This window comes from Nonomuraea sp. NPDC005692 (genome assembly GCF_040631115.1).
Classification (GTDB): Bacteria; Actinomycetota; Actinomycetes; order Streptosporangiales; family Streptosporangiaceae; genus Nonomuraea.
In genome coordinates this window covers 55,643-112,081 of sequence record NZ_JBEXYU010000025.1, presented here as the reverse complement: position 1 = coordinate 112,081, position 56,439 = coordinate 55,643, and the positions used below count along the sequence as shown (strand labels likewise).

At 71.8% G+C, this 56,439-nt stretch carries 52 protein-coding genes (2 of these 52 only partly in view); 34 read left to right on the top strand and 18 right to left on the bottom strand.

Features of this window, described 5'->3' with window-relative positions:
* The 9 genes from ABZ459_RS37295 to ABZ459_RS37255 form a co-directional block, all read left to right on the top strand.
* On the top strand, positions 1 to 507 hold the 3' end of the coding sequence (locus ABZ459_RS37295; protein ID WP_357980712.1) for an SAM-dependent methyltransferase. It extends 669 nt beyond the left edge of the window; the window shows 507 of its 1,176 coding nt (coding positions 670–1,176); its start codon lies off the left edge, out of view; its stop codon occupies positions 505 to 507.
* Between the two features lie 67 nt (positions 508 to 574).
* Positions 575 to 1,420, top strand: coding sequence for a sirohydrochlorin chelatase (locus tag ABZ459_RS37290; protein ID WP_357980709.1), 846 nt, complete (start codon positions 575 to 577; stop codon positions 1,418 to 1,420).
* 6 nt (positions 1,421 to 1,426) lie between these two features.
* Complete coding sequence (gene cobT / locus ABZ459_RS37285; RefSeq protein WP_357980706.1) at positions 1,427 to 2,500, top strand: nicotinate-nucleotide--dimethylbenzimidazole phosphoribosyltransferase; 1,074 nt, start codon at positions 1,427 to 1,429, stop codon at positions 2,498 to 2,500.
* A gap of 55 nt (positions 2,501 to 2,555) precedes the next feature.
* Positions 2,556 to 3,551, top strand: coding sequence for an agmatinase (gene speB / locus ABZ459_RS37280; RefSeq protein ID WP_357980703.1), 996 nt, complete (start codon positions 2,556 to 2,558; stop codon positions 3,549 to 3,551).
* Positions 3,552 to 3,630: 79 nt separating this feature from the next.
* Positions 3,631 to 4,863 (top strand): uroporphyrinogen-III C-methyltransferase, encoded by a 1,233-nt coding sequence (cobA, locus tag ABZ459_RS37275; RefSeq protein ID WP_357980700.1) that lies wholly within the window; start codon positions 3,631 to 3,633, stop codon positions 4,861 to 4,863.
* A 230-nt stretch (positions 4,864 to 5,093) separates the two neighbouring features.
* Positions 5,094 to 8,030, top strand: coding sequence for a dynamin family protein (locus ABZ459_RS37270; protein ID WP_357980697.1), 2,937 nt, complete (start codon positions 5,094 to 5,096; stop codon positions 8,028 to 8,030).
* Positions 8,027 to 9,652 carry a YfjP family GTPase gene (locus ABZ459_RS37265; protein WP_357980694.1) on the top strand — a complete coding sequence of 542 codons (1,626 nt, stop codon included), beginning with the start codon at positions 8,027 to 8,029 and terminating at the stop codon, positions 9,650 to 9,652. Before ABZ459_RS37270 ends, ABZ459_RS37265 begins: the two co-directional genes overlap by 4 nt.
* Positions 9,653 to 9,816: 164 nt before the next feature.
* On the top strand, positions 9,817 to 10,617 hold the full coding sequence (locus tag ABZ459_RS37260) for a single-stranded DNA-binding protein (RefSeq protein ID WP_357980691.1): 801 nt from the start codon (positions 9,817 to 9,819) through the stop codon (positions 10,615 to 10,617).
* 1,415 nt (positions 10,618 to 12,032) lie between these two features.
* On the top strand, positions 12,033 to 13,082 hold the full coding sequence (locus tag ABZ459_RS37255; RefSeq protein ID WP_357980688.1) for a GGDEF domain-containing protein: 1,050 nt from the start codon (positions 12,033 to 12,035) through the stop codon (positions 13,080 to 13,082).
* Positions 13,083 to 13,187: 105 nt separating this feature from the next.
* On the opposite strand, the gene ABZ459_RS37250 is transcribed toward ABZ459_RS37255, so the two are convergent.
* Together ABZ459_RS37250 and ABZ459_RS37245 are read right to left on the bottom strand one after the other, a co-directional pair.
* A complete protein-coding gene (locus tag ABZ459_RS37250; protein ID WP_357980686.1) occupies positions 13,188 to 13,400 on the bottom strand; it encodes a hypothetical protein in 213 nt (70 codons plus the stop codon).
* Positions 13,397 to 13,876, bottom strand: a complete 480-nt coding sequence (locus ABZ459_RS37245; protein ID WP_357980684.1) for a carboxymuconolactone decarboxylase family protein — start codon at positions 13,874 to 13,876, stop codon at positions 13,397 to 13,399. Before ABZ459_RS37245 ends, ABZ459_RS37250 begins: the two co-directional genes overlap by 4 nt.
* Before the next feature lie 129 nt (positions 13,877 to 14,005).
* On the opposite strand from ABZ459_RS37245, the gene ABZ459_RS37240 reads away from it, so the two are divergent.
* On the top strand, positions 14,006 to 14,638 hold the full coding sequence (locus tag ABZ459_RS37240; protein WP_357980681.1) for a helix-turn-helix domain-containing protein: 633 nt from the start codon (positions 14,006 to 14,008) through the stop codon (positions 14,636 to 14,638).
* An 886-nt stretch (positions 14,639 to 15,524) separates the two neighbouring features.
* Positions 15,525 to 17,189, top strand: a complete 1,665-nt coding sequence (gene ettA / locus ABZ459_RS37235) for an energy-dependent translational throttle protein EttA (RefSeq protein ID WP_357980678.1) — start codon at positions 15,525 to 15,527, stop codon at positions 17,187 to 17,189.
* Positions 17,190 to 17,533: 344 nt separating this feature from the next.
* Here the strand turns inward: ettA and ABZ459_RS37230 are convergent, their stop codons facing one another.
* Positions 17,534 to 18,850, bottom strand: coding sequence for an MFS transporter (locus tag ABZ459_RS37230; RefSeq protein WP_357980675.1), 1,317 nt, complete (start codon positions 18,848 to 18,850; stop codon positions 17,534 to 17,536).
* Between the two features lie 167 nt (positions 18,851 to 19,017).
* Between ABZ459_RS37230 and ABZ459_RS37225 the strand changes: the two genes are divergently transcribed.
* The 5 genes from ABZ459_RS37225 (at position 19,018) to ABZ459_RS37205 (ending at position 22,139) form a co-directional block, all read left to right on the top strand.
* Positions 19,018 to 19,530: a VOC family protein gene (locus ABZ459_RS37225; RefSeq protein ID WP_357980672.1), complete on the top strand. Its 513-nt coding sequence runs from the start codon at positions 19,018 to 19,020 to the stop codon at positions 19,528 to 19,530.
* Between the two features lie 69 nt (positions 19,531 to 19,599).
* Entirely contained in the window at positions 19,600 to 20,007 is a 408-nt protein-coding gene (locus tag ABZ459_RS37220) for a Zn-ribbon domain-containing OB-fold protein (protein WP_357980669.1), read from the top strand.
* On the top strand, positions 20,004 to 21,131 hold the full coding sequence (locus tag ABZ459_RS37215; RefSeq protein ID WP_357980666.1) for a thiolase: 1,128 nt from the start codon (positions 20,004 to 20,006) through the stop codon (positions 21,129 to 21,131). Before ABZ459_RS37220 ends, ABZ459_RS37215 begins: the two co-directional genes overlap by 4 nt.
* A 114-nt stretch (positions 21,132 to 21,245) precedes the next feature.
* On the top strand, positions 21,246 to 21,497 hold the full coding sequence (locus ABZ459_RS37210) for an SCO4226 family nickel-binding protein (RefSeq protein ID WP_357980663.1): 252 nt from the start codon (positions 21,246 to 21,248) through the stop codon (positions 21,495 to 21,497).
* Between the two features lie 162 nt (positions 21,498 to 21,659).
* Positions 21,660 to 22,139 carry a hypothetical protein gene (locus ABZ459_RS37205; protein WP_357980660.1) on the top strand — a complete coding sequence of 160 codons (480 nt, stop codon included), beginning with the start codon at positions 21,660 to 21,662 and terminating at the stop codon, positions 22,137 to 22,139.
* A 27-nt stretch (positions 22,140 to 22,166) separates the two neighbouring features.
* Here the strand turns inward: ABZ459_RS37205 and ABZ459_RS37200 are convergent, their stop codons facing one another.
* Both ABZ459_RS37200 and ABZ459_RS37195 read right to left on the bottom strand, forming a co-directional pair.
* A complete protein-coding gene (locus tag ABZ459_RS37200) occupies positions 22,167 to 24,275 on the bottom strand; it encodes an acetate--CoA ligase family protein (RefSeq protein WP_357980657.1) in 2,109 nt (702 codons plus the stop codon).
* A 3-nt stretch (positions 24,276 to 24,278) separates the two neighbouring features.
* Complete coding sequence (locus ABZ459_RS37195; protein ID WP_357980654.1) at positions 24,279 to 25,460, bottom strand: acyl-CoA dehydrogenase family protein; 1,182 nt, start codon at positions 25,458 to 25,460, stop codon at positions 24,279 to 24,281.
* 80 nt (positions 25,461 to 25,540) lie between these two features.
* On the opposite strand from ABZ459_RS37195, the gene ABZ459_RS37190 reads away from it, so the two are divergent.
* Positions 25,541 to 26,152, top strand: coding sequence for a TetR/AcrR family transcriptional regulator (locus tag ABZ459_RS37190; RefSeq protein WP_352322431.1), 612 nt, complete (start codon positions 25,541 to 25,543; stop codon positions 26,150 to 26,152).
* Here ABZ459_RS37190 and ABZ459_RS37185 read toward each other — a convergent pair.
* The gene (locus ABZ459_RS37185; RefSeq protein WP_357980651.1) at positions 26,139 to 26,963 is read right to left on the bottom strand and encodes a MaoC/PaaZ C-terminal domain-containing protein; all 825 of its coding nucleotides are present in this window, start codon (positions 26,961 to 26,963) and stop codon (positions 26,139 to 26,141) included. The genes ABZ459_RS37190 and ABZ459_RS37185 overlap by 14 nt on opposite strands.
* A gap of 1 nt (position 26,964) precedes the next feature.
* Entirely contained in the window at positions 26,965 to 27,864 is a 900-nt protein-coding gene (locus ABZ459_RS37180) for an SDR family oxidoreductase (protein ID WP_357980648.1), read from the bottom strand.
* A 76-nt stretch (positions 27,865 to 27,940) separates the two neighbouring features.
* On the opposite strand from ABZ459_RS37180, the gene ABZ459_RS37175 reads away from it, so the two are divergent.
* The 3 genes from ABZ459_RS37175 (at position 27,941) to ABZ459_RS37165 (ending at position 31,037) form a co-directional block, all read left to right on the top strand.
* Positions 27,941 to 29,371: an MFS transporter gene (locus ABZ459_RS37175; RefSeq protein ID WP_357980645.1), complete on the top strand. Its 1,431-nt coding sequence runs from the start codon at positions 27,941 to 27,943 to the stop codon at positions 29,369 to 29,371.
* 77 nt (positions 29,372 to 29,448) lie between these two features.
* Positions 29,449 to 29,832, top strand: coding sequence for a thioesterase family protein (locus tag ABZ459_RS37170; protein ID WP_357980858.1), 384 nt, complete (start codon positions 29,449 to 29,451; stop codon positions 29,830 to 29,832).
* A gap of 50 nt (positions 29,833 to 29,882) precedes the next feature.
* Positions 29,883 to 31,037, top strand: a complete 1,155-nt coding sequence (locus ABZ459_RS37165; protein ID WP_357980642.1) for an MFS transporter — start codon at positions 29,883 to 29,885, stop codon at positions 31,035 to 31,037.
* Here the strand turns inward: ABZ459_RS37165 and ABZ459_RS37160 are convergent.
* The 4 genes from ABZ459_RS37160 to ABZ459_RS37145 form a co-directional block, all read right to left on the bottom strand.
* Positions 31,032 to 32,540 (bottom strand): alpha-amylase family glycosyl hydrolase, encoded by a 1,509-nt coding sequence (locus ABZ459_RS37160; RefSeq protein ID WP_357980640.1) that lies wholly within the window; start codon positions 32,538 to 32,540, stop codon positions 31,032 to 31,034. The two genes, ABZ459_RS37165 and ABZ459_RS37160, sit on opposite strands and share 6 nt — an antisense overlap.
* 16 nt (positions 32,541 to 32,556) lie before the next feature.
* The gene (locus ABZ459_RS37155) at positions 32,557 to 32,937 is read right to left on the bottom strand and encodes a globin (RefSeq protein ID WP_357980637.1); all 381 of its coding nucleotides are present in this window, start codon (positions 32,935 to 32,937) and stop codon (positions 32,557 to 32,559) included.
* Between the two features lie 9 nt (positions 32,938 to 32,946).
* Complete coding sequence (locus ABZ459_RS37150) at positions 32,947 to 33,834, bottom strand: mechanosensitive ion channel family protein (protein WP_357980634.1); 888 nt, start codon at positions 33,832 to 33,834, stop codon at positions 32,947 to 32,949.
* 544 nt (positions 33,835 to 34,378) lie between these two features.
* Positions 34,379 to 34,663, bottom strand: coding sequence for a hypothetical protein (locus ABZ459_RS37145; RefSeq protein ID WP_352360547.1), 285 nt, complete (start codon positions 34,661 to 34,663; stop codon positions 34,379 to 34,381).
* 272 nt (positions 34,664 to 34,935) lie between these two features.
* Between ABZ459_RS37145 and ABZ459_RS37140 the strand changes: the two genes are divergently transcribed.
* The 5 genes from ABZ459_RS37140 to ABZ459_RS37120 all read left to right on the top strand — a co-directional run bounded on the left by ABZ459_RS37140 (position 34,936) and on the right by ABZ459_RS37120 (position 41,009).
* A complete protein-coding gene (locus ABZ459_RS37140) occupies positions 34,936 to 36,498 on the top strand; it encodes an XRE family transcriptional regulator (protein ID WP_357980631.1) in 1,563 nt (520 codons plus the stop codon).
* On the top strand, positions 36,495 to 36,983 hold the full coding sequence (locus ABZ459_RS37135; RefSeq protein ID WP_357980628.1) for a GNAT family N-acetyltransferase: 489 nt from the start codon (positions 36,495 to 36,497) through the stop codon (positions 36,981 to 36,983). Before ABZ459_RS37140 ends, ABZ459_RS37135 begins: the two co-directional genes overlap by 4 nt.
* Positions 36,984 to 37,207: 224 nt before the next feature.
* Positions 37,208 to 38,641 (top strand): DMT family transporter, encoded by a 1,434-nt coding sequence (locus tag ABZ459_RS37130; protein WP_357980625.1) that lies wholly within the window; start codon positions 37,208 to 37,210, stop codon positions 38,639 to 38,641.
* A gap of 196 nt (positions 38,642 to 38,837) precedes the next feature.
* Positions 38,838 to 40,538, top strand: coding sequence for a tetratricopeptide repeat protein (locus ABZ459_RS37125; protein ID WP_357980621.1), 1,701 nt, complete (start codon positions 38,838 to 38,840; stop codon positions 40,536 to 40,538).
* Between the two features lie 18 nt (positions 40,539 to 40,556).
* A complete protein-coding gene (locus tag ABZ459_RS37120; protein ID WP_357980619.1) occupies positions 40,557 to 41,009 on the top strand; it encodes a hypothetical protein in 453 nt (150 codons plus the stop codon).
* 35 nt (positions 41,010 to 41,044) lie between these two features.
* Here the strand turns inward: ABZ459_RS37120 and ABZ459_RS37115 are convergent, their stop codons facing one another.
* Genes ABZ459_RS37115 through ABZ459_RS37100 form a run of 4 tightly spaced genes read right to left on the bottom strand, consistent with a single transcriptional unit; the run spans position 41,045 to position 44,866 of the window.
* The gene (locus ABZ459_RS37115; protein WP_357980617.1) at positions 41,045 to 42,064 is read right to left on the bottom strand and encodes an ABC transporter ATP-binding protein; all 1,020 of its coding nucleotides are present in this window, start codon (positions 42,062 to 42,064) and stop codon (positions 41,045 to 41,047) included.
* Positions 42,061 to 42,885, bottom strand: coding sequence for an ABC transporter permease subunit (locus ABZ459_RS37110; protein WP_357980614.1), 825 nt, complete (start codon positions 42,883 to 42,885; stop codon positions 42,061 to 42,063). Before ABZ459_RS37110 ends, ABZ459_RS37115 begins: the two co-directional genes overlap by 4 nt.
* Positions 42,882 to 43,784, bottom strand: a complete 903-nt coding sequence (locus ABZ459_RS37105) for an ABC transporter permease subunit (protein WP_357980611.1) — start codon at positions 43,782 to 43,784, stop codon at positions 42,882 to 42,884. Before ABZ459_RS37105 ends, ABZ459_RS37110 begins: the two co-directional genes overlap by 4 nt.
* A complete protein-coding gene (locus ABZ459_RS37100; RefSeq protein WP_357980608.1) occupies positions 43,781 to 44,866 on the bottom strand; it encodes an extracellular solute-binding protein in 1,086 nt (361 codons plus the stop codon). Before ABZ459_RS37100 ends, ABZ459_RS37105 begins: the two co-directional genes overlap by 4 nt.
* Positions 44,867 to 45,096: 230 nt before the next feature.
* Between ABZ459_RS37100 and ABZ459_RS37095 the strand changes: the two genes are divergently transcribed.
* The 5 genes from ABZ459_RS37095 to ABZ459_RS37075 all read left to right on the top strand — a co-directional run bounded on the left by ABZ459_RS37095 (position 45,097) and on the right by ABZ459_RS37075 (position 50,299).
* Positions 45,097 to 46,554, top strand: a complete 1,458-nt coding sequence (locus ABZ459_RS37095; protein WP_357980605.1) for an aldehyde dehydrogenase family protein — start codon at positions 45,097 to 45,099, stop codon at positions 46,552 to 46,554.
* Positions 46,539 to 47,435 (top strand): CoA-transferase, encoded by an 897-nt coding sequence (locus tag ABZ459_RS37090; RefSeq protein ID WP_357980602.1) that lies wholly within the window; start codon positions 46,539 to 46,541, stop codon positions 47,433 to 47,435. Before ABZ459_RS37095 ends, ABZ459_RS37090 begins: the two co-directional genes overlap by 16 nt.
* Positions 47,432 to 48,217, top strand: a complete 786-nt coding sequence (locus ABZ459_RS37085) for a CoA-transferase (RefSeq protein ID WP_357980599.1) — start codon at positions 47,432 to 47,434, stop codon at positions 48,215 to 48,217. The genes ABZ459_RS37090 and ABZ459_RS37085 overlap by 4 nt, the downstream gene beginning before the upstream one ends.
* Positions 48,214 to 49,032, top strand: coding sequence for a citrate/2-methylcitrate synthase (locus ABZ459_RS37080; RefSeq protein ID WP_357980596.1), 819 nt, complete (start codon positions 48,214 to 48,216; stop codon positions 49,030 to 49,032). Before ABZ459_RS37085 ends, ABZ459_RS37080 begins: the two co-directional genes overlap by 4 nt.
* Positions 49,033 to 49,147: 115 nt before the next feature.
* Positions 49,148 to 50,299 (top strand): pyridoxal phosphate-dependent aminotransferase, encoded by a 1,152-nt coding sequence (locus ABZ459_RS37075; protein WP_357980593.1) that lies wholly within the window; start codon positions 49,148 to 49,150, stop codon positions 50,297 to 50,299.
* Between the two features lie 16 nt (positions 50,300 to 50,315).
* Here ABZ459_RS37075 and ABZ459_RS37070 read toward each other — a convergent pair whose 3' ends face one another.
* The gene (locus ABZ459_RS37070) at positions 50,316 to 52,061 is read right to left on the bottom strand and encodes an NmrA family NAD(P)-binding protein (protein ID WP_357980590.1); all 1,746 of its coding nucleotides are present in this window, start codon (positions 52,059 to 52,061) and stop codon (positions 50,316 to 50,318) included.
* An 81-nt stretch (positions 52,062 to 52,142) separates the two neighbouring features.
* Here ABZ459_RS37070 and ABZ459_RS37065 point away from each other — a divergent pair, with 81 nt between their 5' ends.
* From ABZ459_RS37065 to ABZ459_RS37055, 3 genes are all read left to right on the top strand, one after another.
* Positions 52,143 to 52,769, top strand: a complete 627-nt coding sequence (locus tag ABZ459_RS37065; RefSeq protein ID WP_357980587.1) for a helix-turn-helix domain-containing protein — start codon at positions 52,143 to 52,145, stop codon at positions 52,767 to 52,769.
* Positions 52,770 to 52,784: 15 nt separating this feature from the next.
* The gene (locus tag ABZ459_RS37060; RefSeq protein ID WP_357980583.1) at positions 52,785 to 53,564 is read left to right on the top strand and encodes a hypothetical protein; all 780 of its coding nucleotides are present in this window, start codon (positions 52,785 to 52,787) and stop codon (positions 53,562 to 53,564) included.
* Between the two features lie 147 nt (positions 53,565 to 53,711).
* Complete coding sequence (locus ABZ459_RS37055; RefSeq protein ID WP_357980580.1) at positions 53,712 to 54,092, top strand: MBL fold metallo-hydrolase; 381 nt, start codon at positions 53,712 to 53,714, stop codon at positions 54,090 to 54,092.
* A 7-nt stretch (positions 54,093 to 54,099) separates the two neighbouring features.
* Here ABZ459_RS37055 and ABZ459_RS37050 read toward each other — a convergent pair whose 3' ends face one another.
* The gene (locus ABZ459_RS37050) at positions 54,100 to 54,543 is read right to left on the bottom strand and encodes an NUDIX domain-containing protein (protein WP_357980577.1); all 444 of its coding nucleotides are present in this window, start codon (positions 54,541 to 54,543) and stop codon (positions 54,100 to 54,102) included.
* Positions 54,544 to 54,656: 113 nt separating this feature from the next.
* Between ABZ459_RS37050 and ABZ459_RS37045 the strand changes: the two genes are divergently transcribed.
* A complete protein-coding gene (locus ABZ459_RS37045) occupies positions 54,657 to 56,234 on the top strand; it encodes an alkaline phosphatase family protein (RefSeq protein WP_357980574.1) in 1,578 nt (525 codons plus the stop codon).
* Between the two features lie 40 nt (positions 56,235 to 56,274).
* Here ABZ459_RS37045 and ABZ459_RS37040 read toward each other — a convergent pair whose 3' ends face one another.
* Positions 56,275 to 56,439, bottom strand: partial view of a TspO/MBR family protein gene (locus tag ABZ459_RS37040; protein WP_357980571.1) — the 3' end only. The gene runs 306 nt beyond the window's last position; only the last 165 of its 471 coding nucleotides appear in the window; its start codon lies beyond the right edge, outside the window — the gene reads right to left on this strand; the stop codon is at positions 56,275 to 56,277.

Sequence of the window (56,439 nt, the reverse complement as noted above, 5' to 3'; positions counted from 1 at the left end):
CTGCCCGCCGAGGTGCGGGCGTTCGTCCTGGCCAAGCTGGGTCCCCGGCTCGGCGACCTGGTCTGGGACGTCGGCGCGGGCGAGGGCGAGATCGCCGTCGAGTGCGCCAGGCTGGGCGCGGCCGTCGTGGCGGTCGAACGCGACCAGTCCGCCTGCGCGCGGCTGCGTGCCAACGTGCTGGCCCACGGCGTCAAGGTCGCCCTGACCAGGGGGCAGGCGCCGGCCGCGCTCGAACCGCTGCCCGACCCCGACGCCGTCTTCGTCGGCGGGGGCGGCGACGACGTGGTCGCGGCCTGCGCCGCCCGCGGCCCCCGAGCCCTGGTGTGCGCGCTCGGCACGGCCGAGCGGGCGGTCGCCGTGCTGGGGCTGCTGCGCGAGCTCGGATACCGCGGCGAGGGCACGCGGATCCAGGCGTCCACTCTGAAGCCCGGCGCGGGCGGTTCCCACCGTCTGACCGCCGCGGACCCCGTCTTCGTCGTGCACGCCAGGCCCGCGCACGCAGCGTGACCTGTCCCCCACGGGCACGTATCGGTTATCCTCGCGTGACTTTGTCTATGCACCGGAGAATCCCTCAATGAAGCCGCCGCTCCTGCTGATCGGGCAGGGCTCGAACGATGACGCCTACGCCGCGGAGTTCGGCAGGTTCGTACACCGGCTGCGCTGCCGCCTCGACCACACGGCCGTCGACGTCTCCGGCGGCTACCTGGAACGCGCCACGCCGCGCCTGAGCGACTCCGTGGCGTCCCTGATGGCGCGCGGCCACCACCGTCTCGTCGCGCTGCCGCTCAGTCTCAGCAGGGTGGGGGAGGAGTTCCCGGCCGCGATGGCGCTCGAACAGCAGCGCCACCCCACCCTCATGTACGACTACGGCCGCCCCCTCGGCCCCGACCCGCGCGTGCTGGCGCTGCTGGCCGACCGGCTCGGCGAGGCCGCCGCCGAGATGGCCAGGCCGCGCCCCCTGGAGCTGGTCGGCGCCCGGCCCCGGCTGCGCGCCGTCGACACCCCGGCCCTCGACGACGTCCCCGGCCAGGTCGAGCCGGGTGAGACGGCGGTCGTGCTGGTCGGCGAGGGCTCGACCGACGCCACCGCCAACGCCGAGATCCATCGGGTGTCGCGGCTGTTCTGGGAGACGCACGCCTACGACTACATGACGGTCGAGACCGCGTTCGTCTCGGTGACGCCGCCCGGCGTGCCCGGCGGGCTCGAACGTTGCCGCCGGCTGGGCGCCAAGCGGGTGATCGTGGTGCCGTACCTGCTGTTCGCGGGCGGTCTGCTGGAGCGCGTGTGGGCGCAGGCCCTGGCGTACGGCGCGGGCCACCCCGACCTCGACATCCGCTGCGCCGAGGTGATCGGCGACTGCGAGACGCTGGCCGACGTCGTGATCGACCGGTACGAGGAAGCGCTCCAGCTCGTTCACTAAGTGGAGGTGTCCGTGCTCGCCGAGACCCTGGCAGCCATCCGTCCCGCCGACCCCGAGGCGCTCGCCGAGGCCCGCGCCCATCAGGACCGGCTCACCAAGCCGCGCGGTGCGCTCGGAGCCCTGGAGGAGGTGGCCGTACGCCTGGCGGGCGCCTCCGGCGTCTGCCCGCCGCCCATGCCCGAGCCGGCCGCCCTGGCCATCTTCGCGGCCGACCACGGCGTGCACGCGCGCGGCGTCAGCCCGTGGCCGCAGGAGGTCACGACGCAGATGGTCGCCAACTTCCTGGCCGGCGGCGCGGTCGCCAACGCCTTCGCCGCCCAGGTGGGCGCGTCCGTGACGGTGGTCGACGTCGGCGTCGCCACCGACCTGCCCGACGCCCCCGACCTGGTCAAGCGCAAGGTCGCGTACGGCACCGCCGACCTGTCGCGCGGCCCCGCCATGAGCGTCGACCAGGCCGTCAGGGCGCTGGAGGCGGGCATCGCCGTGGCGCAGGAGCTGATCGACGGGGGCGCCCGCTGCCTGATCACCGGCGACATGGGCATCGCCAACACCACCGCCTCGGCCGCGCTGATCTCCGTGTTCACCGGCAAGGACCCGGCCGAGGTGACCGGCAGGGGCACCGGGATCGACGACGCGACCTACGACCACAAGGTGGCGGTCGTCCGCGAGGCGCTGCGGGTGAACGGCCTGCCCGGCGGCACCGGGCCGAGCGACGCCCTGCGCGCGCTGGCCGCCGTGGGCGGCTTCGAGCACGCGGCCATCGCGGGTTTCGTGCTGTGCGGCGCGGCGAACCGGGTGCCGGTGATCCTCGACGGCGTCATCGCCGGCTCGGCCGCCCTGGTCGCCGCCGCCCTCGACCCCCACGTCAGCGGTCACTGCGTGGCCGGCCACCGCTCGGCCGAGCCCGGCCACGCCGCCGCGCTCGACCACCTCGGGCTGCGCCCGCTGGTTGACCTGGAGCTGCGGCTCGGCGAGGGCACCGGCGGCCTGCTCGCGCACCCGCTGGTGTGCGCGGCCGTACGGGTGATGCACGACGTGGCGACGTTCGACTCGGCGGGGGTCACCGAAAAGCCCGTGTGATGATGGGGGACACTCGAAACAGCACGTGAGGTGAGCAGTGTCCCGGTACGGTCCCATGTTCGGCCCTGACATCACGTTCCTCGGCGTGGACCGCTGCGACGTCGCGGACCCGGCCAGCTACGCCGGAGCCGACGTGGTGATCATCGGTGCCCCCTTCGACGGGGGCACCTCCAACCGGCCGGGCGCCAGGTTCGGGCCGATGGCGCTGCGCCAGACCTGCTACCTGCCGCACAACGGGTCCCGTCCGAGCCTGGCCCTGCGCGTCGACGCCCTGCGCGACCTGCGGGTGCTCGACGCGGGCGACGTCGAGTGCTACTCCGGCGACGTCGAGGGCTCGCTGGCCGCCATCGAGGACGCGGTGCACCGGATCGCCTCCTCCGGGGCCGTCCCGGTGGTGCTCGGCGGCGACCACACCGTCGCGCTGCCGGACGCGCGGGGCACCGCCAGGGCGTACCAGCCGGGCCGCACCTCGATGATCCACTTCGACGCGCACGCCGACACCGGCGACATCGAGTTCGGCCACCTGCACGGGCACGGCCAGCCGATGCGGCGGCTCATCGAGTCCGGCGCCATCCGGGGCGACAGGTTCCTGCAGATCGGGCTGCGCGGCTACTGGCCGGAGCCCGAGACGCTCGACTGGATGGCGGCACAGCGCATGCGCTCGTACGAGATGACCGAGATCGTGACGCGCGGGCTGGAGGAGTGCCTGACGGAGTCGTTCGGGATCGCGCTCGACGAGTGCGACCAGATCTTCCTGTCCGTGGACATCGACGTCTGCGACCCCGGGCACGCCCCCGGCACCGGCACGCCCGAACCCGGCGGCCTGTCGGCCAGGCAGCTCCTCGACGCCGTGCGCCGGATCTGCTACGAGCTGCCCGTGGCCGGGATGGAGGTGGTCGAGGTCTCGCCGCCGTACGACCACGCCGACATCACCGCGTTCCTTGGGAACCGCGTTATTCTTGAGGCACTCTCGGCCATGGCCAGACGCCGCAAAGACGCTCAGGGCGGGCCACGCTGGGACCCGTCGCAGCCTCTTCTTGACGGCCGTTGAGCCATGCGCAGCGAACGACGCACGGTGAGCCGGTAGGTTTACCTCCAAACACAACCTTCGCGAACGGGAGATTCCCCCCATGGGTCCCTACCTCCTCGGCCTGCGGCTTTCCGGCCGCCGGGTGCTCGTCGTGGGCGGCGGCCGCGTCGCGCAGCGGCGTGTCCCCGCGCTGCTCGAGGCCGGTGCGGAGGTCACCGTGGTGTCCCCGGCCGTCACACCGGCCCTCGACGACCTGATCGCGACGGGCCGGGTCACCTGGCACGCGCGGCCGTACGAGGTGGGCGACTGCGACGGCGCCTGGCTCGTGCAGGCCTGCACCGACGTCAGGTCCGTCAACGCCGCCGTCGCCGCCGAGGCCGAGGCCAAGCGGGTGTGGTGCGTGCGCGCCGACGACCGGGACGCCTCCGCCGCCTGGACCCCGGCCACCGGCCGGGTCGACGAGATCAGCGTGGCCGTCACCGCCGGCGGCGACCCGCGCCGGGCCGCGGGCATCCGCGACGCGGTCGTCGGCGCGCTGCGCGACGGCACGGTCGACGCCCGCCGCAACCGCACCAAGCCCGTCGGCGTGGCCCTGGTCGGCGGCGGCCCCGGCGACCCCGGCCTGATCACCGTGCGCGGGCGGCAGCTCCTCGCCCAGGCCGACGTCGTGGTCGCCGACCGGCTCGCGCCCCGCGCGCTGCTCGACGAGCTCGCCCCCGACGTCGAGCTGATCGACGCCGCCAAGGTGCCCTACGGCAGGTCGCTGTCCCAGGAGAAGATCAACGAGCTGCTGGTCGACCGGGCCAGGCAGGGCAAGTTCGTCGTCCGGCTCAAGGGCGGCGACCCGTTCGTGTTCGGGCGCGGCGGCGAGGAGATGATCGCCTGCGCCCGGGCCGGCATCCCCGTGCTCGTCGTCCCCGGCATCACCAGCGCCGTCGCGGTCCCGGCCGCGGCCGGGGTGCCGGTGACGCATCGCGGGGTGAGCCAGGAGTTCCATGTCATCTCCGTGCACGTCGCGCCCGACCACCCGGCCTCCACCGTCGACTGGCCCGGCCTGGCCCGATCCCAGGGCACGCTGGTGCTGATGATGGCCGTCGAGCGGCTGCCGAAGGTGGCCGAGGCGCTGCTTCGAGACGGACGTGCGCCGGAGACTCCCGTAATGGTGGTACAGGACGGTACCCTTCCGACCCAGCGGGCGGTAATCGCACCGCTTTCCACCGTGGCCGACCGCGTGTCCGCGGCTGGGATACGGCCTCCGGCGATCGTCATCGTCGGCGACGTCGTGCGGGTCGGCCAGGAGGTCGAGATGGTTCGAGCGGAGCGCTTGCCGTGAACACCGCCATGGATGACGGGCGGCACGAGTCGCTGGGGGAGCAGACGTTGAGCTTCCGCCCGGTGACGGACGACGACCTGCCCGATCCCCGGACCCCCGCGCCTCCGCCACCCGCCGCTCCCGCGGGCCCGCCGCCCGCTTCCCCCGCGGGTCCGCCCGCTTCCCCCGCGGGTCCGCCGTCCGCTGCTTCCGCGGGTCCGCCGTCCGTGGCGTCCGCGGGTCCGCCGTCTGTGGGTTCGTCGGGCGAGCCGTCGTCCGCCGCTGCCCGGCCCTCGCTCTTCCAGCCGCCGCCGCGCGCCGACGAGCCTGCCCGTCCACGGCAGCCCACCGCTCCACGGCTCCCGGCTGCCTCGCAGGAGCCTCCGGCCGGTACGGACGAGCCCGGCCCGTCCACGGGGCCCAGCCTCTTCACGCCGTCCCGTCCGGCCGACCGTCCGAGCCTGTTCACCCCGGCCCGCGCCGCCGACCCGCGTGAGGGGAACGAAGCACGTCCGAGGCCCGCCGCCTTCTGGGAACGAGCCCCCCAGGAACCAGGCGCCGCCCCGCCCCCGGAGCCCGAGCCCACGGCCGCGCCCCCAAACGCTACCGAGGACGCACCTTCCGACGCGGTCACGGACGAGACACACCCCCTCGACGAGGCCGATGCCTCCACTGACGAGGACGCCGACGGCGATGCCGGGAACCGCGACGTCGACTCGGAGAGCGACGACACCCACGGGCCCAATGACGACCCCGCCCCTGAAGCCGAAGCGGCGCTGGTGGGGCAAGGCGACGACGACCGCCACGAGGCGATCCACCCCGACGAGATGGTGGACGCCGATGGGGTCACGGGCGCGACGGACCCTGTCGACGAGGCCGATGCCTCCGCTGACGAGGACGCCGACGGCGATGCCGGGAACAACGTTCATGCCGAAGCGGCGCTCTTCGCGGAAGGCGGCGACGCCCCCCGCGAGGCGATCCACCCCGAGGAGATGGTGGACGCCGACGAGGCGGTGGACGCTGACGACAACCGCGCCGTCGCCGACCCCAGCGACTCCGCCACCGCCACGACCACCACTGGCTTCGACGCTTTCTCTCCGGCCTTCGACGTCCCCGTCGGCGCCGACTACCCCACCGACCCAGGAGACCTGGCGGAGGAGGAGCTCGACTTCAAGGCCGACGCCGACGAGGTCGCGTTCACCGTAAAGACCGATGACGCCGAAGCGGGCACGGAGGACCGCGCCGACGCCATCGGCGACAGCGGCGAGACCGTCCCCGACGCCGCCCCGAACGCCGCCCCGGACACCGAAGCGGACGCCGACGCGGGTGCCGAGGCGGACGCCGACCCGGACGCCGACACCCAGATCGACGCCGAAACCGACGACCCCTCCGACACCGACACCGACAGTGACATCGACGCGGACACTGACGCTGATGACGACGCGGACGCGGACGCGGACGCCGACGCCGACGTCGAGGCGGGCGCGGACATCGACGCCGTACGGGAGCTGGAAGAAGCGCCAGGGGAAGGGCAGCGGGTCGAGGAGCTGCCGGCCGAGGTCGTCGAGGCGATGACGTCGGCGCTGAGCGCGTTGCGCGAAAGCGTGTCCGACCTGCGCTTCAGCCTCGACCTGCCGGGAGCCGAGGAGGCCAGGCAGGCGCGGGCCGACCTGCTGGCCCAGCTGGAGAACTACGTCCTGCCCCGGGTGCGCACCAACACGGCCCCCGCGCTGATCGTGATCGCGGGCTCCACCGGCGCCGGCAAGTCGACCCTGGTCAACTCCCTGGCCGAGCGGAACATCTCGCGCACCGGAGTGCGCCGCCCCACCACCGGCACCCCCATCCTGGCCTGCCACCCCGACGACCGGAAGTGGTTCGCGGAGGGCGAGCTGCTCAGCGGCCTCGAACGGCTGGACCGGCCCTCGACCGACAGCGACACGAGCGGCCTGGTCGTCGTGACGACCGAGAAGCTTCCGCAGGGCGTCGCGCTGCTGGACACCCCCGACATCGACTCGGTCGTCGAGGAGCACCACGAGATCGCCCACCGGATGCTCGACGCCGCCGATCTGTGGATCTTCGTGACCACCGCCGCCCGCTACGCCGACGCGCCCGCCTGGAGCCTCCTGCGCCTGGCCAAGGAGCGCGGCGCCCGCCTGGCCATCGTGTTGTCGCGGGTGCAGCCCCGGTCGGCCGACGTCGTGCTCAAGCACTTCGTCCGCATGCTGACCGAATACGGCCTGGGCGACATCGACAGGTTCGTGATCCACGAGGCGACGGTGACCGACGGCAGGCTGCCCGACAGCGAGGTCACCGACCTGCGCCTGTGGCTGGCCGAGCTCTCGGTCGACGAGGCGCGCCGGGCGCAGGCCGTGCAGGAGACCCTGAACGGGGTGCTCAACAGCTTCCGCACCCGCGTGCCCGCGCTGGCCAGGCATCTGGAGGGCCAGGCGGCGTTCCGGGCCGAGCTGCGCAGCGACGTCGAGGCCGCCTATCTGGGCGCGCTGGCCGAGATCGACAAGGCGTCCAAGAACGGCTCGCTGCTGCACGGCGAGGTGCTGGCCCGCTGGCAGGACTTCGCGGGCTCCGGCGACCTCATGCGCTCGCTGCAGTTCGGCAAGAGCGGCAAAGCGGGCAGGCAGACGCCCGAGCGGGTGACGGCGTTCAAGGCGGCGATCCGGGCCGGGCTGGAGTCGGTGATCGTCGCCGCGGCCAACCGCGCCGCCGAGGAGGTGGTCGCGCGCTGGCGGCACCGTTCGGAGCTGGGCGCCAAGCTCGCCGATGGGCTCGACCGCCCGTCGGACAACCTGCTGCGGCACGCCGGGCGCGCCATCGCGTCCTGGCAGGACCACCTGAACGAGCTCGTACGCACCGAGGGCGTGACCAAGCGCTCGGTGTCCAAGCTCGTCTCGTTCGATCCCGACGCGCTCTCCCTGATCTTCACGGTCGCCATGTTCAGCGGCGGCGACGGGTCGGGCGTGCCGCACCGGCTCGTCAACGCGCTGCTCGGCGCGGAGTCGCTGCGCGGCATCGGCGCCAAGGCGCTCAGTGACCTGCGAGCCAGGATCGGCATGCTGTTCGACGAGGAATCCATGCGTTACGTACACGCTCTCGACTCGGCGGGCATCCCGGACGAGTCCGTCGCGACCCGCCTCTACCAGGCGACGTACAACCTTGAGGTCGCCCGATGACGACGACCACGCCCCCGAGGGCGGGCCTCGCGCCGAGGTTGTCCGCGCTCAACAAGGTGGTGGAGCTCGGTCCGGGGCGGCTCGACCAGAAACTGCTCACCGAGGCCGGCGCGCTGCTGACGCGGGCCGGCGACCGGCTCAAGCTGTCGTCCGAGCACACCGTGGTCGCCCTCGCGGGCGGCACCGGCAGCGGCAAGTCGTCCCTGTTCAACGCCATTTCGGGGCTTGAACTGTCGCCCACGGGCGTACGCCGCCCGACGACGGCCCGTACCCACGCCTGCGTGTGGGGTCTGGAGGGCTCGGCGCCGCTGCTCGACTGGCTGCAGATCCAGCCGCGCCACCGCTTCTCCCGTACCAGCGCGCTCGACAAGGGCGACAGCCAGCTCCACGGGCTGATCCTGCTCGACCTGCCCGACCACGACTCGATCCGGGCGCTCAGCGACAACGAGGCCGACCGGCTCATCGGGCTGGCCGACCTGGTGGTGTGGGTGCTCGACCCGCAGAAGTACGCCGACGCCTCCACCCACCGGCGCTACGTGACCGAGCTGGCCGGGCACGACGCGGTGACCGTGTTCGCGCTCAACCAGGCCGACAAGCTCTCCGCGGCGGAGCTGGCCGAGCTGGTCATCGACCTCAACGACCTGCTGCGCCGGGAAGGCGTCGAGCATCCCAGCGTCGTACCCACCTCGGCCGTCACCGGGCGCGGCGTCGAGAGTCTCAAGAGCGTGGTCGCGACCGCCGTCGGCCGCCGCCGCGCCGCCATCCAGAAGCTTGAGGCGGACCTCCAGCGGATGGAACAGCGGCTCGGCGAGGCCATGCCGCTCGGCGACGCGCTGCTCGTGCCGTCGTCGGTCGACGAGGCGCGCAGGATGGGGCTCACCGATGCCCTCTGCGACGCGATCGGCGTCCCGGCCGTCGGCGAGGCCATGGAGAACGTCTACGCCGAGCGTTCCAGCCAGTGGGTCGGCTGGCCGTATCCGCGGTGGTTCGCCAAGTTCCGTCCGGATCCGTTGAAGAGCCTGCGTCTCGAAGACGTCGGCGACGAGATCCGCGGCATCACGACCGGCTCGGTGAGCGCGCATTCCGCCGAGGTGGCCAACGCCGTGCAGGCGCTCACCGACGGCTTGTCGGCCGGGATGGACCCGGTGTGGCGGACCGCGGTGCAACAGGCCGCGCGCTCGCACGCGTCCCGGCTTCCCAAGGCGCTGACCGAGGAGCTCACGGAGGTGGCGCCGCGCCTGGACCGGGTGCCCGGCTGGTGGCGGCTGCTCAAGGTCTGGCAGTACCTGCTGGTGGCGGCGTTCGTGGCCGGGGTGGTGTGGCTGGTGGCCGGGCTGACCGTGCCCGGGCAACTGCCTCCGACCCTGCAACTGGTCGGCGACGGTGCGGCGCTGCCGTGGGTGGCGCTCATGATGGCCTCCGTACTGGGGCTGGGCGCGTTGTCGGGCATCGCCTCGCGCAACTTCGTGGAGCTGGGGGCCTCGCGGGAGCGGGAACGTCTGGAGCGGGAGATGCGCCGCAGGGTGTCGGCGGTGTCGGCGAAGATGGTGGTGGAGCCGGTCGAACGCGAGCTCGGCCGCCACCACGCCTTCTACACGGCCCTGCGCGACCTCTCGGCCTGACACCCCTCTTCTCGTACGGGCTGAACGCCGGCACGTCATCCACAGCCGTCATCCCTCGCCGTCCCCTCATCCACAGAACGGCGTTCGCCCCCGCCCCACCCTGCCTGCTTCAGGCACCGTGTTCCCAGGTCGCGGGCAGTCCGCCCGCCGCATGGGAGGCACGGATGAACGACATCTACATCACGCTCACCGGAAACGTCGCAGCAGAGCCACGGCAGTACAGCTTCGACGACGGCACCAGGGTCACGTCGCTGAAGGTGTTCACCTCACACCGTTACTTCGACAGGAAGACAGGGCAATGGACCGACGGTGAGCGCGTCTGCTTCACGGTCCGGTGCTGGCGTGCGCTGGGCGACAACGTCGCCGACTGCGTACGGGCGGGGCAACCCGTCGTCGTGTCCGGCAAGCTCCGCATCCGCGAGTTCGGCGCGGAAGGTGACCGCCGGTTCATGCCGGAGATCGAGGCCAGCGCGGTCGGGCACGACCTGCGCTGGGGCACCGGCGTCTTCACCAAGCCGGAGCGCGGGGGCGGCCTGGGCTCGATGACCAAGGAGATGCGCGAACGCCTCGACGAGGAGACCCAGGACTGGGCGATGGGCACCAAGCCTGTCCGCCCGTCCTCCCTCCACTCGACCGCCGACCCGTCGGTCCCCGTGGCCGCCGACGCCCCCCGAAGCGCTCCCGCGCAGCCTCGCAACGAGGACGCCGAGCCGGACACCGACCACACGGCGCTGGCCATAGCGGCCACCGCCCCCGACGCTGCCACCCCGCAGCCAGTCCCAGGTCCTGAGGTCACCCCAGAGCCCCAGCCCGACACCGCCCTGGGAGACGACATCGCTCCTGGCATGGTCACCCGAGAGCATCCGGGCCGTGATTCGTCAGCCAAGGCCGCCACGGTCCGCGTCCTGGGCGCGTCCAGCAAGCCCCGGACGAAGACGCAGGCACCGGAGAAGGCCGCAGCCTGACACCATCGTCACCTGACGGCTGAGCACCTGCACCTCTGGATGCTTCCGTCGTGACGGATACGCGGCGCTGCCCGCGAAGGCGGTGTGTCTTCATGGCGACCTGCTCAATCCGCCATGAAGACACCCGTCTCACACCACCCCGAATCGAGCAACCTGCCTCAACACTCCTGAAGACTCGCCAGGGATGCCCTCCCAGGAAGCAGGGCGGTCGGCCGCCCGAACGCAAGTCCACGCTCCGGCACGGTGCCCAACCTGCCGGCTCCCCACCCGCCTGCACGGACTGCATGCACGCTGCACGGGTCGCCCACCTGTCTGCACGGGCTGCTCACCCGCCTGTACGAGACACCCACGCGAATGCCAATCCACCCAAAGGAGGCGTGTGCATGCGAAGGCGCAGTGGCCCCGGTTCGCCTCGCGATGGTCCCCCACAGGGGAAAATTGCGCCCGGCGGTGCGCTGCCCGGTTGAGGGCCAAGTTGGTGGCCAGGCGCCTGCTGAGCCGCCTGTTGACAGGCGTCGCCTACAGGAGTCGCCTACCGGTGACGCCAGGATGTGCGGGCGGCCAGTGTGGGTCCGGCACAACAGCGAGGCAGGGTTCCGGCCCCGCTGCTCACCTCTCGGCGGTGATCGGATTCGGGCACGCGCAGGCGTCAAGACGGACGACACCATGTAAAGCCATACCGCGTCCTCAGGTGGCAACGCGACGCGCCCGCAGGCACCGGCGGGCAAGCGCGACGTGACAGCAGTCCTGGGAGTGATGCACGCCTTGATGGCGTGGGCCCAGACTCGCCGGTCATCGAATTCCCCGACATGGAGGGGATGAAGGAGTACGGCCGATGGTTCACCGGCCATCGGACAGGGGGCAAGCGATCGGGGCGGAGGGCAGCAGCCGATGGGTCGGCGCCCCGCGCAGGGGACGGCCAGAGGGAGGGAGAGGGGCATCGGCTGATGGCCCCGATGTCACCCCGAAGGGGGCCGATGGGGTGTTTGTCCGCGTCAGATACCTAGAGCATTGGTCATGTCCAGGTCACGCCCCGCACCATGGTTGCTCCTTTCCGGCACTGCCCGCTCGCGGAGTGAGCAGGCGTGGTCGTTTCAACGTAGCGGTTCCCATCGCATAACGCACACTCCGCAATTATTGTGTTACACATCGTTAGTCAGGGAGGAGACGAGATGGCGGCGACCAGTCACGCCACGATCAAGTCTCGCGACGGTGTGTCAAGAATGGCCGGTCGTTGGCCATTGCTCGGGCAACGGCGCCCGCTTGTGGCGTATCTGTGCGCCATTGTCGCCCTAGATGCCGTCGCGATTGCCTTGTTCACGAGATCTACCGATTTCCACTGGCCGGATTTGCTGACTTTTGCCGCTCTCATGGCATGTGGGGCGGTCTGCATCGAGGCCAGCAGGCGTCTGGGCATGCCCGCCGGAGTCTCGCGTGACCTGTTGTCGGCCTGGTGGCTGCCGGTCGCCCTGCTCCTGCCGCCGGTCTACGCCCTCTTCGCGCCGATCGTGTTGCAGATCCTTCTCCAGGTACGCGTGCGCGCCACAGTTCTCTACCGTCGGGTGTTCAGCTCGGCGGCCATCGGCCTGGCCGGCTGCACGGCGTCGGTCGCCTTCCACTGGGTCGTCCCCGATCCCTGGGTGCTGACGCGGGGCAGCGGGCCGCCGATCGCCTACGCGGTTGCGGCTGCCGTGCTGTTCTCCCTGCTCAACATCGGTCTCATCGCGGTCGCGGCGCACACGTCCGATCCCGAGGGGTCGTGGCAGGAGGTGCTGTGGAACAGGGAGAGCGTCCTGCTGGACGTGGTCGAGCTGTGCCTCGGGGTCACGGTCTCGATCGGGTGCGGGCTCAACCTGGCTCTGCTGGTGCTCGCGTTGCCGCCGGTCGTCCTGCTGCAACGCAGTCTGCTGCATGCGCAGTTGCAGGCCGCCGCCCGTACCGACTCGAAGACGGGGCTGCTCAACGCGGCCGCCTGGCAGCGGGAGGCCGACACCGAGATCCTCCGGGCGCGCCGCAGCGGTGACACGCTGGCGCTGCTGATCATCGACATCGACCACTTCAAGCGGGTGAACGACGCCCACGGGCATCTGGTCGGCGATGAGGTGCTGGCCGGGGTGGCGGCCATGTTGCGCAGGGAGCTGCGGGAATCCGACGTGGTGGGGCGGTTCGGAGGCGAGGAGTTCGTCGTCCTGCTGCCGGGGGCGGACGTCGAGGAGGCGCGGCAGGTCGCCGAGCGACTTCGTACGCACATCGGGCACATGGCCATCCCGGTGGACGACGCTCTGATCCGGATCACGATCTCGGTCGGGGTCGCGTTGATGTGCGTGCACGGCGACGATCTGATCGACCTGCTGGCCGCCGCCGACCTGGCTCTCTATCGGGCCAAGGAGCTGGGCCGGGACCGTGTCTGCATCCCCGTTGTCCAGCCCCCACAGCCGCCGTCGCCCGAGGAGCAAGCCGTGTGACGTGCCGTGACAAGCACGGTGCGATGTTCATCGAATGCGGGCAGGCCCCTGATGGGGATGGGTCGGGAGCCTGCCCTTGGTTTGTGGCCTGTGCGTCTTGGGGCGTCAGGACGTGGTGACGCTGTCGCAGGTGACAAGGCGGACGGCGGGAGCCGAGACAATCTGGATGTGGGGTACGCCGGGGACCTCGACGTTGAGATACCCGCCCTCGATGGCGAACCGCACTCCTTCCACGGTCGACACCCGGCGGCCCTCGGAGTTCGTCAGCGTGTAGCCGTCGAGGAGTTCGACCGTGCCGTTTCTCCAGGTGGGGTTCATGCCTGCACCTCCGGGAAGTCCAGCTCGGGCTGGGCAAGGTGGTTGAAGTAGTTGGACAAGGTGTTCAGGGCGATGTGGCCCACGATCTCGGCGAGCTCCGCGTCCGAGACGCCGGCGGCCCGTGCGGCGTCCAGGTCGTCGTCGCTCACCGCGCCGCCCGTGTGCATGATCGCCTGAGTGATGCCCAGGACGGCGGCCGCGTGCGGCTCGTCGTCAGCGCCCTGGCGGGTCTGGAGAAGTTCCTCGTCGGACATGCCCATACGGCGTCCGCGCATGGTGTGGGCGCTCACGCAGTAGGTGCAGTGGTTCTCCTGGGCGACCAGCAGGGCGATCTGCTCCCTCAGTCTCGGGGTGAGGGCGCCCGAGCTGAGGTGTTCGCGCATCGCGAGGTAGCCGGCCAGGGCGGCTGGGCCGTTGGCGAGGGCGGCGTACAGGTTGGGGACCTTGCCGAGCTGGCGGCGGGTCTGGTCGAGCAAACCATCATTGTCTTCTGTCAGTTGTGGAAGGCGGGGCATGATGTCTCCAAAACGGTACTGGTCGGTTCCATCTGGGCAAGACGATACCGAACGGTTCCGTTTTAGGGAAGTTCGGGATAGCTTGGCGGTATGCCCACGCGTGCCCGTGAACGACTGCTCGACGCCGCCGAGGACCTCTTCTACGCGGAGGGGATCAGGGCGGTGGGCGTCGAGCGGATCCTGAGTGTCTCGGGGGTGGGCCGCGCCTCCTTCTACCGGCACTTCCCGAGCAAGGACGACCTGGTCGTGGCCGTACTGCGGCGGCGGGACGAGCGGTGGCGGGCCTGGCTGGCCGAACGCGTGGAGGCTCTGGGCGGGCATCCGCTGGACGTCTTCGACGCCCTGGCCGAACGGTTCGCGCGGGCGGACTTCCGTGGCTGCGCCTTCATCAACACCATGATCGAGACGGCGGATCCCGACAGTGCGGCACATCGGGTGGCGGCCGAGCACAAGGAGCGCGTGCGGGCGTACGTCTCGGAGCTGATCGAGCGGGACGGGCGGGCCGATGCCGCCGAGCTGGCGCACCTGTTCGTGCTGCTGGTGGACGGAGCCATCGTCACGGCGGTACGCGAGCGCTCGCCCCACCCGGCACAACGGGCACGCGCCGCAGCCACCGCGCTCCTCACCACCACGCAGACCACCACAGGGGCCACGACGACGGAGGCCGCGACGAAGGAGGCCACGACGACGGAGGCCGCGGCGGCGGGGCCAAGGAGGGCGTGACGAGGACCCCGGTCGGCTGAGGTCCGGGGTGTGAACAGCCTCCGCCCTCAAGGCGGGCCTGAGGCCTGGGCCGTCATGGACGTTCCAGCGCGCGAGGGCATGAAGGGGTGCCGCCCGCGGCCACCGCTCTCCTCCCCACGGCGGAGACCATCCCGAGATCACGGCGGAGACCGCGACGGCGACCGCCGCAGGGGCCGCGACGAACAGGGCCGCGACGAAGGGGGCCGTGGCGAAGGGGCCAAGGACGGCGTGACGGAGATCCCGGCCGGTTGAGGTCGGTGGTGGGAACAGGCCCCGCCCACAAGGTGGGCCCGGGGGCTGGGCCGTCATGGGTGTCGCGGCGTGTGAGGGCGTCAAGGGTTGCGGCCCGCAGCCGCCACTCTCCTCGCCGCCGCGGAGACCATCCCGAAGATCGCGACGGCGACCACCGCAGGGCCGCGACGAAGGGGGGGCCGTGGCGAAGGGGCCAAGGAGGGCGTGACGGAGATCCCGGTCGGTTGAGGGCGGTGGTGGGAACAGGCCCCGCCCTCAAAGCGGGCCCAGGGCCGGGGACAAAGAGGGCGTGAGGGAGATCCTGGTCGGGCGAGGTCCGGGGTGCGAACGGCCCCCGCCCCCCAAAGCGGGCCCGATGCCTGGGGCAAAGAGGGCGTGACGGAGATCGCCGGTCGGTTGAGGGCGGTGGTGGGAACAGGCCCCGTCCTCGAGGTGGGCCCGGGGGCTGGGCCGTCACGGGTGTTGCGGCGCGTGAGGGCGTCAAGGGTTGCGGCGCGTGGGCGTCAAGGTGTTCGGGGGAGATGGGGGTGGGGGGCAGGGCGAGCGGTGAAGGGTGGGGGTGAATGGGGCTGGGCGGCGGAAGCCTGCGTGCGCAGCCTCTAAGCTAGGGAGCATGCCGGAGTACATCTACACGCTGCAGCGCGTGCGCAAGGCGCACGGCGACAAGGTTGTCCTTGACGACGTCACGCTGTCGTTCCTGCCCGGAGCCAAGATCGGTGTCCTGGGGCCGAACGGCACCGGGAAGTCGACGCTGCTCCGGATGATGGCCGGCCTGGAGCAGCCGTCCAATGGCGACGCCAAGCTGATGCCGGGCTTCACGGTCGGCATGCTCCAGCAGGAGCCGCCGCTCAACGAGGAAAAGACCGTTCTGGGCAATGTGCAGGAGGGTGTCGCCGAGACGATGGCGATGCTCGAGCGCTACAACCAGATCGCCGAGCAGATGGCCACCGACTACAGCGACGAGCTGCTGGCGGAGATGGGCAAGCTCCAGGACCAGCTGGAGCACCGCAACGCGTGGGACCTCGACAGCCAGCTCGAGCAGGCGATGGACGCCCTGCGCTGCCCGCCGCCCGACGCCGAGGTGAGCAAGCTGTCCGGTGGTGAGCGCCGCCGCGTGGCGCTGTGCAAGCTGCTGCTTGAGGCCCCCGACCTGCTGCTGCTCGACGAGCCCACCAACCACCTCGACGCCGAGAGCGTGCAGTGGCTGGAGTCGCACCTGGAGAAGTACGCCGGCACGGTGCTGGCCGTCACTCACGACCGGTACTTCCTGGACAACGTGGCCACCTGGATCCTGGAGCTCGACCGCGGTCGCTGCTACCCCTACGAGGGCAACTACTCCACCTACCTCGACATGAAGGCCCAGCGCCTCAAGGTCGAGGGCCAGAAGGACGCCAAGCGCAAGAAGCGCCTGGAGGACGAGTTGGAGTGGGTGCGCTCCAACCCCAAGGCCCGCCAGACCAAGAGCAAGGCCCGTCTCCAGCGGTACGAGGAGATGGCCGCCGAGGCCGACAAGTTCCGCAAGCTGGACTTCGAGGAGATCCAGATCCCGCCGGGCCCGCGTCTGGGCACCACGGTGATCAGGTCGGAGCAGCTCACCAAGGGCTTCGGCGACCGCCTGCTGATGGAGAGCCTGACGTTCGACCTGCCGCGTAACGGCATCGTCGGCGTCATTGGCCCCAACGGCGTCGGCAAGACCACGCTGTTCCGCATGATCACGGGTGGGGAGACGCCCGACACGGGGTCGATCACGATCGGCGAGACCGTGAAGATCTCCTACGCCGACCAGAGCCGGGGCGGCATCGACCCGAACAAGAACGTCTGGGAGGTCGTCTCCGACGGGCTCGACCACATCAAGGTCGGCAACGTCGAGATGCCGTCGCGGGCCTACATCGCGGCGTTCGGGTTCAAGGGGCCCGACCAGCAGAAGAAGGCGGGAGTGCTGTCGGGCGGCGAGCGTAACCGGCTCAACCTGGCGCTCACCCTCAAGCAGGGCGGCAACGTGCTGCTGCTCGACGAGCCGACCAACGACCTCGACACCGAGACGCTGTCGTCGCTGGAGAACGCGCTGCTCGACTTCCCGGGCTGCGCCGTGATCACCTCGCACGACCGGTGGTTCCTCGACCGCATCGCCACCCACATCCTCGCGTGGGAGGAAGGCTCGAACTGGTACTGGTTCGAGGGCAACTTCGCCGACTACGAGAAGAACAAGATCGAGCGTCTCGGCGCCGACGCGGCCCGTCCTCACCGGGTGACGTACCGGAAGCTGCACCGGGACTGACGTCTCACCCTGACGCCGGGAGCGACACGTCTCATCCCGGCGCCAGGGCCGACGCGTCTCGTCGCGGCATCGGGACTGACACGTCTCATCCCGGGGCGTCAGGGCCGACGCGTCTCGTCCCTGGCATCGGGACTGACGCGTCGCGTCTCGGCAGGGGGACCAGCGCGTCGCGTCTCGGCGCCCGGGCCGACACGTCGCGTCGCTGGCAGCGGGGCTGACGCGTCTCGTCCTGGAGCCGGGAATGTCACGGCTCGTTCCGGTGCCGGGACTCACAGCTCATTCCTGCGAAGAGCGGCGCGCCCCCTCCGGGGTGCGCCGCTCTTCGCGTGTTCCGGCAGGACGGATCAGCCCTCGGCCTCGGTGAGGGCGACCTGCACGGGAGCGGGGGCGGTGCGCCGCCATGGCCCGTTGAACAGCAGGATCGCGGGGACGAACAGCACGAGGCAGCCCAGCGCCACGAACAGCCAGGTCTGCCAGCTCGTGGCCGCCACGACGTGCGGGATGACCAGCAGCCCGACCACCGCGATCGCCTTGCTCAGGAAGCCGAACAAACCCCAGGCCGTGCCCTGCAGGCGTGGGTCGGCGTCCTCGGCGTCCTCGGAGTAGTTGGCCATCCAGGGGGCATAGGCGACGCCGAGTGAGCCGCCGAGCAGGGCGCCGACCACCATGAGCGTGCCGGTGGAGACGCCTTCCTGACCGAGTGCGACGGCGAGGTAGGCGGTGACCAGCACCGCGGCGATCGTCCCGGCGAGCGAGAACGGCTTGCGCAGTTGCAGGCGGTCCGACAGGCGGCCGGTGACGATCAGCGTGACGAGGTTCAGACTCCAGAACGCGGCCATGATCGTGGACGCCTGCGCGCTGCTGATGCCGAGCGCGCCCACCAACATCGTCTGGCCGAACAACGACAGCGTGATGTAGAGGACCAGCCAGAGCGAGATGCCGACGACGTGGGCCCAGATGTTGCGCCGGGCGAACAACGACCGGACGGTGGGCGGGCGCTCCAGGTCGACGACCTCCTCGGCGGCCCGTTCGGTGTGCTGGATCCTGGCCCGCAGCTCGGGGGACAGGTCGGCGATGTTGAACGCGATGACCGCCGAGATCACCAGCGAGAAGCAGCCCATGATGACGAACTGCGACCGCCACGACTCGTCGAAGATCGGCAGCGTCCAGCCGGCGACGGCGGCGGCCAGGAAGTTCGCGCCCACCGGGCCCCACGTCCAGAACCCGAACGCCTGCGCCCGTCCGAGCCGCGGCGAGAAGTCGCGGATCAGCGGCGCGGTGGAGGCCATGGCGACGCCGTCCACGAAGGCCAGCAGGATGCGGGCGATCAGCAGGTCGCGCGGGCTGTGCACGAGGGTCATGGCGAAGCAGCACACGGCGGTGAGGGCCATGAGCGGGATGAGCAGGCGGACCCGGCCGACCCGGTCGGTGAGCCGGCCGCCCAGGATGGAGGCCACGGCCCCGGCCACCGCCGCCGCCCCCGACACCGCGCCGTACGTGGCCAGGGACATGTCGAGGTCTTTGAGCAGCAGGGGTACGACGGGCGCGATCTGCCCTTCGTAGGAGCCGATGAGGATGGCCAGGACGGCCATGGTGAGGATCTTCATCCGGCGGGCGCCGGTCGGGTATTCGTCGAGCTCGCGGACGTAGGACAGCCTCATGACAAGCCTTTCTGCCGAGCCTGGGCCCCCGCCATGAGTTCTAGAAGCTAGCTCTAGAATCCATTTCTGAGATGCTGCTCCTCGCATCGGCCGGCGTCAAGAGTGCGTACCCGGTATCAGATGATTAGAATCAAATTCTAGGATTCGTTCGTAGTGAGGAGCCATGCGTGGACCTGGAACTTGACGGCCTCGACGTGACCTTCGACCACACGGCCGTGGCCGCTCCCCGGATCAGGGATCTGCTGCCGATCTACCGAGACCTGCTCGGCGGTCGCCATCTGGGAGGCGGTGGGGACAACCGGGTCAGCGGGTACCGCACGCTGCAGCTCACGTACTCCAACGGGAGCAAGGTCGAGCTCATGGAGCCGCTGACCGGGTCCACGTTCTTCGACAGCTTCTTCGAGCTGACGCGGGGGCGCGGCGGCGTCCATCATCTGAACTTCCACGTCGGCGACATGGACGCGGCCGTCGCCCGGCTCACCGGGCGCGGCTACCGGCTGCACGGGCTGAACAGGGCCGACGTGCGCTGGCAGGAGGTGTTCCTGCACCCCAAGGAGGCGCACGGCGTGCTCATTCAGCTCGCCTGCCCGGGGTTCCGTGACCCCGACGAGGCCCGTCCGACGCTGGCGGAGGTGCTGGCGGGACGCGGCCGCAACGGCGACGGCATCCCCAGCCCCTGAACCGCGGAGGCTTCCCGGGCACCGAACTCAGCTCTAGAGTGCAATTCTAGAACCAGAGTGGGGAGGCCCATGAAACCGGCACCGAAGCCAACGCCCGACACCCAGCCGTTCTGGGACGGCACGGCCGCGGGAGAGCTCAGGATCCAGCGCTGCCAGACGTGCGCGCGGCACTACTTCTACCCCCGGCCGAGCTGCCCCCACTGCGGCGGCGGCGACGTGGAGTGGGTGCGCGCGACGGGCCGCGCGACCCTCTACTCGTACGTGATCAACCACCGCCCCGCGCCCGGTTTCGAGGCCGGCGGGCCTTACGCCATCGCCGTCGTGGAGCTGGAGGAGGGCGTGCGGATGATGAGCAACATCGTCGGCGTGCCCAACACCCCCGAGAACCTGCCGCTGGACATGGAGCTGCGGGTGGTGTTCGAACGGCGCGGCGACGTGCACATGCCGCTCTTCGAGCCCGCGGGGGACGCCCGATGAACATCGTGATCGCCGGGGCGGCCGAGACCGACGAGATCGGCCGCCTGCCGGACCGCTCCACCTTCCAGCTCCACCTGGAGGCCGCGCGCAACGCCCTCGCCGACGCGGGCATGACGAAACACGACATCGACGGCATCGCCACGGTCGGCACGCCCGGCCCGATCCAGGTCGCCCATGCCCTCGGCATCACGCCATCCTGGCTCGACGGCACGGGGGTGGGCGGGTCGTCGTTCCTGTTCCATGTGCGGCACGCCGCCGCCGCCATCCGGGCCGGGCTGTGCCGTACCGTGCTGATCACGCACGGTGAGTCGGGAAGGTCGCGCGTCGGCGCCGGCCGGTGGGGGCTGGGCGCGGACTCGCTGCTCGGGCAGTTCGAGCTGCCGTACGGGGTGGTCGGGCCGCCGACGTCGTTCACCGTCACGGCGCTGCGCTACATGAAGGAGACCGGCCTCACCCACGAGCAGCTGGCCGAGGTGGCGGTCGCGCAGCGCCGCTGGGCCTCCCGGAACCCACGGGCCATGTACCGCGACCTCGTCACGGTCGAGGACGTGCTCGCGTCCAAGCTCGTCGCCTACCCCTTCCACCTGCTGGAGTGCTGCCTGGTGACGGACGGCGGCGGCGCGCTGGTCGTCACCGCCGAGGAGCTGTCGCGCCGCCCGCCGGTCTACCTGCTCGGCTCCGGCGAGGCCATGGACGCGCCGATGGTCTCGCAGATGGAGGACTTCACCACCTCCAAGGGCTTCCGCCTGTCCGGCCGGGCCGCCTTCGCCGAGGCCGGGATCTCCCACGACGACGTCGACCACCTGATGGTGTACGACGCCTTCGCCAACGTGCCCGTCTACGGCCTGGAGGACCTGGGCTTCGTCGGCCGCGGCGAGGCGGGGGCGTTCATCGCCGAGGGGCACACCTCGCCCGGCGGCCGGCTGCCGATGAACACCAACGGCGGCGGCCTGTCCTACACGCACACCGGCATGTACGGCATGTTCGCCATCCAGGAGTCGGTGCGGCAGCTCCGGGGGGAGGCCGCGGCGCAGGTGCCGGACGTGGAGGTGAGCGTGGTGTTGGGCAACGGCGGCATGTTCGCCTCCGCCGCCACCCTCGTCCTGGCCTCCCGGTTGCCCTAGGTTCCGCGCACGGCCCTCCGGGCAGGCGAGCCCGGACGGGCCGATGGAACGGGATGGAACGGAATGGAACGCCTCTCCATCGGAAGCGGAAGATCCTGAGAAGAGGAGACGGCGATGCCGAAGTTCATGGACGTGCACAGTGGTTTCGTCGGTGTCACCGAGGACCAGTTGCGCGAGGCCCACGAGCGGGACCTTGCGGTCGAGGGGGCCGAGGGTGTGCACTTCGAGCGGGCCTGGCTCGATCCGGACTCGGGCAAGGTGTTCTGCCTGTCGTCGGGGCCGTCGAAGGAGGCGGTGATGCGGGTGCACGAGAAGGCCGGCCATCCCACGACCGAGGTCTACGAGCTGCCCATCGAGGTCGAGTAGCCACCGTTCGGCCACCGGACCGGTGACGGCCGCCCGCGCTGCTGCGGACGCGGGCGGCCGCCACCGACGCCCCCCCCGCGCCGCCGGGCGGGGCGCCAAAGGTTGTCCAGGCGGGCGCGTCGGGCGCCGGGCCGCGCGCGAGGGCCGTACTAGATTCGTCGGGTGAGCACGGGAGCCGCGCGCGGGGTGGGGCGGTTCGTCAACGGCGAGTCGGTCTACGGGACCATCCTGACGGCCGGCGTCGTCTCCGGGCTCTCGCACTGGATCGCCGACCCCGCCGAGCTGCTGGCCACCGCGATCGGCACGGTCATCGTGTTCTGGATCGCGCACGCGTTCGCGGAGATCGTCGGCGACCGGTCGCCGGACGTGCGCAAGGCGGTGCGGGGCGCGGTGACGCGGTCCACCGGCATGTTGTGGGGACTGGTCCCGCTCACGGTGATCCTGTGCGTGGCGATGACCGGCGTGATGTCCCTGGACGCGTCGGTGTACCTGGAGATCGCCGTGTCGGTCGTCCTGCTCACCGTGCTCGGCTTCTTCGCGGCGGCGCCCAAGACCGACCGGCTCTGGATCCGGCTGGTCTGCGGAGCCGGCTCGGGCGCCCTGGGAGCCGTGATGATCCTGCTGAAGAGCCTCGATCACTGAGCGGCCCCCGCCGGGCGCCGGGGCGGGTCAGGAGGGCGGCGGGCGCCAGGTGATGAGGGCGTCCAGGGCCTCGACGCGGGAGCCGGTGACCAGGAGCGGGTTGATCTCCAGGGACTCCAGGTCGTCGCCCAGGCTCTCGGCGAACGCGGCGATCCTGGCCACCACGTCGGCCACCGCGTCCAGGTCGGCGGGCTCGGTGCCCCTGGCGCCGTCCAGCAGGGCAGCGCCGCGCAGCTCGGACAGGGCCCGGCGTACCTCGTCGGCGTCCACCGGCAGCACGCGCAGGGCCGCGTCCCGCAGCACCTCCACCCAGACGCCGCCGAGCCCGACCGCCAGGGTGAGCCCCCAGGCCGGGTCGCGCACCACGCCCGCCAGCAGCTCGATCCCGCCGCCGCGTTGCGGCTGGATCAGGACGCCCGCGTCGGGGGCGTGCGCCCGCGCCGCGGCCACCACCTCCCGGTACGCCTGCCGCACCGCCTCGGGACCGGACAGCCCGAGCCGCACCCCGCCGATGTCGCTCTTGTGCCCGAGCCCTTCGGCGGCGGCCTTGAGCACCACCGGGTAGCCGAACCGTTCGGCCGCGGCCACCGCCGCCGCCTCGTCCGCCGCCGTCTCGGAGGGCACCACGGGCAGCCCCGCGGCGGCGAGCAGGGCGGCGGCCCGGTGCTCGGCCCACACGCCGTGCGCACCATCGGGCGCGCCGGTGACCGCCGCCCGCCCGGCCGGGCCGCCGCCGGCCAGGGCCCTGCGGTGGGCCTCCGACCAGCGCACCGCCGCGCCGAGGGCGGTCAGGCCGTGCTCGATCCCGCCCATGACGTACGGGAACCCGGTCTCCCGCTGCACCTGCCGCCCGAACTCCGTGACGTCGGTCAGCACGTTGCTCACCACCACGACCGGCACTGGCGACTCGGCGATGCGCCGCGAGCTGGTCTCGTACATGGCGAGGACGGGCGCCGGGTCCGCAGGGGCGATCCTGGGCGGTTCGGACAGCAGCATGACCAGGTCGATGCCGGGATCGGCGGCCACCGTCTCCAGGGCGCGGCCGAGCAGGGTGCGGTCGACGAGGACGTAGCCGGTGACGTCGAGCGGGTTCTGCACGGTGCCGAACGACGGCACGATCCCGGCCAGCCGCTCGACCGTCGCCGCGGAGAAGGGCGGCAGCTCCAGGCCCTCGTCCTCGGCCCGGTCCGCGATGATCTCGGACGCGCCGCCGGACGGGGTGACGACGCCCACCCGGCGGCCGGGCAGCGGGCCGGTGGCGGCCAGCAGCCCGGAGGTGATGATGAGGTCCTCCAGCGAGCGCACCCTGATCACGCCGAGCTGGCGCATCGCGGCGTCGATGACGTCGTCGTCGCCCACGAGCGCGCCCGTGTGGGCCTGCGCGGTGTGCGAGGCGAGCCTGCTGCGGCCGATCTTGAGCGCGACGATCGGCTTGCCCGCCACCAGTGCCCGGCGGGCGACCCGGGAGAACTCGGCCGGGTTCCTGATCGTCTCCAGGAACAGGGCGATGACCCTGGTCGCCGGGTCGTCCACGAGGTGGTCGACGACGTCGGTGACCGTGACGACCGACTCGTTGCCCATCGAGGTCAGCAGGCTGATGCCGACGTTGCGGGCCTGGGCGAAGCCGAGCACCGAGCTGGCCAGCGCGCCGCTCTGCAGCACCACGCCGACCGACCCGCGCAGCAGCGGCTCGGGGATGGGCAGCCCGTACGGGGTCACGTCGGCGGCGGCGTTGATGTAGCCGTTGCCGTTCGGCCCGAGGATCGTCAGGCCGTTCTCACGGGCGAACCCGGCGATCTCCGCCTCCAGCCGCGCCCCCTCCGCGCCCGCCTCCCCGAACCCCGCCGTGAGGATCACGTAACAGCCGATGCCCAGCTTGGCGCCCTCCTCCAGCACGCCGAGCACGGCGGCCGTCGGCACCATGACGTAGGCCAGGTCGACGGGGGAGGGGAGCTCGGTCAGGCTGCGGAAGGCCGGCGACCCGTGCACCACCCCGCCCCTGGGGTTGACCAGGTGGACGGGCCCGGCGAAGCCGTGGGTGCGCAGGTTCAGCAGCGTGCTGACCGACCAGCCCGACTTGTCCGTGGCCCCCACCAGGGCGATCGAGCGCGGGTTGAACAGTGCCTCGACCGACATGGACTACTCTCCGATCAGGCCGAGCCTGGCGTGGCCCTTGATGAGGTTGCGGGCGATCGTGCGGCGCTGGATCTCGTCGGTGCCCTCGAAGATGCGCAGCAGGCGCAACTCCCGGTACCACCGCTCGACCGGCAGCTCCTTGGTGTATCCCATGCCGCCGTGGATCTGCAGCACCCGGTCCACGACCTGGTTGGCCATCACGGCGCCGTTGAGCTTGGCGATGGAGGAGGCGTGCCGGGCGTCCATGCCCCGCTGCACCTGCCAGGCGGCGTGGAGGGTGAGCCACTTGGCCGCCTCGATCTCCACCTGGGAGTCGGCGATCATCCACTGGATGGCCTGATACTCCGAGATGGCCTGGCCCATCGACTTGCGGATCTTGGCGTAGTCGATGGCCATCTGGAGCATGCGCTCGGCGGAGCCGATGGCACGGGCCGGGATCATGTACCGTCCTTGCCCGATCCACTGCATGGCAAGCTCGAAGCCCCTGCCGAGCTCGCCCAGGATGTTCTCCTCGGGCACCCGCACGTCCTGGAACACCAGTGCGGCCGGCCCCCACTCGCCCATGGTCGGGATGGGCTCGGACGTCCAGCCCATGTCCCGGTCGACCAGGAAACACGTCACGCCGTGGCCCTCGGCCACCGCGAACACCATGACGAAGTCGGCCTCGCTGCCGCCGGTGATGAACGTCTTCTCGCCGTTGATCACCCACTCGGCGCCGTCGCGGGTGGCGCGGGTGCGGATGTTGCGGGCGTCGGAGCCGGCGCCCGGCTCGGTGATCGCGAAGCAGGACCGCCGTTCGCCCTCGATGGTGGGGACGAGGTAGCGCCGCTTCTGCTCGTCGGTGCCGGCGTAGAGGATGTTGTCGGCGCTGCCGCCGAAGGAGAAGGGCACGAACGTGCGGCCCATCTCCATGGCGATGATCGCGGACATGATCGGGCCGAGCGCCGCGCCGCCGTACTCCTCGGGGGTGTTGATGCCCCAGAAGCCCGACTTCCTGGCCTTGGCGCGCAGGTCACGCACGACCTCGGGATCGAGCCCCGGACGCCCTTCCCGCTCGTTGCGCAGGACCTCCGGCTCCAGCGGCATGATCTCCTTCTCGATGAAGGCACGCACGGTGTCGCGGATCTGCCGTTCCTCGGGGCTGAGCGAGAAGTCCACGGCCGCCTCCTGAATTTCTAGAATCATTCTCTAGTACGCGATTCTAGCCTCCGCGTCGCACTGGTCAAGAATCAGATTCTAGAATTCGCCGGGATAGAATGCCTGGCATGGCACGCAAGTCCTCGTGGGAGTGGAGCCGTACGGCTCAGACGCGCAAGAGCATGTTGCAGGCGGCCCGTGAGGTCTTCAGCGAGCACGGCTTCGCCGACTCCAACGTCTCGGAGGTCGTGGCCCGCGCCGGCTCCAGCGTCGGCAGCCTCTACCACCACTTCGGCGGCAAGACCGAGCTGTTCCTCGCCCTCTACGAGGACCACCAGGCGGCCCACGAGCAGGCGTCGGCCGCCAGCGTCGCCAAGGCCAAGAAGGAGGGGGTCAGCGACCCCGTCGAGCTGCTGATCGCCGGGGCCCGCGCCTACCTCGACGGCGCCTGGGACCGGCGCGACCTGGTCAGGCTCTTCATCGACGGCGACGGCCCGCCCGGCTTCGAGCTGATCCGCCGCACCCGCGGGCGCGAGTGGGTGCGCCAGAACGCCGTCCTGCTCGGCGCCGGGGGAGACCCCCTCGACCGGTTCACGGTCGCGGTGCTGACCAGCATCATCGGCGAGGCCGCCCGCGAGGTGGCCACCTCCGACACCGAGGAGGAGGCCAGGGAGATCATCGAGGCGGCGATGAAGCTCATCCACCGCCTCGATCCCCTCAGGGGGCTCAGCGACGACTGATCGTCGCCCGGCCGCGGTCGATCACCACCGTCCCGTCGTCCTTGGCGGTCCGGAACAGCACGTCGTCGCCGTCGGCCCAGATGGAGACGGTCAGCGGCTCGCCGGGGAACACCGGGCTGCTGAACCGGCCCGACATCGCCCTGAACCGCGACGGGTCCGACCCGGCGAGCGTGTGCAGCAACGCCCGCCCGGTCACGCCGTACGTGCACAACCCGTGCAGGATCGGCCGGTCGAACCCGGCCCTGGCGGCGAACTCCGGATCGCTGTGCAGCGGGTTGCGGTCGCCGGACAGCCGGTAGAGCAGCGCCTGGTCCGGCCGGGTCGGGTAGGTCACCTTGTGGTCGGGCGCCCGGTCCGGGACCGCCCACTCCTCCCGCGGCCCCCGGTCGCCGCCGAAGCCGCCCTCGCCCCGGATGAACACCGAGCTGCGCGAGGCGATCAGCAGCTCGCCGGTCTCCAGGTCGACGGCCCTGGCCTCGGTGGTCACCAGCGCGCCCGAGCCCTTGTCGTAGATGCCGGTCACCTTCGACGTCGTCCGTACGCCGCCCGCGGCCGGCAGCTCGCGGCGCAGCTCGAAGCCCTGTTCGGCGTGGACCAGCAGGGCCGGGTCGTAGTCGCCCAGCCGCCGCCCCGGCGACTGTGCCGCCAGCACCGCGAACGTCGGCAGCACCCGCTGCCCCTTCTCGGTGGCGAACTCCAGCTCGTCGAGGCCCGAGCCGACGCCGAGCGCGTACAGCATGGTGTCCTCGGCGGTCCAGGTGCGCTCGTGGGCCGGGCCCTCGACGCCGATCAGCGAGTGGTCGAGCGGCATGTCAGTCCTCCCGTCCGGGGACGCGGCCGTTGGTCAGGGCGTTGGGGGCGGCCTTGTCCACCAGGGCGGGGATGACCGCGCCCAGCTCGGCCGGGTCCCAGCGGGCGCCCTTGTCCACCCCGGGGCCGGCGTGCCAGCCCTCGGCCACGCTGATCACGCCGCCGCGCACGTTGAACACCCGCCCGGTGACGCCGCGCGCCTCGGCACTGGCCAGCCAGACCACCAGCGGCGCGATGTCGTCGGGGTCGGCGCCGGTCGCCCCGGCCGGGATCAGGTTCTCCGTCATGCGGGTGAGGGCGGCGGGGGCGATGGCGTTGACGGTCACGCCGTAGCGCTCCAGCTCCCTGGCGGCGATCACGGTCAGCCCGGCGATGCCCGCCTTGGCCGCGCCGTAGTTCCCCTGGCCCGGGTTGCCGTAGATGCCGGAGGACGACGTCGTGTTGATGATCCGGGCGTCGAGCCGCTCGCCGGACTTGGCCTTGGCCCGCCAGTAGGCGGCGGCGTGCCGCAGGGGCGCGAACGTGCCGCGCAGGTGCACCCTGATCACCGCGTCCCACTCGTCGATGGTCATGTTGACCAGCATGCGGTCGCGCAGGATCCCGGCGTTGTTGACCAGTACGTGCAGGTCGCCGAAATGCTCGACGGCCGACCTGATCAGGCGCTCGGCGCCGTCGAAGTCGGAGACGTCCTCGCCGTTGACGATCGCCTGGCCGCCCATGGCCTCGATCTCGGCCACCACCTCGGCGGCGGCCCCGGACGAGCCGGTGCCGTCCACCTCGGCGCCCAGGTCGTTGACCACCACCTTCGCGCCCTGCCTGGCGAACTCCAGGGCGTGCCCGCGCCCGATGCCCCTGGCCGCACCCGTGACGATCACCACGCGACCTTCGACGATCCCGCTCATCCGACACCTCGATCCTTGACCGGCCGACGATTTGAACTGGATTCTAGTATCAAAATCTAGAAAGGACAGGCCCTTGGTGACGACGACCACCGCCCCCGTCGGCCACGCCTGGCGCACGCTGTCGGTCGTGAGCCTGGCCGGCGTGCTGACCGGGCTGGGCGGCAGCTCGATCAACGTCGCGCTGCCCGAGATCGCCCGGCACACCGGGGCCGACGCCACGGCCGCGGGCTGGATCCTGCTGGGCTTCCAGTTGACCACGACCGTCCTCATGGTGGTATTCGGTCGCTTAGCCGACATGTTCGGCAGGCGCAGGATGTACCTGCTCGGGCTGGCCGTCTACACCGGGGCCGCCCTGCTCGCCGGGCTGGCGCCCGGCGCGTGGGTGATCGTGGCCATGCGGGTCGTGCAGGCCGCCGGCGCCGCGATGTTGCTCACCAACAGCGCCGCCCTGGTCAGCGACGCCTTCCCGCGCGAGCGGCTGGGCGAGGGCATGGGCGTCTACGTCGCCTCCTTCTCCGTCGCCGGGCTGATCGGCCCGACGCTCGGCGGCGTGCTCGCCGCGAACCTGGGCTGGCGCTGGGTGTTCTGGTTCAACGTGCCCATCGGCGTGATCTGCCTGGTGTGGGGCGCGATCACGCTGCGGCGGGCCGAACCGGCCGGGCGCGAGCGCGGGCTCGACCTGCCGGGCAGCGTGCTCATGCTGGTCACGCTCGGCGGGCTGCTGCTGGCGCTGTCGGAGTTCGGCAGGCTGGGGTGGGGGCATCCGGTGGTGGCCGCCGGGCTCGCCGCGTTCGCCGTGGGGTTGCCGCTGTTCGTGGCCAGGGAGCGGCGGGCCGCCCATCCCGTCGTGGACCTGCGGCTGTTCCACGACCGGGCGTTCGCCTGCGGCACGCTCGCCTCCTTCCTGAACGCCGTCGCGCGGATGGGCATGGTCTTCCTCGTCGCGCTCTACTTCCAGGCCGTGCGGGGGGACGATCCCGTACAGGCCGGGTTGAAGGTGCTGCCGCTGGCGGTGGCGGCCATGGTCGCGTCGGTGACGTCGGGCTTCCTCCAGCGGCTGACCAGCGCGCGCACCCTGGCGGTGGCCGGGGCCGCCACCACGACCTGCGGGCTGCTGGCGCTGCTCGGCACGATGTCGGCGAGCACGCCGTACCCGGCGGTGGCCGCCGGGCTCGTGCTCATCGGCCTCGGCTCCGGCGTCTTCCTGCCCTCCAACACCACCGCCATCCTGGACGGCCTGCCCTCAGAACGCCTCGGCATCGTCAACGCCATGCGCCTGATGCTCCAGAACACCGGCAACGTGGTCGGCACCGGCCTGGTGCTGTCGATCATCACCGCGCCGCTGCCCGCCGGGCTGCACCGGCGCGTCTTCGCCGGGACGCTGTCGCAGCTCTCCGGCGACGCGGTCGGCCTGCTCGTGACCGGTTACCGCTGGGCGCTCACCTGCATGGCCGCGATCTCGGTGCTGACCGTGCTGGCCTGCCTGGCCCGCCGCAAGGCCCGGTGACCAGCGGGCCGGACGGTACGGGTACCGTGGCGGACGTGGCAGAACCCTCCCCGGCGCACCGGCACGTCTTCCCCCGCATGGTCAGATTCGCCGACATCGACTCCCAAGGGCATGTGAACAACGTGCGCTTCCTCGACTACCTGGAGGACGCCCGCTTCGGCATGTTCGCGATCGATCCGGTCAAGGCGGGCGAGGCGCCCTTCGGAGGGCTCGTGGTCACCCGCCACGAGATCGACTACCGCCGCCCGCTGGGCCTGCGACCCGAGCCGGTCAGGGTCGAGACCTGGGTCACGCAGATCAGGCCGGTCCGCTTCACCCTGGCCTATGAGATCCGCGACGATGACGAGGTCTACGCGACCGCCACCTCGGTGATCGTGGCCTACGACGTCGAGCGGGCCGCGCCGCGCCGGCTCAGCGAGGACGAGCTCGTCCTGCTCAAGCGTTACTCGGCCCAGGGCTGACCGCCCTGGAACCGCAGCCGCCCGCCGGTCCCGGCAGGAAACGCTGGCTGATGCTCGCGCTGGGCGTCAACGCCCATGCGAGCGTCACCTTAGGACTGTTCGGCCTTCCTCTCGTCATGCCGGAGATTGAGCGACATTTCGGTGTTCCGCTGGCAGTGGCCGGAGTCATCGGGAACGCCCCGGGAATCGGCGTTCTGGTGGCACTCGTCGCCTGGGGCGCGCTGGCCGACCGGCACGGCGAGCGCCTGGTGCTCGGCATCGGCGTGAGCCTGGCGGCCGTGCTGCTCGCCGCCGTCGCCTTCGCCGGGCCGGCCTGGGCCGTGATCGCGCTGCTCGCGCTGGCGGGCGCGGCCGGCTCGGCGGCCATGGTCGGCGGCGGCCGGATCGTCCTGCGCTGGTTCCAGCCGCCCGAGCGCGGGGTCGCCATGGGCCTGCGCCAGGTGTCCTACACCCTCGGCATGGCCGTCGCGGCGTTCGTGCTGCCGCCGGTCGCGCGGGCGCACGGGCTGCCCGGCGTGCTGCTCGTCTGCTCCGCCGTGAGCCTGCTGGCCGCCGTCCTGGCCGCGCTGTTCCTGGCCGAGCCGCCGCACTCGATCGCCGGAGGGAGCGCGGGGCCGGCGCGGTCGCCGTACCGGCAGCCGGCGCTGTGGCGGGTGCACGCGACCAGCGGGCTGCACGCGGTGCCGCAGATCGTGGTCAGCACGTACGGCGTCACCTGCCTGGTCGGCCTGTACGGCTGGGACGCCGTGGCCGCCGGCCAGCTCTTCGGCCTGTCGGCCGTCGCCGGAGCCGTGGTCCGCGTGGCCGTCGGCCGCTGGTCCGACCGGGTCGGCCTGCGGATGCGTCCCCTGCTGCTGCTCGCCTGCGCCTGCCTGGCCGTGCTCGCCCTGCTGGTCGTGGGCACGGCGACGGACAGCCTGCTCGGCCCGGTGGCGCTCGCGACGGCCTCGGTGCTCACCGTGTCCGGCAACGGGCTGGCCTACCTGAGGGCGGGCGAGCTGGCCGGGCCCGCCTGGGCGGGCAAGGTGCTCGGCACCCACAACACCGTCCAGAACGTCGTCGCCCTGGGGGTGACGCCGCTGGCCGGGGCGCTGATCACCGGGACGGGGTACTGGGCGGCGTACGCGGTCGGCCTGGCCTGCGCGCTGGTCTCGCTGCCCGTCATCCCCGTCCGCGGCGAGCAGCGGGCCGGCCTTCGGTCATGACTCCCCGCGCAGCCACACGGCGGTGTCCGGCGGCAGCGTCCCGGCCTGGACCGGGCCGCTGGACAGCAGCACCGCGTCGTGCGCCGGCAGCCGTACCGGCTCCATCCCGCAGTTGATGGCGCAGATCAGCGGGCCCCTGGAGAAGAAAAGCGCTCCCTCGGGGGAGTCCAGCCACTCCAGGGTGTAAGGAATCACACCCGCCAGCTCGCGGCGGCAGGCCAGGGCACGACGGTAGAACTCCAGCGTCGAGTCCGCGTCGCCCTCCTGCTTCTCGGCGGTCAGCTCGGCGAAGGCGGCCGGCTGCGGCAGCCACGGCCGCACGCCGGGCGGCGAGAACCCGTAGGAGGGCGACTCGGCCGACCACGGCAGCGGCACCCGGCATCCGTCGCGGCCCGGCAGTTTGCCCTCCGACTGGAAGAACACCGGGTCCTGCCTGGCCTCGGCGGGCAGGTCGGTCACCTCCGGCAGGCCCAGCTCCTCGCCCTGGTAGAGGTAGGCAGAGCCGGGCAGCGCCAGCATCGTGAGCAGCGCCGCCCTGGCCCGCGCCAGGCCCGTGCCGGGATCGGCGGTCTCGTAGCGGGTGCGATGGCGTACGACGTCGTGGTTGGACAGCACCCAGGTGGCGTACGGGACCGAGGCCAGGGTGTCGTCGATCACCTTCTTGAACGCGGTCGGCGACCACGGCGCCTGCAGCCAGGCGAAGTTGAAGCTCTGGTGCAGCTCGTCGGGGCGCACGTAGAGGGCGAGGTCCTCGGCGCTGTCGGTCCAGACCTCGCCGACGGCCATGCGCTCCCCCGGGTAGCCGTCCAGCACCTTGCGCCAGTCGCGGTAGACGCCGTGCACCTCCGGCTGCCCCCAGACCGGCGAGACCGACTTGAACGACTGGTCGCCGACGTCGGGCAGCCCCTCGGCCTTGTACAGGCCCATCGCCACGTCGATGCGGAACCCGTCCACGCCCTTGTCCAGCCAGAACCGCAGGACGTCGAGGAACTCCGCGTGCACCTCGGGGTTGCGCCAGTTGAAGTCGGGCTGGCCGGGGGCGAACAGGTGCAGGTACCACTGCCCGTCGGGGACCTGGGTCCACGCCGGGCCGCTGAACGTGGACTGCCAGTTGTTGATCGTGTCGCGGAAGATGTACCGGTCGCGTCCCTCGCCCCGCAGCGCGGCCTGGAACCAGGGGTGCTCGGAGGAGCTGTGGTTGGGGACGATGTCCACCAGCACCTTCAGCCCGTGCCCGTGGGCCTCGGCCACCACCGCGTCGAAGTCGGCCAGCGTGCCGAACAGCGGGTCGACGCCGCGGTAGTCCGCCACGTCGTAACCGCCGTCGGCCATCGGAGAGGGGTAGAACGGCGTCAGCCAGATGGCGTCGACCCCCAGCCTCCTCAGGTACGGAATCCGCTCCCGCACCCCGGCCAGGTCGCCGACGCCGTCTCCGGAGGCGTCGGCGAAGCTGCGAACGTAGATCTCGTAGACGACGGCATCACGCCACCAGGGGATATCCATGTGGGCGTCATGCCCGTTATGTCGGCGAGTTCACCAAGCTTTGGGCCGCGTAGACCAGATAGTCCCAGAGTCTGGTCGCCTGGTCCTCGGGCAGGCCCAGCGAGTCGACCGCGTCACGCATGTGCCGCAGCCAGGCGTCGCGCTCGGCCTCCCCGATCACGAACGGCACGTGCCGCATGCGCAGCCGGGGATGGCCGCGCTCCTGGCTGTAGGTGTTGGGGCCGCCCCAGTACTGGATCAGGAATCCGCGCAGCCGGTCCTCGGCGCCCGTCAGGTCGGGCTCGGGGTAGAGCGGCCGCAGCAGGGGGTCTTCCGCGACACCTTCGTAGAAACGGTGGACGAGGCGGCGGAAGGTCTCCTCGCCGCCTACGGCGTCGTAGAAGGAGGTCTCTGTCACGTTCTCACCTTATGCAATGGCGACCATGGGGATTCCGGCGGAGTCCAGGGCGGCCTTCACCCTGAGCCGGATCTCCCGGGCGACCTCGGCCTGGCGCGAGGGCAGCGTCTTGGCGGTGATGCGGAACACCAGCGCGCTGTCGGAGAGCTGCTCCACGCCGTACACCTGGGGCTCCTCCACGATCACGCTCTCGCGGAACTCGGGGTCGGCCCAGATCTCCTCGGCCACGATCTCCAGCGCCGCGCGTACGGCGGTGATGTCGGCGTCGTAGGCCACCGGGACGTCGAAGTAGGCCCGCGACCAGCCCTGCGACTCGTTGCCGACGCGGGTGATCGTGCCGTTGCGGACGTACCAGACGCGGCCGTCGGCGTCGCGCAGCCGGGTGACCCGCAGGGTGACCGCCTCGACCGTGCCGATGGCGGCGCCCGCGTCGATCACGTCGCCCACGCCGTACTGGTCCTCCAGCAGCATGAACATGCCGGCGATGAAGTCCTTCACCAGCTCCTGCGCGCCGAAGCCGATCGCGACGCCCAGGATGCCGACGCTGGTCAGCAGGGGAGCGATGGGGATCGTCAGCCGGTCGAGCACGGTCAGGATGGCGGTGCCGAGGACGACGATGGAGGCGATGTGCTTGAGCACCGAGCCCATGGTCTCGGCCCGCTGCTTGCGGCGCTCGTGCAGCAGCGCGTCGATGCCGTCGGTGGCGGCGTTGCGGCGGAACCTGTTGGTGAGCGAGCCGCCGGTGGCTGCCCGGTTCACCACCTTGGTGATCAGCCGATGCGAGATGTTCCGCACGACGAACCCGAACACCAGGATCAGGGCGATGGTGATCAAGCTGGCCAGCAACGGCGCCCACGAGGCGTTGTTCAGCCACTCGACCAGGGGACCACAGATCACCGTGTCACCTTGACAGGCTTGCGCCATCTGCGAGCTCACTTTGTCCAAGTCCTGCACGAGCGACGACTCCGCCGGGGTGGGCGTAGGTGATGGCGCTGGTGTCACCAACAGGAACACTGGATGGATTCCCCCTCAGGAAGCGGTTCGGTCAGCGGCAAATCAGTCCAATTGGATCTAAAAATACCGCTGACCGAACCGGCCGCCGTCACATCACGCCGGGGAAGACGGGGTCGCCCGGTCTCTGGGCCGCGGAGGGAGAGACCGGACGCTCCGATGACGGACGGCTCGGACGGGCCACACACCCGGAAGCATGGCCCGTTCCGGTTCCAAGGGGGGAGGTGATCCCCCCGGCACCCGGCGGGCGCACCCGCCGGGCTGATCTGCGCGCACGGGCGTGCGCCCGCGCGAAGGGGCCGGAACCGGCGGGACGATCAGGGGCCCGGGAACCCGGACGCCCTCCGCACCGATCGTCCCGCCGGCCCCGCGGGGCCGCCGTGGGGGCGGTGAGCCGTGGTGGCTGCGCTCCACCCGGATCACCGCGTGGTCACTCTCCCACCGCGGCGAGCACGCGTGCGACCTTGGTCGCGGCACCGGCCGGGTCGTCGGCCGTGTGCATGGGTTCGCCCCAGGACCAGCAGTACCACCAGTCGGGAAGGTCCGAGGCGTTCGCCGGCCGGCAGGTGACGTTCTCGGACAGGCTCGTCGCCTTCGGGTTGATGACGCGTACGAACTGCCGGCCGCTCTGGGTCTGGACCACTCGTGCGAGCAGACCGCGAGCGCCGAGCTCGGATACGAGGCGCTGCAGATGTCCGATCTTGTCGTCCGTCACCTTCTCGTCCTCCCTGGGAATCGTTGCTGGTGGGCCAAACATGGCTCAAGTCAACAGCACACGCAACGCCACCCTGCTGATCACAGGGAGTGGCTATTCCCTCATGGGTTGTAAGAAACAGTCCCTCGGAGGACGATCCTTAACCGTAGGCTTGATGAGCACGTTTCCAAACGGCCCTCGCTGCTTCATAGTCGTCTCTAGGCGAAGAGCTACCTGAGGGCTACGCTGAGTCACCAGTCTTGACGGGTCGAGACATCGGGAGAGGGGCCGGGATGTCCGGCAGGCAGCACAGGGAAACGGAGATCGCCCGGCGGATCAGGGCCAAGGGCCTTGCCACCGGGCGCACCTCCGCCCAGATAGCTGAAGAGATCCACGAGGCGTGCTCGCCGCAGTTCAGCACAACCCGCATCAAAGCGCACCGCCTGTCCTACGGCATCGCGCTCGCGGACGTGATCGAGCAGGTGCGCGCGTTGTTCGAGCGCGACGCCAAGGCGCCGCCGGGCATCGGCGAGACGTTGCTGTCGGCGTACGAGAGCGGCCTCAAGCGGCCGGGCCCCGAATACCTCCACTACCTGTGCTCGGTCTACCGGGTCGAGCCCATCGAGCTCGGCTTCGACGGGCCCTGCATCTGCGGCCACGGCCACCGGATGCCCGGCGTGCTCGGCGACGCCGGCAGTCGCCTGGTGGCGGCGGCGTCGGCGTCGATCCCCCGCGACCTGGTGATCCATCCGATGACCGTCGAGGCCGACGCCCAGGAGGACGAGAACATCCTGCGGCGCACGTTGTTAAATCTGCTCGACACCGACGTCTCGTTCAAGCAGCAGTTCGACGGGCCGGTGCTGGGGGCGTGCGAGGGCATCCGGCGGCGGATGGACGAGACGCTGGTCTCGGCCACCGTGTCCGGCGGCATGCTCGACCAGTGGGAGGAGGCGACGCTGGCCTTCGGCCGCCAGTACACGACGACGCCCCCGCTGCGGTTGCTGTGCGACGTGCTGCTGGAGCTGAGCGCGGTCCGCACGGCGTTGTCCCGGCGCCAGCCGATCGACCTCCAGGACCGGCTGTGCCGCATGGCCGCGCAGCTGGCCGGCCTGAGCGGCATGGTGATGATCAACCTGGGTGACCACCGGCTGGCCCGGTCGTTCTTCCGCACCGGCCGCCTCGCCGCCGACGAGACCGGCGACCGCGCGCTGCGGGCCTGGATCACGGCCAGGGAGTCGCTCGTCCCCCTCTACTACGGCGACGCCCGCGAGGCGCTCAACCTCGCCAAGAAGAGCCGCGACCTGGCGGGCGCCACGCCGTGCGTGGCCCAGGCCATGGCGCCGGTCGTCGAGGCGCGGGCCCTGGCCATGCTCTCGGGCACCGACAGCAAGAAGGAGGTCGTCGACCAGGCCAAGCGCGCGCTGGCCCGGGCCAGGAGCGCCTTCTCGCACATGAAGAGCGAGGAGCAGGAGGACATGGCCTTCGGCTACACCGAGAAGCAGCTCTACTTCTACCAGGGCGACGTGCTCACCAAGCTCGGCCAGACCATCGAGGCCGAGGTGGTGCTCGACCAGGCGCTCGGCAAGTACGAGGACCACGTCCTCGACCAGACCCTGATCAGGCTCGACCAGGCCCAGTGCCGCCTCCTGGAGGGTGACATCGACGAAGCCCTACAAATTGGTACGAACGCCTTGCGCAATCTGGGGGATGAATATCTTACGGACCTCATCATCCGCCCGGCGCTCGCTCTGGAGCAGGCGATCATGAAGAAGGACGACAAACATCACATGCTGGCTGAATTCAGCGCCCAGCTGCGGCGTCGGAAGTTGGCCCAGAAGGAAGGGAGCGGTGGATGACGTTGAAGATCCGGCGGTACCGCTGGTCCGATCTCGACACCATCCTCGCGCTGCACCGGATCTGCCTCGCCGAGGTGGGTCTCCAACCCGGCGACGGCGTCTACTACGACGACGACTTCCCCCGCATCCAGGAGATCTACCTGGCCTGCGGAGGTGACTTCATCGTGGGCGAGGCCGGCTCGCGGGTGGTCGCCATGGGCGGCCTGAAGCCCGTCGACCGGGAGACCGCCGAGGTGTGCAGGCTCAGGGTCCATCCCGAGTTCCAGCGGCGCGGCTACGGCGGCGCCATGCTCTCGGCCCTCGAAGACCGCGCCCTGGAGCTCGGCTTCAGCAGCCTGCGCGGCGACACCACGCTCAACCAGGGCGCGGCCCTCGCGCTGTACGCCCGCCAGGGCTGGCGTGAGCTGTCGCGCTCCCAGGTGGGCGACCTCGTCGTCATCTACGGCGAGAAACGGCTGGCGCCCGCGCCGGCCATGGAGCTCTAGCTCCGACGACGACGCCGCGGTCCGACGCTTCCGGATCCGGCGGCCACGCCCCATCCCCTCCTGGGGCCTTGGCTTGTTTTCCCTTTCCGCCCCCGCGGGGCTCTTGCGACCTCTACGCTCAGGCGTGACCACACCGCCTCGGGCTGATCGCGGAGAGTGACGATCCTCGGGGCGCCGCCTCCGTCCGTTCGCACGGTACGCGCACGCGTCCGTACCCGGTGCGAATGTGGAGAGCTCGGCCGTACCAGGCAGTAACCGCAGGAAAGAGCAGTTTTCGCCGCCGCCGGTATGGATGTTTCGGGCCTGGAGTGAGGGTCTTAACTCCAAGTGGAAGAGGAACCTCACCGCCTTCTCCGCGTGCTCTGGCGAATGCATTTAGTAGTGGCATGCTCTGCTCCATGGCAGTCGTGCCCGCTTCCCGACCCCTCCTGGGAGCCGTGCTTCTGTTGTTCGTCAGCGCCGCTTGGGGGTCGGCGTTTCCGCTGATGAAGGATCTCATCCTCCGGTTACCGGTGGAGGACCTGCTGGCCGAGCGGTATCTCATCGCCGCGGTGACGCTGCTGGTCATCCGGCCGCGCTCGCTGCGGGGGCTGTCGCGCCGGACGTGGGTCAACGGGCTCGTGCTGGGTCTGCTGTTCGGCGTCGGGCAGACCGCCCAGGCGCTCGCGCTGCACAGCCTGCCCTCTGCGGTGTCGGGGTTCGCCGTCGGGTGCAGCGTAGTGATCACTCCCGTCCTGGCCCTGGTGATGTGCAGGAGCCGGGCGCCGCGGCGGGTGTGGGCCGGGGTGGTGCTCGCCATGGCGGGGATGACCGTGTTCACGCTGCTGCGCGGGGTCGAGGACCACGAGGTCTCGCTGCTCGCGCTCGGCGTCACGCTCACGGCCGCGGCGCTCTACTCCGCCCACACGCTCATGCTCGCCGAGCTGTCCAGGAAGGGCGAGCGCTTCCACGCGTACGCGCTGACCACGATCCAGCTCTTCACGATCGGCATCCTCACCGGGGGCTTCGCGCTGCGCGGCGGGATCACGCTGCCGTCCAGCCTGCCCGACTGGGCGATCCTGGCGCACCTGGCCGTGGTGTCGTGCGCGCTGGGGTTCCTGGCCCGCTCGTACGGGCAGAAGCACGTGCCGGCCGTGCCCAGCGCGATCATGATGTCCTCGCAGCCCCTCTGGGTGGCCGCCATCGCGGTGATCTGGTTCCACGAGCAGGTGGGCTGGAGCATGGTGCTGGGCGGCGGGCTGATGGCCGCGGCGATGCTGCTGGCCCTGCCCGAGCGGCCGGCCGCGGGAAAAGAGAGCCGGCCGGGCAGGCGCGACCTGCTGGAGGTCTCCCGCCGCGCCGCCCTGGTGCTGGCCGACCTGCGGATCAAGCGTGAGGACCGGCTGCGTTTCGAGCCGGGGCCGGCGCCGTTCATCGCCAAGAGCGCGTGCAAGGACGTCGAGGCGTGCCCGTGGAACGCGCACGCGCTCAAGGGCGGCGGGGAGCCGAGCCTGGAGCGGCTGATCGAGCGGGCGACCGCGATCGTGCGCGCCAAGAAGCTGCCGGGGCCCGGCTGCTGCCAGTCCGTCACGCTGGTCGGGCGGTGCCTGTGCACGTTGATGGAGGAATCGGAACAGACGCGGGTCGCGGCGGTCGATCATTGGTTTCGGTCTCAATAGGCTGCGGGACGCGCACAAATGCCAGGTGCTTCTTATTCGTTAAACCGCCACTTCCTCACCATAAATCTTGATATCCGGTTGGGTGTCCGAATAATGGATAATCACACCCATCGGAGAGGCACGTCATGAAGCGCATCGTCGTCCGTAAGCCAGGCACCGCGAGGCTCGCAGGGACCGCAGGCGTCATTCACAAGGGGTGACCGAGAACGGGCCCCACCTCAGCGTCCAGGGCGGGTCGCCCGCCCGACGGGGGGCCGTGCGGCCGCTGATGCCGCTGATAGACGCGCATCGCCGGCCGCGCGGCCCCTACACCGTGGGCGCCGCGCTCCTGCGGCGCCTGGTGCCGGACGCCCCGCGCGAGCTGGTCGCGGCCTACGACATCGAGATCCGGGCGGTCGCGCCCGAGCTGGCCGGGCAGGTGCCCGCCCGGCGGACGACCATCGACGCCGGGCTGCCGGACGAGGAGCGCATCCTGGTGCCGGCGCCCCGCCGGACGCTGCGGCTGGCCAACGGGGTCGCCGAGTTCGTCCGGGCGGCCGTGCGGCCGGGCGCGACGCTCGCGGTGTGCAACGGCGCGCACGCCGACCCGACCGACACCGAGCTTCTCGACGTCCTGACCCGGCGCGTCCCGGCCGGCACGCTGGCCGTCACGGTCTACGCCGAGGGCCCCGAGCCGCCGCCCGACGAGCGCGGCGCCGACGAGCTGTGGCCCCTGGTGGACCGTTGCATGCGCGAGGGCTTCCTGCACGCCGCGGCCGAGCTGGGTGAGCTCGGCCTGGCTCGGACGGAGCCGGGGGAGGCACGGTGGTGGCGCTTCGCCCAGCGCACCGCCACCGCGCTCGGCGGGCTCGGCCGCGTCCAGGAGGCGCGGGCGCTGTGGGACCGGGTACGCGCGGCCAGCCAGGACCCGGTCGTGCACGCCGCCGCCGCGTACGGGACGGCCATGCTCGACGCCCGCCACCCCGACCCGGCGCGGCGCGACCTGGGCAGGGCCCGCCGCTGGCTCAACGAGGCCATCGCCATCTCCAGCCTGCTGCCCGACCCCCTGGAGAGGGCCTTCAAACTCGGCTTCGACCGCAACGGCCTGGCGCTGGTCGAGCTGCGGCACGGACGGCTGGAAGCCGCGCTGTCGCTGGTGGAGTCGGCCGTCGAGCTGGCCGGTGAGCTGGGCGACCGGCACCAGCTGCACCGGATGGTGCTGCTGACCAACCGGGCCCAGCTCCTCGGCGCGCTCGGCCACGCCAAGGAGGCCCTGGAGGACTACACCGCCGCCATCGCCCTCGACCCGGGCTTTCCCGACACCTACCTGGAACGCGGCAACCTGCTGCTCCGGCTGGGGGAGGCCGAGCAGGCGCTGGCCGACTACGAACGGGCCATGCGGGCCGGGCCGCCGCTGCCGGAGGCGTACTACAACCGGGCGGAGCTGCGTACCGTGCGGGGCGACATCGAGGGGGCGCTCGCCGACCTCGGCACGGTGATCGAGCTGGACCCCGCCTACCTGGACGCCTACGTCAACCGCGCCGGCCTGCTGGCGGCGGCGGAGCGGGACGAGGAGGCCAGGGCCGACGTCACGGCCGGGCTCGCCCGCGCACCGGAGAACCCGCACCTGCTCACCGTGCTCGGCCAGCTGGAGACGGCGGCGGGCCGCTTCGAAGAGGCCGCGGCGGCCCTCGACCTGGCCCTGGAGCACGCCCCCGAGCTGGCCGCCGCCTGGGGCAACCGGGGCGTGCTGCGTTACGCCGCGGGCGACGCCGAAGGCGCGCTCGCCGACCTGACCCGGGCCATCGAGCTGGACCGGCAGCCCGACCTGTACGCCAACCGCGCCGTCGCCCTGCGCGCCCTGGGCAGGACCGCCGAGGCGGAGGCCGACGAGCTCCGCGCGACCGCCTCCGCCTGACAGTGGGACGATTAATGCATGACGGGGCGTATAGGGCGAGCCGCGGGGGTGTGCGGGGCACTCGGGGTGTTGTGGTGGGCCACCGCCCGGCTGGCGTGGGCCGGCGTCGGCTGCGCCGACTGGGACTGCCTGGCACCGGCCCTCGGCGCCCTCCTGGCGATCAGCCTGGTCATGCTCGCCGGGGCCGCGTACGTGCTGGAGCGCGTGGACGTGCGGCCCGCGCGGCGCGCCGCCCTGGTGGCCGCCGGGGCGGCGGTGGCGTTCTGGGCGGCCGGGAAGCTGCTGCCGTCGGTGCCGTACACCGCCGCGCAGGCCGTGGGCGCGGCGGCCGTGTTCGCCGGGGCGGGGGCCGTCGCGGCGTTCGTGACCGGGCCGGGGCTCGCGTTGCGCTGGCGGGTGCTGGTCGCGCTGGTGCTGGCCGGCGTGCCGTGCGGGGTGTTCGCCGTGCTCTGGTTCGGGCTCGGCGGCTGACGCCCCGGCCCCGGGACCGGCGGCCCCGGGGCGGGTCAGGCGGGGAACACCTGGACGTGGTCGGGGGCGACCCGCAGGCGCACCTCGTCTCCCGGCGACAGGCCGGCGGCGGCCCTGGACGGCACGTCGGCGAAGATCACCGAGGGCCCCGCCTGGGCGTACACGCGGGTGGTGGCGCCCAGGAACACCGTCACGTCGACGACCGCCCGCGCGCCGGGGCCGTCCGCGGCCAGCTCGACGTCCTCGGGGCGGAACATGCACAGGACGCGTGGCGCGGGCGCCTCGACGTCGAACGCGCCGCCCGCGGTGACCCGGCCGTCCACCGCGTCGAGTTCGAGGGTGTTGCGGTTGCCGACGAAGCCGGCGGCGAAGCGGGTGGAGGGCGCGGTGTAGATCTCCGCGGGCGGCCCGCACTGCTCGATGTCGCCGGCGTTCATCACCGCGACCCGGTCGGAGATGGCCAGGGCCTCGGCCTGGTCGTGGGTGACGAAGACGGTGGTGATGCCGACCTGGTGCTGGATGCGGCGCACCTCGTCGCGCAGGCGGTGGCGTACCTGGGCGTCCAGGGCGGACAGGGGTTCGTCCAGCAGCAGCACCTCGGGACGGGGGGAGAGCGCGCGGGCCAGGGCGACGCGCTGCTGCTGGCCGCCGGAGAGCTGGTTCGGCAGGCGGTCGGCGAGGTGGTCGAGGCCGACGAGGTCGAGCATCTCGGCCACGCGGTCCCTGACCTCCTCCTTCGGCCGCTTCCTGACGGTCAGGGGGAAGGCGACGTTGCCGCCCACGGTGAGGTTCGGGAACAGCGCGTAGGACTGGAAGACCATGCCGATGGGCCGCTTGCGCACCGGCACGCCGGCCATGTCGGCGCCGCCGATCGTCAGCCGCCCGCCGTCGAACCCGGTCAGGCCCGCGATGCAGCGCAGCAGCGTGGTCTTGCCGCAGCCCGACGGGCCGAGCAGGGCCAGCATCTCACCCTGCTCGACGCTGACGCTCACGCCGTTCAGCGCGGTGTGGCCGGCGTAGCGCTTGGTGATGCGGTCGAGTACGACGTGGCTCATGGAGTGGTGCCCTTCTGGACCGGAGCGGTGGCCATGGACGCGCTCACCCGGCCGCGGCCGAGCCAGACGACCAGCGCGGACAGCGCGAACAGCAGGCCGAAGGTGAAGATGGTGACGACGGCCAGCGCGTTGGGATCGCCGAGCGTCCGGGAGACGAACTGCCTGGCCGACCAGAGCGGCAGGGTCTCGTAGCTGACGCCGGTGAGGATCTTGGCGAGCGCGAACTCGTTCATGGCGGTCGCGATGACCAGCAGCGCGCCGGAGACGACGCCGCCGCGGATCGCCGGGAGGATCACGCTGACCAGCGTGCGGGCGGGCCCGGCGCCGCACGTGGCGGCGGCCTCGCTGAGCTGGACGGCCCCCGCCGCCAGCAGCGAGCTCTCCACCGCCCGGTACATGAACGGGAACGCGATCGCCGCGGTGGCCGCGGCCAGCAGCCAGAACGTGCCGAACAGCTCGGGCGCGACCGACTTGGTGACGAGCTGGAGCCCCGCCCCGACGACCACCCACGGGACGGCGAACGGGATCACCGCGATCGTCTGGACGATCGACCCGATGCGCGGGTTGTGCACGACCGACCAGTACGCGGCCGGCACGACCAGCACGATCTCGATCACCACGACGACCGCCGAGAGCACGAGCGAGCGGCCGAGCGCGGCCATGACGTCCGGCTCGGCGAACACGCCGGCCCAGTGGGCCAGGGTGTAGCCGTCGGGCAGCGGCGTGTCGGTCCAGCGGGTGGCCACCGAGTACAGCAGGGCGGCCAGCAGCGGCAGCCCGAAGTAGACCGCCAGCAGGCCGAGGAAGACGCGCCGTCTCACAGCCACCTCGCAGCGCGCCTGAGCGAGAGCCGGTAGAGCAGGGTCGCCCCGATGGCCAGGATCATGAGCAGCACCGACAGCACGGCGGCCCGGCCGAGGCCGAACACCGAGGACTCCAGCGTGCTGCCGATCTGCAGGGTGATGAGCTTGGTCGCGCTGGGGGAGGAGCCGATGGCGTACGCGACGGCGTAGACGCCGATCGTCCAGGTGAAGACCAGCAGCCAGCCCGCGATCACGAACGGCGCGAGCACCGGCAGGCCGACGTACCGCCAGAACTGCCATCGGGTGGCGTGGCAGACCGCGGCGGCCTCCTGCCAGTCGTCCTTGAGCACGCTGAGCGCGGGCAGCGTGAGCAGCACGAACATCGGGACGTTGAAGTACAGGTAGACGACGTTCATGCCGTTGAAGGAGCCGAGCGAGGGGAACGGGTTGTCCTCGATCCCGAACAGGCCCTTGAGCACGAGCGTCAGCATGCCGGTCGAGCCGATCAGCGCGACGAAGCCGAAGGCCAGGCCGATGCCGGCGAAGTTCGAGGCGACGTTCATCAGCGACAGCCAGAAGGCCCGGCCGCCGAGGCGCATCCGGGTGATCAGCCAGGCGGCGGGCGCGCCGAGCGCGGTGGCCAGCGTGGCCTGGGTCAGGCCGAGCGCCAGCGAGCCGCCGATGGCCTGGCGGTCCACCGGGTTCCGCGCCACCTTGACGATGTGGTCGAAGCCGTAGCCGCCGTCCGGCAGGGCGAAGGTGTCGTGCAGCAGCCGCAGCGCCGGCAGCACGAGCGTGGCCAGCGTGAACAGCAGCAGCGGCAGGGCCGGGCCCCAGGCGGTGAACAGCCTGCCCGGGGCCCTGCGGCGCGCGGCGGCCGGTGGAGCCGCCACGGACTCCGTGATGTGGGACGTCACGCGAGGACCTTCGCCTCCCAGTCGGCGACGATCTGCTCGGGATTGACCTTCGTGATCTCGATCTCCTTGACCGGCGCGTACGACTCCTCGGGCAGCCAGTTGGCCTTGGCGTCGGCCGGCAGCTGCAGGTCGCCGTTGAGCGCGCGGACGGGCCGGGCGCCGAACTTGGCGAACAGCGTCTGGGCCTCGTCGGAGAGCACGTAGTCGAGCAGGCCCTTGAGGAAGTCGCCCTTGGCCGTGTTGTACTTGTTGATCATCATTCCGGACGGCGACCAGACCGAGCCGTCGGAAGGGATGATCACCTCCACGTTGACGTTCTTGGCCTTCAGCGCGGCCTTCTGGGCCAGGCCGTTGAAGTCGTAGTTGATCTGGATGGGGGCCTCGCCCTTCTCCAGGGTCTCCTCGCTCATCTTGACGTCGCTGAGGCTGCCGGCGTCCTTGAGCTTCTTGAAGTAGGTGTAGGCGGGGGTCAGGTCGTCCACCGAGCCGCCGCCCGCGACCGCGGCGGCGACGACCATGGCCTGGCCGGTGCCGGAGGAGGCCGGGTTCTTGATGGCGATCTGGCCCTTGTACTCGGGCTTGAGCAGGTCCTGCCAGCTCTTGGGCGGGTTGCTCACCTTGTCGGTGTTGACCACGAACGCGGGCGCGCCGACGAACGTGGCGACCCAGCCGCCCTTGCCCTTCTGCCAGTCCTTCAGCTTGCCCGCCGACGGCGGCAGGTACGCCGGCACCACGCCCTTGGCCTCGGCCACCGGCCCCCACATCAGGCCGATGTCGCTGGCCGTGCCGATCGGGTTGTCCTTCTCGGCGTCGAACTTGACGATCTCCTCCGAGGAGGACATGTCGGTGTCCTTGTGGGCGCAGGTGCCCTGGTACTTGGCGCAGAACGTCTTGACGACCTCGCCGTAGTTGGCCCAGTCGGGGGCCAGGCCGTAGGTCGGCAGGTCCTTGCCCTGGGCGGCGATCTTGCCGGTGTCCGGGGCGGCGGACCAGTCGTATTCACCGGCGCCGGCCGAACTGCCGCACGCGGTGAGGGCGAAAAGGGATGAGGCGGCAATTACCGCCCATGTGCGATGCTTCATATGGACCCTCGGTTAATTCCGGGTGAATTCGACAAGTGCCGTGAGCAGGTCTTTTCCCCGGCATGTCTAGTGCAGCGGAACGGTCCGGCCAATGCGTGATTTGCCTATCGCCGCTATAGGCGGAGCCATATAACGGCTGCCTATCGGGGGCATCGGTCTAATCCCCCTTGTCCGGAACATCCCAGGCCGTGAGGCTTTGCCGTATCAGAAGTTGACCGGAAAGGAACCCGATGGCGACGATCCCGAGTCGCTACCTGCTCAACCACATCGGCGGCGAATGGCGTGCCCCCGAGAGCGGGCAGACCCGGCCGAACATCAACCCCGGCGACCTCTCCGACCACATCGGGGACTTCGCCGAGTCCGGTGGCGCGGACGTCGAGCTGGCCGTGGAGGCCGCCGCGGCGGCGATGCCGGAGTGGAAGGGACTCGGGCCGATCAAGCGCGCCGAGTACCTGCGCGCCGCCGAGCGCCTGATCGAGGAGCGGGCCGAGGACTTCGCCCAGGCGATCACGCGTGAGCAGGGCAAGCTCATCAAGGAGGCGCGCGGCGAGGTCAGGCGGGCCCTGGCCATCCTCGACTTCACCGCGGGCGAGGGGCGCAGGCTGAAGGGTGAGACGCTGCCCGCCGAGGAGCCGCGCACGTTCTCCTACACCTTCCGCGCGCCCATCGGCGTGGTCGGCCTGGTGACGCCGTGGAACTTCCCGCTCGCCATCCCCATGTGGAAGGTCGCCCCCGCGCTGCTGGCCGGGTGCGGGGCGGTGCTCAAGCCGTCGCCGTTCACGCCGCTGACCTCCGCGCTGCTGGTGGAGGCGTTCGTGGACGCGGGCGTCCCGGCCGGGGTGCTCAACCTCGTGCAGGGCGACATCGCGGCGGGCGAGGCGCTGGTGACGCACCCGCGCGTGGCCGGGATCAGCTTCACCGGCTCGCTGCCCGTGGGCCTGGCCATCCACCAGGCCGGCGCGCCGCGGCTGCTGCGCACCCAGCTCGAACTGGGCGGCAAGAACGCGGTCCTGGTGCTCGCGGACGCGGACCTGGACAAGGCGGTCAAGGCCACCGTGTTCGGCGCGTTCGGGCAGTCGGGGCAGCGGTGCAGCGCCACCTCCCGGGTCATCGTCGACCGTGCCGTCAAGGAGGAGTTCCTGTCGCGGCTGGTCGCCGAGGTGGCCCGGCTCAAGGTGGGGCCGGGCCTGTCGGAGGAGGCCACGATCGGCCCGGTCGTGAACGAGACCCGCATGCGCGCCTGCCTGGACGCGGTCAAGGCCGCACAGGAGGCCGGGGCCAAGGTCGCCGTCGGCGGCGAACGGCACACCGAGGGCGTGCCCGACGGCTGCTACGTCCAGCCGACCGTGCTGCGCGACGTGCCCTGGGACAGCGAGATCGCCCAGGAGGAGATCTTCGGCCCGGTGTTGTCCGTGGTGGACTGCGACGGCTTCGACGACGCCATGCGCATCTCCAACTCGGTCAGGTACGGCATGAGCGGCACGATCTTCACCCAGGACCCGGCGACCATCTTCGAGGCCCTGGACCGCTTCGAGGCGGGCATGCTGCACGTCAACCGGCCCGGCGTCGGCGCGTACGCGCACCTGCCCCACATGGGCGCCAAGTTGTCGCAGTTCGGCCCGCCCGAGTGCTCGCCGCAGGTCTGGGACTTCTACACCGAGTGGCGGTCGGCGTGCATAAGTTACTGACGGCCGCCGAGGCCGTCGCCCGGCACGTCCCCGCCGGGGCCGTCGTCGGGATGGGCGGCCAGAACATCAACCGCTGCCCGATGGCGCTGGTGCACGAGGTGATCAGGCAGGGGATCGGCGGGCTGACCGTGGTCGGCTGCAACCTGTCGCTGCCGCTCGACATGCTGGTGGCCGCGGGCCTGGTGGTCCGCACCGAGCAGGGCACCGGCAACCTGGAACGTTACGGCACGCTGTTCGCCTGGCGCCGGGCCGTCGAGCGCGGCGAGGTCGGCGTCGGCGACCACTCGCACCTGGCGATGGCCACCCGCTTCGCGGCGGGGGCCGTCGGCGTGCCCTTCCTGCCGACGCGCAGCCTGCTCGGCACCGACCTGCTGGCCGACCTGGTGTCGGACGGGGTGGCGGTGGAGTCGGCCGATCCGTGGACGGGGCAGCCGGTCGTGCTGCTGCGGTCGATGACGCCGGACGTGGCGATCATCCACGCCAACCGCGCCGACCTGGCCGGGAACGTCGTTATCGAGGGGGTCACCTCCCACGAGGTGGACATGGTCAGGGCCGCCCGCGCCACGATCGTGTCGGCCGAGGAGGTGCTGCCCGCCGGGGCGTTCGCCGACCGGCCCGAGCGGGTCACCATCCCGGAGGCGTACGTGACGGCGGTCGTCCACCAGCCCTTCGGTGCCTTCCCGACCTCCGTCTACCGCGCGTACGACTTCGCCGAGCCGGAGCTCAAGGAGTACCAGGCGCTGGGCCGGGCCGGGGACGCCGAGCTGCGCGAGTGGATCAGGGCCAACCTGGGCGCGTCCTTCGACGACCACCTCAGGGCCCGCGACCCGGCGGGCACGCTCAGGGCCGGGCTGACCGAGCAGATGGGGAGGCTGGTGTGAGCGCGTCCGGGGAGTGGACCGCCCTGCCGAGGGAGTTGCTGGTCGTCGAGGGCGCCCGGCAGATCCGCGACGGCGACCTGGTGATCGTCGGCACCGGCCTGCCATTGCTGGCCGCCACGCTCGCCCAGCGCACCCACGCGCCGGAGGCCAAGCTCGTCATCGAGTCGGGGGTGATGTTCCCGAAGGTCGTGCCGACGCCGGTGTCCGTGGTCGATCCGCGGCTGATGCGCGGCGCCGCGCGGCACGGGTCGCTGTTCGAGGCGCTGGGCGGGCTGGTGCAGCGCGGGCTGGTCCGTACGGGCTTCCTCGGCGGGGCCCAGGTGGACGAGTACGCCAACATCAACTCCACCTGGGTCCCGAGACCGGACGGCTCGCGGGTGCGGCTGCCGGGCAGCGGCGGCGCCAACGACATCGCCAGCCACTGCCGGCAGGTGGTGATCCTGACCGACCACGAGAAGCGGCGTTTCCCCGCCCGCTGCGACTACGTCACCAGCCCGGGGTTCCTGGGCGGGCCGGGGGAGCGGGCCAAGGCCGGGCTCGGGCCGTTGCGCGTCAAGGTCGTCACCGACCTGTGCGTGATGGAGGCCGAGGACTCGGCGCTGACCGTGACGGCGCTCATGCCGGGGGCGAGCGTCACGGACGTACTAGACAACACCGGCTTTACCCCGAAATTTCGGGATTCGTTGGAAATTGTGGTGCCGCCGGACCCCGAGGACCTCCGCCTGCTGCGCGAGGAGATCGACCCGGCGTGCGTGTACTTCCCTGAAAGGAAAGGCCGTTGACCGACAAGAAGCCGTTCGCCTGGGAGACGGCGATCGCCTGGAAGAACAAGGACCGGATCGTCGTGCGCGGGTACGACGTGAACGAGCTGACCGGCAACATCTCCTTCGCCGAGCACTTCCACCTGGTGCTGCGCGGCGAGCTGCCGACGCCCGAGGTGGGCCGGATGACCGAGGCGATCCTGGTGAACATGGCCGAGCACGCCATGTCGCCGTCCTCGGCCACCGTGCGCTTCGCCACCTCCGGCGGCGCCGAGCTGAACGCGGCCGTCGCGGCGGGCGTCGCCGGCATCGGCCGCCTGCACGGCACCGCCGACCGGCCCGCCGAGATGTTCCTCGCGGTCGGGGAGCGGGCCGAGCGCGACGGGCTGAGTGACGAGGAGGCCGCCGCCAAGGTCGTCGCCGAGATGCGCGAACGCCGCGAGCGCATGCCCGGGTTCCACCACGCCCAGCACATCCGCGACCCGCGTACCGTCCGCCTGCTGGAGTTGTCGGACGAGCTGGGCGTCACCGGCCGGTACGTCCGCATCGCCCGCGCGATGGAGGACGCCACCGAGGGCGTCTTCGGCCGCCGCATCTGGCTCAACGGCCCCGGCTCGATGGGCTGTGTCGGCCTCGACATGGGGTACGAGCCGCTGCAGCTCAAGGCCATGTTCATCGTGTGCAGGTCGTTGTCGCTGTGCGCGCACTCGATCGAGGAGATGACCAGGGAGAAGGCGTGGCGGGCCTCCGCCAACTCCGACATGGTCCAGCCGCTGGACCTGTCGATGCAGGGGCCGGACCACTACGACGGCCCGGCCGACCGCACCCTGACCTGACCGCGCCTGGCCTGACCGCGCCTCCGCGCCGCCACTTGACACCCGCGTCCTCACTGGAGGAGCGTGGGTGTCCCAAGGGTGTTCCGTATACGGAACGAGGCACGGAGGTGCGGTCATGCGGCCCAATTCCCGGTTCGCGCAGGTGCAGCCGTTCGACATCGACAAGGTGGCCGCGGCCGCCGGGGCGGACGCCGACGTCCTGCGCCTGGAGAACCTCGACACCGACGTCCCGCCCCCGCCGTCCGCCGTGGCCGCGACCAGGCGGTCGCTGGAGGAGGGGACGGGCAACAGCTGGCTGCCGTTCACCGGGCTGCCGGTGTTGTGCCAGGCGGTCGCCGCCGAGCTGCGGACGCGTACCGGGCTCGACTACGACCCCTTGCGGCAGGTGTGCGTCACCTCCGGCGGGACGTCGGCGGTGATGCCCGTGCTGCTGGCCACGACCGAGCCGGGCGAGCCCGTGCTGCTCACCGACCCCACCTACGCCGGCCTGCTGCAGCGGGTGCGGCTGTCGGGCGCGCGCCCGCACCTGGTGCCGCTGCTGGTGCAGGACGGGCGCTGGCGGCTGGACCGCGAGGCGCTCGCCCGGGTGCCCGCCGCGGCGGCGTTGCTGCTGATGAGCCCGTCGATGCCGTCGGGCGTGGTCTTCGACCGGGAGGACTGGCAGGCGGTCGCGCGGGTGTGCGAGCGTACGGGCGCGTATCTGATCTACGACGCCGCCATGGAGCGCATCGTCTTCGACGGCCGGCCGCGGATCAACCCTTGCCAGGTGGACGGCCTGGCCGAGCGCACGATCATCATCGGATCGATGTCCAAGGAGTACCGGATGATCGGCTGGCGGATCGGCTGGGTCGCCGGCCCGGCCGACATCATGTCCCGGATCATGGTCGCGACCATCTACAACACCACCGTGGCCAGCGGATACCACCAGTACGGCGCCGCCGCCGCGCTCACCGACCCGGCCGGCGCGGGGGTGGCGGAGGCGGCGGCCGAGTACCAGGCCCGCCACGACACCGTGCTCGCGCAGCTCGACGGGCTGCCGGTGGTCCGGGCGGGCGGCGGCTGGTCCGTCCTGGTGGACGCCGAAGCCATGGGGCTGACCGCCGAGGACCTGTCGGCCCGCCTGCTGGAACGCGGACGCGTGGCGGCCACCCCCATGACGGCCTGGGGCGAGAGCGTGGCGCCCCGGTACGTCCGCCTGGTCTACAGCGCCGAGCCGGTCGGCCGCCTGTCGGAGCTGCGGGCCCGCTTCGACGCGGCGCTGTCCTGACCCGGGACGGCGTGGGTCAGCGGGCCAGCCGGTCGCGCAGGAAGGACTCGAACGTGCGCAGGCCGGGGTGGCGGGCGCGGAGCGCGGCGATGTCGGCCTGGTAGCCGCTCTCCAGGAACCACTCGTACATGCGCTCCCCGCCGGGCGCGGTCTGCTCGAACCGGGTGGGCGTGCCGGTGACCCGCTGGTAGACCGCGGCGATCTCCGCGCCGGTGAGCTCCTCGCTCGCGATCTCCAGCGCCCGGCCCGCGTACTCCTCGGGACGCTCGAACGCCTCCGCGGCGAAGTGGGCGATGTCCTCGGGCGCGACGAGCTGCATGCGCCGGAACGGCAGCGCGATGACCCGCTCGTCCCCGGCGGGCTCGGCGTAGTACAGCAGGTTCGTCATGAAGAACGTCGGGCGCAGCACCGTGGCCCGCAGGCCCAGCTCGGCGATGTGCCGCTCGATCGCCCACTTGCCGGCGAAGTGCTCGATGCCGGTGTCGCGTTCGGCGCCGCCGACCGAGCTGTGGACCAGGTGCGCCAGGCCCAGCCCGGCGGCCAGGTCGGCGACGGCGACGCCCTGGCGCACCTCGCGGGCCAGCTCCTCCGCCGTCACGGCCAGGGCCTGCACGCTGAACACGCCGTGCACGCCGGTCATGGCCGCCCGGAGCGAGGCGGGGTCGTCCAGGTCGCCCTTGGCCAGGGTGGCGCCGAGCGCGGCCAGGGCCTGGGCGGCGTCCGAGGCCGGGTCCCTGACCAGGGCGCGGACCGTCCAGCCGCGCGCCAGCAGCGTCCGGGCCACCGCGCCGCCCTGGTTGCCGGTGGCGCCGGTGACCAGGATCGTCCTGGCCCGCGCGGGCAGCAGCAGGGACTTCCCGGTGATCGCGCGGGCCTCGACGGCGGCGTGCGCCTCGGCCGCCGACTCCAGGGGCAGCACGTTGCCGACCGTGGGCCGCAGGCGGCCGGCGGCGGCCAGCTCCAGAGCCTCACTGGCCAGCTCGCGCGGGTCGGCCGCGGGCCAGGCGACGGCGGTCACGCGGGGGTCGGGGGTGGTCATCGGGCCGCCGGCCATGCCGTACGCGCTGAGCCGGCCGCCGTCCTTCAGCAGGTCCTGTGCCTGGGCGCCGATCTCGCCGCCCACGCCGTCGAAGACGACGTCGAGGCCGCCGGTCGCGGCGCGCACCTCGTCGGCCCAGCCCGGGGCGGTGTAGTCGACCGTCAGCTCGGCGCCGAGGCGCGCGGCCAGGTCGCGCTTGTCGGCGCTGCCGGCCGCGCCGACCACGCGCGCGCCCGCGGCGCGGGCGAGCTGCACCAGCAGGCTGCCCACCCCGCCGCCGGCCGCCTCCACCAGCACCCACTCGCCGGGCCGCGGCGCGGCGGCACGGACGAGCCCCACGGCGGTGCGCCCGTCGGCCAGCAGCGCCACGGCCTCGCGCGGCGACAGCCCGGCGGGCACCGGGATCAGGTCCTCGGCGGCGGCCACCGCCAGCTCGGCGTAGCCGCCGTACCCGCCGAGCGTGGTGACCACCAGGGAGCCCGTCAGCGCCGCGTCCACACCCTCGCCCACCGCCAGGACGGTGCCCGCCACCCCGTTGCCCAGCACCGCGGGCAGCTCGGCCGCGCGCGGCCCACGTCCGGCGCGCACCTGCGTCTCCACGAACGTGACGCCCGCGACCGCCACCTCGACCAGCACCTGACCCGGCCCCGGAACGGGGTCGGGCACCTCCTCCACCACGAGCGACCCCGGGCCGCCGATCTCCCGCAGAACCACCGCACGCATGACAGACCTCCTTTATCGGAGCGCTTCGCTCCGAAAAGAACCGTATATCGGAGCGCAGCGCTCCGCAATATCCTGTACGGCATGGCAGGACGCGGCAGGCAGGCCGAGGCGGCGCGGAACGATCTGCGGCTGCTCCAGGCGGCCCACGAGGTGTTCACGACCCAGGGGTTCGACGCGCCGGTCTCGGCCATCGCCAGGCAGGCGGGCGTCGGCATGGGCAGCCTCTACCGGCGCTACCGCACCAAGGAGGAGCTGCTCCAGCGGCTGTGCCTGATCGCCATGGAACGCGTGGTCGACAACCTTGAGTCGGCCCTGGCCGAGCCCGACCCGTGGACCGGGCTGGAGGCGTACGTGCGCGCCTGCGTCGCCGGCCGCTCCGGCGCGCTGGCCCCGGTGGCGGGCACGATCGAGGTCACCGACGAGATGTGGCGCACCTCCCGCCGGGCCACCGAGCTGGCCGGCACACTCGTCGCCAGGGCCCGCGAGGCCGGCGCGCTGCGGCCCGACGCGACCACGCTCGACGTCTCCCTGCTCATCGAGCAGTTCAGCAGGCCCGCCCCCGGCCCGCCGAGCGAGGAGCACCAGCGGGTCAAGGAGCGCCTGCTGGCCATCGCGCTCGACGGCCTGCGCGCCCCCGGCGCGACCCCGCTGCCCGGCGAGCCACCGAGCGCGGAGTGGTACGAAGGGCGCTGGCGGACCGCCCCGTAGGTCTACGGTGGGACGGTGGCCTTCAATGACCTGCTGAAAGACCTCCAAGACAGCGCCGGAGCACAGGCCGCGGGCATCAGGCGCGGCTACGGCGGCCCGCCCGCCCGGACGATGAGCGTGCGCTCGGGCCCGGCCCGGCTGCGCTGCGCCTCGCTGCTCAAGCCGCTCTACGCCTGGGTGGCCGCCGACCACATCGACGACACCGACCGCTGGCGCCGCCACGCCGAGCCGGCCGTGGTCGTCTCCTCCAACGCCGACACGCTCAGCCTCTGGCTGTCCATCGGCCCCCGCGTGCTGCTGGACGACCTCTACCGGCGCACCGGCGTCCGGTGGGCGCAGCCGGGCGGCGACCCGTCGCGCTTCGGCTCGGTGGAGGTGTCGGCCGAGGAGGTCGCCGCCGCCTACACCGTGTTCGCGCAGGCCGCGGCGGCGGGCGACCCGGTGGCGGCCACCGTCCTGGCGTGGATGCGGCAGGTGGCGGGCGAGCAGACGTTCGGCGCCCGCGAGGCGCTCGGCTCGCCCGAGGCCGGGGTCAAGTGCGGCTGGTACGGCGCCCCCGACGAGACCTGCCTGCGCACCCACGCCGTCGCCGTCCTGCCGCGCGGCGGCACCCGGGCCACCGTGGTCGTGGCGATGACCGCGCTGCCCTACACCGGCGAGCGCGACCGCGAGTCCTACCACGCCCGCATCGCCCAGGGCCTGCCGGTCGAGTCCGTGCACGAGGGCCTGGCCGGGCCGCTGCTGCGGGGTCTGATGTCCACCACGCTGGCCGAGCTGGGACACAAGCCCCGATAAGGTCGTGATCGTGCTGATCACAGTGCTGGGCGGATGCGGGGCCTGGCCGGCGGCGGGCCAGGCGTGCAGCGGTTACCTCATCGAGCACGACGGTTTCCGCGTGCTCGTCGATCCCGGCTACGCCACGCTGCCGCGGCTGCTCGAGAGATGCTCGCGCTCGATAGACGCGGCATGCTGGCCGGCAGCTTCGAGCTGCACGACCTGGAGCCGGGCACGCCGCGCGAGATCGGCCCCTTCCGGCTCGACGCCTTCTCGCTGCCGCACCACGTGCCCAACGCCGGGCTGCGGCTGAGCGCGGGCGGCCGGGTGGTCGCCTACACCGGCGACACCGGCCCGTCCGCCGACCTCGTCACGCTGGCCGCCGACGCCGACCTGCTGGTGGCCGAGGCGACCTATCCCGAGCAGGTGCCCGACGAGGACGCCCAGTACCTGTCCAGCGCCCTCGACGCGGGCCGCACCGCCGCGGCGGCCAGGTCCTACCCGGGCGACCTCGCGGTGGCCACGGCGGGTCGCACGATCGAGGTGTGACAGGGGTTCAGCGTGGCGCGGCGGCGCGCAGGGCGGCCACCACGTCGGCCAGCTCCGGCGGCTCGACGCCGTACGGCATCTCCTCGGCCCAGGTGTGACCGCGGTAGACGCCCAGCTCCTCCTCGGTGAGCGCGGCGGGGGTCACCCGCGGGCGCGCCTCGTCGAACGTGGCCAGGAAGAACGGCTCGGTCTTCACGTAGCGCACGCCCAGCCAGGAGAAGTCGCGCTCGACGTCCACCCAGTGCTCGCCGACGGCCGAGCCGGGCAGCCCGGTCTCCTCGGCCAGCTCGCGCCGGGCGGCCTCCAGCGCCGTCTCGCCCGGGTCGAGGCCGCCGCCCGGCGGTTCCCACACGTCGGCGCCGCTGACCGGGTCGAACCAGTGCATGAGCAGGACGCGCCCGTCGCGGTCGAGGCAGACGACGCGGGCGGCGGGACGTTGGCTGCTGCCCATTTGGGCCCCCTTTTCCCTCTATGGCGTCCATCGGAAAGACGCTATTCACGCACCCGCCTGACGCTGGAGATCCTTCAGCCGGATCACCCCAGCACTCAGCGAGGAGTACGTCCATGCAACGATGGCGCATCCTGCCCGCTCTCGTGGCCGCGGCCGTGTCGGTCCCCGCGCCGGCGGCCCTGGCGAACCAGGCGGCCGATCCCGCACCCGCTCCCGAGGGCAAGGTGCTCAACGGCGCGACCGCCCTGGCCGCGCCCGTGCCCGTCCCCGACGTCCCGAACGGCATCAGCGCTGACAAGGTCCTGGTCATCGGCCTCGACGGCCTGCGCCACGACCGCATCGCCCCCGCCGACGCCCCCAACCTCGACGCCCTGATCAGCGGCGGCACGTTCGGGACCAGCCTGCTCTACACCAGCCCGATGGCCGCCACCTCCAGCGGCCCCGGCTGGTCCACGATCGCCACCGGCGTCTGGCCCGACCTGCACGGCGTCAAGGACAACACCTTCGCCGGCAAGCACTACGACCGGTACCCCGACTTCCTGACCAGGCTGGAGAACACCGGCACCGGCTACTCCACCTACGCCGCCCTCGACTGGAACCCGCTCGCCGACCAGGGCACGTTCGGCCCCCGGATCGACGCCAGGGTGGTCCTGGACGGCGACGCCGACGGCTACCCGGCCGAGGACGAGCGCCTCACCCAGGTCAGCGAGACCGTCCTGCGCACGAAGAACCCGGACGCCTCCTTCGTCTACCTGGGCGCCATCGACATCGCCGGGCACGACAGCGGCGCCGCCTCGGCCGCCTACCTGGCCGCCGTCCACGACGCCGATGCCCGGATCGGCCGGCTGCTGGCCGCGGTCAGGGCCAGGCCGACGTACGGGGCCGAGCGCTGGACGGTGATCGTGGCCACCGACCACGGGCACACCGACGCGGGCGGCCACGGCGGGTCCTCGATCGAGGAGCGTCGCACGTTCGTCCTGGCCTCCGGGCCGGGCATCGCCGCCGGGGCGCGGCCGGCCGACACGCGCCTGGTGGACGTGACGGCCGCGGTCTTCACCGGGCTGCGGCTGGCCGTGCCGGGCGGGATCGACGGCCGGCGCGTCGACACCAGGACCGGCGACGCGTTCGAGGGCGTCGCGCTGTCCGGCAGGACCGACGAGACCGGCATCCCGGCAGGCGTGCTCGGCTACTCGCACACGCCGCCCGCGGGCTGGGCGGTGGACGCGTCCAGGATGCCGTCGGGAGGCGTTCAGGAGTGGCGCGGCTGGGCGTTCAGCACGGACGAGTTCTGGTCGCGGGCGGCCCGTGACCAGCAGCGGGAGCTGAACGTCCGGTCCAGGGGCACCTTCGCGGTGGCCGACTCCGACGAATGGGACGACAAGTCGCACGGCACCGGGACGTTCGACTCGACGCTCGTCTCGCCCGCCTACACCGTGACCGGCCGGACGTCCGTCACCCTCGCCTACGCCACTCACTACCGCGTGGACGGCGCGCAGAAGGCACAGGTGCTCGTGTCGTTCGACGGCGGCGCGGACACCCTGGTGAAGAACTACACGGCCGACGCGGTCGCCAGGAACGAGTCGCTGAAGGTGACCGTGCCGGCCGGGGCCAGGTCGATGCGGGTCAGGTTCCACTACTTCGACGCGACCAACAACTGGTACTGGGCGGTGGACGACCTGCGCGTCTCCTGACCGCGCGGGCGGGGGCCCCGCCTTCGGGCGAGGTTCCCGGTCAGGGGTTGCGGGCGGCGATGGAGGCGTTGAGCGCGGTGGCGAAGGCCGTCCAGCCGACGTAGGGCAGCAGGGCCAGCCCGGCGCGGCGGTCGGCGCGCAGGAAGCGGCGCAGCAGCACGAGGTTGGCCGCGTCGAGCGCCACGATGTCGGCCAGCGCCAGGCG

Excerpts from the sequence above, each read along its gene's own strand:
- ABZ459_RS37290 (WP_357980709.1), top strand. The coding sequence starts at position 575 with ATGAAGCCGCCGCTCCTGCTGATCGGGCAGGGCTCGAACGATGACGCC.
- speB (WP_357980703.1), top strand. The coding sequence starts at position 2,556 with ATGTTCGGCCCTGACATCACGTTCCTCGGCGTGGACCGCTGCGACGTC.
- cobA (WP_357980700.1), top strand. The coding sequence starts at position 3,631 with ATGGGTCCCTACCTCCTCGGCCTGCGGCTTTCCGGCCGCCGGGTGCTC.
- ABZ459_RS37265 (WP_357980694.1), top strand. The coding sequence starts at position 8,027 with ATGACGACGACCACGCCCCCGAGGGCGGGCCTCGCGCCGAGGTTGTCC.
- ABZ459_RS37260 (WP_357980691.1), top strand. The coding sequence starts at position 9,817 with ATGAACGACATCTACATCACGCTCACCGGAAACGTCGCAGCAGAGCCA.
- ABZ459_RS37255 (WP_357980688.1), top strand. The coding sequence starts at position 12,033 with ATGCCCGCCGGAGTCTCGCGTGACCTGTTGTCGGCCTGGTGGCTGCCG.
- ABZ459_RS37250 (WP_357980686.1), bottom strand. The coding sequence starts at position 13,400 with ATGAACCCCACCTGGAGAAACGGCACGGTCGAACTCCTCGACGGCTAC.
- ABZ459_RS37240 (WP_357980681.1), top strand. The coding sequence starts at position 14,006 with ATGCCCACGCGTGCCCGTGAACGACTGCTCGACGCCGCCGAGGACCTC.
- ettA (WP_357980678.1), top strand. The coding sequence starts at position 15,525 with ATGCCGGAGTACATCTACACGCTGCAGCGCGTGCGCAAGGCGCACGGC.
- ABZ459_RS37230 (WP_357980675.1), bottom strand. The coding sequence starts at position 18,850 with ATGAGGCTGTCCTACGTCCGCGAGCTCGACGAATACCCGACCGGCGCC.
- ABZ459_RS37220 (WP_357980669.1), top strand. The coding sequence starts at position 19,600 with ATGAAACCGGCACCGAAGCCAACGCCCGACACCCAGCCGTTCTGGGAC.
- ABZ459_RS37215 (WP_357980666.1), top strand. The coding sequence starts at position 20,004 with ATGAACATCGTGATCGCCGGGGCGGCCGAGACCGACGAGATCGGCCGC.
- ABZ459_RS37210 (WP_357980663.1), top strand. The coding sequence starts at position 21,246 with ATGCCGAAGTTCATGGACGTGCACAGTGGTTTCGTCGGTGTCACCGAG.
- ABZ459_RS37200 (WP_357980657.1), bottom strand. The coding sequence starts at position 24,275 with ATGTCGGTCGAGGCACTGTTCAACCCGCGCTCGATCGCCCTGGTGGGG.
- ABZ459_RS37195 (WP_357980654.1), bottom strand. The coding sequence starts at position 25,460 with ATGATTCTAGAAATTCAGGAGGCGGCCGTGGACTTCTCGCTCAGCCCC.
- ABZ459_RS37190 (WP_352322431.1), top strand. The coding sequence starts at position 25,541 with ATGGCACGCAAGTCCTCGTGGGAGTGGAGCCGTACGGCTCAGACGCGC.
- ABZ459_RS37185 (WP_357980651.1), bottom strand. The coding sequence starts at position 26,963 with ATGCCGCTCGACCACTCGCTGATCGGCGTCGAGGGCCCGGCCCACGAG.
- ABZ459_RS37180 (WP_357980648.1), bottom strand. The coding sequence starts at position 27,864 with ATGAGCGGGATCGTCGAAGGTCGCGTGGTGATCGTCACGGGTGCGGCC.
- ABZ459_RS37170 (WP_357980858.1), top strand. The coding sequence starts at position 29,449 with ATGGTCAGATTCGCCGACATCGACTCCCAAGGGCATGTGAACAACGTG.
- ABZ459_RS37165 (WP_357980642.1), top strand. The coding sequence starts at position 29,883 with ATGCTCGCGCTGGGCGTCAACGCCCATGCGAGCGTCACCTTAGGACTG.
- ABZ459_RS37160 (WP_357980640.1), bottom strand. The coding sequence starts at position 32,540 with ATGGATATCCCCTGGTGGCGTGATGCCGTCGTCTACGAGATCTACGTT.
- ABZ459_RS37140 (WP_357980631.1), top strand. The coding sequence starts at position 34,936 with ATGTCCGGCAGGCAGCACAGGGAAACGGAGATCGCCCGGCGGATCAGG.
- ABZ459_RS37135 (WP_357980628.1), top strand. The coding sequence starts at position 36,495 with ATGACGTTGAAGATCCGGCGGTACCGCTGGTCCGATCTCGACACCATC.
- ABZ459_RS37130 (WP_357980625.1), top strand. The coding sequence starts at position 37,208 with ATGTGGAGAGCTCGGCCGTACCAGGCAGTAACCGCAGGAAAGAGCAGT.
- ABZ459_RS37120 (WP_357980619.1), top strand. The coding sequence starts at position 40,557 with ATGACGGGGCGTATAGGGCGAGCCGCGGGGGTGTGCGGGGCACTCGGG.
- ABZ459_RS37115 (WP_357980617.1), bottom strand. The coding sequence starts at position 42,064 with ATGAGCCACGTCGTACTCGACCGCATCACCAAGCGCTACGCCGGCCAC.
- ABZ459_RS37100 (WP_357980608.1), bottom strand. The coding sequence starts at position 44,866 with ATGAAGCATCGCACATGGGCGGTAATTGCCGCCTCATCCCTTTTCGCC.
- ABZ459_RS37095 (WP_357980605.1), top strand. The coding sequence starts at position 45,097 with ATGGCGACGATCCCGAGTCGCTACCTGCTCAACCACATCGGCGGCGAA.
- ABZ459_RS37075 (WP_357980593.1), top strand. The coding sequence starts at position 49,148 with ATGCGGCCCAATTCCCGGTTCGCGCAGGTGCAGCCGTTCGACATCGAC.
- ABZ459_RS37070 (WP_357980590.1), bottom strand. The coding sequence starts at position 52,061 with ATGCGTGCGGTGGTTCTGCGGGAGATCGGCGGCCCGGGGTCGCTCGTG.
- ABZ459_RS37065 (WP_357980587.1), top strand. The coding sequence starts at position 52,143 with ATGGCAGGACGCGGCAGGCAGGCCGAGGCGGCGCGGAACGATCTGCGG.
- ABZ459_RS37055 (WP_357980580.1), top strand. The coding sequence starts at position 53,712 with ATGCTCGCGCTCGATAGACGCGGCATGCTGGCCGGCAGCTTCGAGCTG.
- ABZ459_RS37050 (WP_357980577.1), bottom strand. The coding sequence starts at position 54,543 with ATGGGCAGCAGCCAACGTCCCGCCGCCCGCGTCGTCTGCCTCGACCGC.
- ABZ459_RS37045 (WP_357980574.1), top strand. The coding sequence starts at position 54,657 with ATGCAACGATGGCGCATCCTGCCCGCTCTCGTGGCCGCGGCCGTGTCG.